The sequence below is a fragment of the Lacticaseibacillus hegangensis genome (genome assembly GCF_003946465.1).
In the GTDB taxonomy this organism is placed as follows: domain Bacteria; phylum Bacillota; class Bacilli; order Lactobacillales; family Lactobacillaceae; genus Lacticaseibacillus; species Lacticaseibacillus hegangensis.
Genome location: NZ_RHOL01000016.1, coordinates 1 through 57,671, shown reverse-complemented (window position 1 = coordinate 57,671; position 57,671 = coordinate 1). Strand labels below are relative to the sequence as shown.

Genomic DNA, 57,671 nt, shown 5'->3' with positions numbered 1-57,671 from the left:
TTTACGTTAATCGATCTAACCAGGAAACCTACGATTTACAACGTGTACCCAAAAAAAGCTATGAATGGCTCCGCAGAGTCACGAGCAGTAATGGTGAAGTGTTGTAAGCCTGCATTAGCCTTTACAGCTCTTCTGCAGACATCATTGGATGGGTTTCTTCGCTGATGACGTCTGCTTTATGTGACTAGTCGGTGGCAGGCAACCCAGCACACCCTCCTTTCAAAACCCCGCCCAGCAATAAATTTTTTGTTCAGATGACATCCAGCTTGGCGGCCCCGCGTTGTCCGTCACCCATCTATGAAGTGTCAGTTGGCTCTAGTTGTCTTCGAAATGTGAACACGCCTGACCCCAAATTCGCGCAGAAACAGGCGATTTTTAGACCACCTGCGGTGAGTTGGCGGCCCCCTGCGGCTGAACTCGCGTCAGATTCACGATCTGATGAAGCGGAGACTGCTGATTTTTCTGTCCTCGGCGCAGGTGCACGTGCTGCGGCTCAAACGCTGTAGTCTCGGCGAGGACCCCGCTTCCCTTTTCCTCAAAAGGGCTTGAACTTCGGGCTTGGGCTTACTGTATGGAGGGGGCAGCACGCGCGCGGGCTGGTGGCGTGGGGGCGAGGCGCTCGGCGGCGCAAGAGGATGAGGCTGAGTGTTAATAGGTAAACCTATGTGGGTCGCAGGTCGGTGTTGTCGGCGTGAGGGCGGGCCTGGGGCGGGCCTGGGCTGGGACTGCCGGCCGGAGGGCGGTGGGCAACAGGCCACACCCGCCCGGCGGTGCCAGCCGGGTACCTGAGGGAGTGCGGATTCTCTGACCGTGAAGGGCGGCAGCCCAGGTCAGGCGGCGCGAAGCGGCGCAAGCACTTCTGGCCGGTGAAGGGCGGCAGCCCAGGCCAGGCGGCCGGAACGGGCGCAAGCACTTCGTGGGGCGGTGGCGGACGGCTGCCATGAGACTGAGCAGGAGGGCGGGACTGCGACCGTGTCCCGCCGGGGCTTGGCGGGTCGCGGGCGCATTCCCGACCGGGGCCTCTAATCGCACTATTTGTATATGGTACACCCCTACCCGAACTGCTATAGTGAATTTAGCTACTATATAAATGTACGGGGGAACAGCTATGGCAACATCAAAGAAATCCGGATCAACGCGAAACACCAAATCCCACGACAATCTAAACTCAAAGTCGAAAGTCGGGTCAAAACGCCTTTCAGATCTTGCCGACACCACTATTAAGGCAATCGGCCCACAGGTTGTCGAGAAAGGGAGTGCCTTTTTCGCAGCTCATCTGAATAAACACAACGATGATATCAACATGCCCGACCTGGTCGGCCTGCCGCTCGCTGAGGCTAAGCGCATTTTAGTGTTCTACAAGTTTCAGTACTCGATTGTTAAAGTTGACCCAGATCCGCAGTACGCGAAGGTGAAGCCCAACTCCATTTTGACGATGTCTCCGGCAGCTAACACTAAGGTCACGGCGAACACCAAGACTTTTGTGCGCGTCTCATACGCTGACAAAGCCACGGTCGCTGCCAGCCAGAAAATCATCGACGATCAGATTGCTGCCGACAGAGCTGCCGAAGAAGCCGCTCAAAAAGCTAAGGACGACGCGCTGGCCGCTAAACAGGAGGCTCGCAAAGAACTGGCTGAAAAGCTGACTGGCGAGGCGAAGAAAGGTATCAAGACGCTGGCATCGGGCACCGGTCATTTGATCAACAAAATTCCCCTGCCCAAGAAGACCCCCAAAGTCACCACGGCACCTAAAGATGTTGAAAATCCGGAAGAGATCGATCCGAACCGTGATGAACAGAACAGCAAATAAAAGAAGGCTCGCAGCTTACCTCAGTGTCTGGTAAGTCTGCGAGCCCTATCTTTTAGCTGAACAAGATTGATGTTCTGGCCCCCTAAGGCCTCAAATAATCTCAGCGCTGCCTCGCTCGCGCTCCCTAGCAATCAAGTCGGAGTACCACTCGATCCCGCGTTCCCAGTGTCGCAGCATATCGATCTCCTGCTTCTCCAACTCCGGCATAGAGCCATCGGCTATTCCGCGATTGTAGGCCTCGATGATGTCGCCATCGTCATCGACCCTTAAAAGCGCACGTACATACGCCATCGGGCCATCATCATTCAATAGTTTCGCGACCAATTCTTCCCTGCTCACTGGATCCAGATCGTCATAGTACCCGTCTTCTGCAAATGTCTCACGCAGCAGGTTAAATTCCCTGAGAAGCTCGTAGTTTTCAACCTCTCTCATCATCTCCAGATGGCTGATTCCCCACGTAGCAAACATGGCGGGATACTGCATACGCCCAAGGTCGTCCCTTCTATACTCACTCATTGGTCAATCCCTCCTGTCAGCGGGCATCATGAGTCGCTGTCATCAACACCGACCACCAGATGGCTCTTGATCAACTCCTCTTTCTTGAACTCACTCTTGTAAGAAAAAAGCCGCGCTGACTTGCGGGTCAACGCGGTGAAAGGTGGAAAATCCCAAGTACCAGGGTCAGGATACTGCCTGAAATGAGCCTTGTCATCTAATTTGACTCGGCATCTATACAAAGGCTACTCTGCAGGCTTGTCCGCCATGATACTAGCAGGCTCGCCAAGAATGCGCTGGAACGTCCTCATTTGCGACGGAGTCAAATCCCCCAATGGGAGCTCACTCACTGGGACTTTCTCGTCAGTAACATCTCTTGCAGTGACTAGCTTCCACCACAGCGTCTTATCGATCCCGCAGTTACCGCAAGTCCGAGGCCCAATCACCCCAAACTCTCCCAGTCGCGGCGGGTAGTCCCAACCATCGTTAAAAGCGTCCTCGGGTGTGGGGTACATCTTCACTGTACCGCAGCCTTCGCAGATATAGATCAGTCTGGAGTAATCGATCTCTTCAGCCATTTAGTCGTCCCCCTTTAGCCAACCACCTGAACTGCTGATGCAAGCATCTCAAACTGATGTACGCTCAGATTTTCAACCTGCATAGAATCCTCATGCGGACTTCCTTGATAGGTACCAACTAAGATAAACCGCCCGTTCGTGTGATGCGGGTGGCCGCCATATGACAGGGTCAATCCGTCCCCCGTATCAACCGGATCTGGAATAAAGATCACATTCACGTCAGGATTGGTTACGCCGTCATACTCAAAGTCGAATGACTGATCAGGATGTTCGTCCAACCATCTGTCTAAGTAACCCCAGGCTCCGCTGCTTTCTCTCGGGGTCAGCCATTCTAAGTGCGTTACTCCCACCCGGAAAATTCCCACCGCATCGGGTTGACCATCGAGAGAAACAGGATCATCCATCGTCATTCCGTCTCCTCGAATCCAGGATCGATGGCTGGCATCGTAAAAGTGCCCGTAATCCCGGCATGGTCAAGCCTGCTGCCGGCCGGCTTAGGATCATAGCGCAGATCATCGTTCATCTTGATGCCCGCGCTGATGGCAATGTGATCGATGGCTGTGTGATATCTGCCATCCTCGCTTGTAAACGAAGTGCCATTGGCTCGCAGCAGTCTTAAGCCCACCTCAGCCAGCTTGGCTTCTTGCACCTGGAAACTGATTGGGGCCTGAGCCAAGTTTTCATAATTGCCACTCTCCACGATGCGAGCATGATTGAAGTCGCCGGCTATGAGGAGTTCATCAGCGCCTTCCTTCTTCAACTTCTTGACTAGCTCAAGGAGCTCCGGTAGTGCAACGTCCGCCATGTCCTGGTAGTCCGCCGCCAAATCTGCCTCTTTCCCAAGCGAAGAGTGAAGCCGGACACTGGCGATTCCCAGTGCGCGGCCGTCCGGCTGCGGTACCAAGGTGGCCAGGTAATCTAGTCCAGACTTCTGACTCGGCTGGAAGACCGGCAGCTTGGTGCGCGCAGGTACCAGACGCGAGTTCAAGGCCAGCGCACAGGTATTTGCCAAGGCCTTCGGGTCTCTTGAATCGTGGAAGGTGTAATAGCCTGCCTCCTCTAGCATGGCCTCAAAACGGTCGTAACGATTATCGAGATAGACCTCATTGAAAGCAAAGATGTCGATGGATTCACTGTTGCTCCACTCAGGAACGACACCATTTATCAGATCTGGATTTGTGTAGTTACTACGCCCGTTTAAATTCTGCGCAAGGAATCGGAACTGTATAGGCTCTAGCCGCGCAATGTAGCGACTCATCAGCAGGGACGGATCGAACAACGAGCAGGTGGCGTTGCACTGATCTTTAAGCAACTGGATCAGGGCGGCAACTTCGTCTTTGGTTGGTAGATAATTGCGCGAGGATGTATTCATCAACCTTCTAATCTGTAAGAGCACCCTCGACACGCGGCTCTCTGCCAGAGCGAGAAACCGCGCATTCTTTTCATCTACCGGCAAAATCTTCAGATTGCGCTTGGCTTGTAATGCCAGACGCTCAGGCGTTGGCTCGATTCCTTTACTTGGCCGAGTAAAACGAAATTCACTTGGCACCTCTTCGGCGTTTGGATCCTCTACATCAGGAGAAAAGTAATCCTCCAGATACTGAACTTGTCTCTTCCACGCTCGATACATCTCTCTTGCATTTGTTTGAGTGTACGTGTAAGTCTGCGGCCGATCCGAAAGTACCTGAACTAACTCAACCACGGCCGTCAGGTCTCGAATTCGTCGTGTCGTCACTTCCACGAACTTCTGATGCCGGTCTGCTGTTAGTGGTTCCATATTTTTGCCCTCCATTATTTCGTGTTTATATGCTGCTCCGCTATTACTCTTTAAACATACGCCCCTCCACATACTTTGGCAAGAAGAAATTTAATATTCAGCAAAGACAAAAAAGCCGCCACAGACGCACTGCTGCGGCGGTAATAAATAGCTAGGGCCCAATACTGACTTAATCTGTTTGTTTCTCTGCCTGATTCTCCGCAACGCGCCGCATCAAAGTGGCCTTTGAGACATCGAATGCGCGCGTGGTCTCTTTAACGGTGTGCGTCTTGTAGTAGTCGAGCATCTGCTCGAGCCGCTCGCCCGCAATAACCGGCTTACGACCCTCGCGGAAGTGCGGATCGTGCGCTTTGGCGTACGCCTTGCCACCCTGGGTGCGCTCAACAATCATGTCGCGCTCGTACTCGGCAAAAGCGAGCATCATGGTACGCATCATTTTTGCCATCGGGGTGAGGTCGCCATTCTTATTGGTCTCAAAAGTCCCAATATTGCCGATGCGCAGCGTGACGCCTTTGGCCTGTAGCTTATCCATGACTTCCAGAGCCTCTTTGACGTTACGGCCCAGGCGGTCGAGCTTGGCAACAATCAGGGTATCGCCGGATTGAACGATGGTCAGGAGCTTCTGGAACTCTGGGCGATCCACCGTGGTGCCGGTGAATTTTTCGCTGTAGATCTGTTGGGCACCCATTTTCTTCAGCTCTGAAACCTGCTCATCCAGACTCTGGGCCGGGGTGCTGACCCGGGCGTAGCCGTAGATGGTACCGGTACCTGAGAATGATCTCTGGGCCGCTGTCTCCTTAACAGGCATGTGCTTCGGCTGAGGTTTCTTTTCTGCTGTGCCCTCGCCTGCCACGGGTGACGGGTCGGCAATCAGGCGGTTAAGTTTATTCCAATCCGCCACTGCCAGGATCTGAACGTCATCATTGGTTGATGATAGGACTGTCTGCTGGTTGAGTGCGCCTTCCTGCAGAAGATAAGTCACGACCCGCTCCCAAGCTGGAGTCCAGCTCTTGGCTGACCAAACCGACCGCCACCGGGGCTTGACCTGATTTTCAACATCGCGCTCATTGATCAGCTCCAGCTCTGGCGCCTGCTTCGGGTGTATCGTCTTGGAGCCGATTTCGCGAGCAATGGCGACCGCCATCTTGTCGACCGGCGTCTCTGGTTGCGGGTGCAGATCAAGCTCAGGCCGACCTGCAGCCATGTCAGCGGCGACCTGCTTCGCCTTTTCACCATCCATAATAGTAATCTCGGTTCGCGATTCGGTCTCCCCGCGCTTGGTAAAGTTATACGCCTCTGCCGCCGCGCCGGCGTGCCGCATCCGATCCAAGGCTTTATTGAATGCAAGATTCCAAGCGCCACCCTCTAGCGAAATGCCTGGGGCTGTTCCGTCTTTCTCGATTCGCAACTTAATCAGAGTTTTGCTGACACGACGGTAGCCATGCCGAGTGAAGTCATAGATTGCCGACTCACTGATTGCCTTCGCGATTGCAACTGCTAACTGATCCGATTTCGATGCCTTGGCCATGTGACTTCCCCTTCTCGATTAGAGACTAAGATATGAGACCTATCCAAGCCTTATTTTACGGGGGTGGTGTCTTTGTGTCAATACTTTTAAGTTGTGAGACTCGAGAAGCCTCGCAATTCACTATCAAGCCTTCCCTTTCTTCTACAAAGACTTTCAGATGCCAGAAAGAAAAAAGCCTTAGCACATATTGAAAGCGCTGTCTAAACGTGCTACCGTCAAGATGTTCAAACATTCACAATATATGAGGAGGTTTTATCATGGCTGTTGACGAATTAACCGGCAAGGTTGTATTGGTAACAGGTGCGGCAATGGGTAATGGTTTGGGAATTGCGCGTGTAGTTGCAAAACATGGTGCCAAAGTCGCTTTAGCAGATATTTCTCCAAAACTAGATGAGACGGTCGCGTCTTTCACCCAAGACGGGTACGAGGCATTTGGCGTAAAAATGGATGTGTCGAGCACTGAAAGTGTGAAAGCTGGCGTGCAGCAAGTTCTTGATCATTTTGGAACCATTGATGGTCTGATGAACAACGCTGGCGTTATCAAACTAGGTTCATTACTAGCAACTAGCGATAAGGATCGTGACTTCCAATTCGACATCAACATCAAAGGTGTCTGGAATGTAACGAAAGCCGTTCTTCCAACGCTAATTGCTAATAAATCCGGCCACATCTGCAACATGTCTAGCGTGACTGGCGTCAAGGTTGCTGATCCTGGTGAATGTGCGTACGCAACGACCAAGGCAGCTATTATGGGATTCACCCGTGCAGTGGCGCGCGAGGTCGCTGAGTATGGCATTACTGCCAACGCGATTCTTCCGGGCTACGTTCAGACACCAATGGCCGATCAAATCGCAAGAGAATCAACGCCAGATGATCCGGACGTCACTACCCGTGGTATTGCAGATGCAGTGCCTCTGCAGAAGCGCCTGGCAACAATCGATGAAATTGGGGAACTGGCATCATTCCTTCTTAGCGACCGTGCCAGCTACATCACGGCAACACCAGTTGTCATCGATGGTGGCAGTACATTGCCTGAGACGGTTTCTGTGGGTGCATAGTTATGGCTGCCGGAGGGTTAAAAAAGAGCCTCAATCTAGTCTACGTTTATATTGCCGCAACCGGGGCAATCTTCACCTACGTTGCTTACTGGGACTCGGTATTCTATAAGTACACCGGTGCCGGTACTTTTCTCGCATTCGCCCTTATGGCGATTTGCATCTTGCCTATTGGCTTTGTCTATGGTGAATTATCTTCCATCTTTAAGCAAAACGGCGGTGAACTCATCTACAACACTGTTGGTCTGAATAAACACCTGGGTTTCTTTTCCTCATGGCTGATTATGGCGGCCTGGATTTCTGTCCCGCCAGCTGTTGTCATGGGTATCATGACATGGATCAACTATCAGTTCCACGTGCACATGAGTTTCCAGACCATCATCATCTTTGGCTTGTTGCTTCTGCTGATATATTTCTTTCTCAGCCTGCAAGACGTAAAAGTGTTAATCAAAGCGCAGGGCATCATGCTCTTTGTCAACATTGCGACAACGCTGATTACTAGTTTCATGCTGCTCTTCAGCGGTCACTGGTCGTTCTCAAACTTCACCCCGCTACTTCACTCAGGGCTGGCCAGTACTGCAGGAATTCCGGCGTGGATAATCGGTATGGCATTGCTGATCACGCCGTTCTTCGGGTTTGAAACAGTACCTGAGCTGGTAGAAGAGGGAGATTTCCCAATTAAAAACACAAGCAAAGCAATCCGTGGTTCGATTCTCACCTGTGCGGCTATCTATGTCTTCTACTTCTTCTGCATTGCAGGTCTTGGCACCAGCAGTCAACTGCTCACAGCACATTCCGCAAATGGCTTCCTAACCATTGTGGCAATGCAAGACCTTCTGGGATGGCGCGTTTGGCCACTGATTTTCGGATTCTGCTCTGTCCTACTAGGTATGGGTGCTTCACTATTAGGCTTCTGGATGGCTGTTGTCCGCCTGCTCTATGCAATGGGTGAGCAGAATTATCTACCTAAGGCCTTCATGAAGGTCAATAAACACCAGCAGCCCATCCTACCGAATGTCTTCCTGCTAGTAATTAGCGTTATCTTCATCTTTCTTCAAAACGCCAGCACGTTTATGGAAAGTTTCTTCAACCTAATGGCCTTTAGCTGCGCCTGCGCATATGCACTGACAATGATCAGCGCAATACGGATACATGCTGCGCACCCAGACTGGGCAACCTATAAACTTCCTGGTGGGCAGGCGACCCGTATTATTGCACTTGTTGTTGCGCTTCTGGTCGCATTCTTCACGGCTCTTGGTCAGGGCATCAACTCATGGCTGTCATTTGCTGTCTATGTCGGTGTTGGTGTTGCTCTGTGGCTATGGATGGTTCTGCGACGGTGGAAGCACAGTAAGGTCGAAGTCAACACGCCTGACGGTCCACAGGAGCTCTAATTTGTCTCGGAAATCAGCCGTCAAGAAAGATTCAAGCTCAGTTTACTGAGTTTGAACCTTTTTTGACGGCTTTAAGTCTCGTCAGATTCGCTAGCTAGTCGCGCTCATCGCCTCTTGTCGAGTTTTACCCCGAGCAACCTGAATCGTATACCTATATATTATCGCCACTAAACAGGCCTTCTTTCATTCGGCGGTCAAAGATACAAGCGGCTAAAGATACAAATTGTTACGGTGGATTTCCAAAAAACGAGTGTGTTCAAATAATAAAGTGTAAAAGATTGACAGCGCTTTCTCAAGTGCTATAATTCTATTGTCAAGTAAATATGTGTTAAATGAAGAGCTACGAAACAAAGAATGCTCGAATCTCAACTGCGATGGTGCAATTGAGTTGCGAATAATCTTTTTTCGGGCTCTTTTTTTGTTGCTAAGGGGGGATATTTTATGGATAAGAATCTTCATTGCATCATACCGTCTGTTGTAAATCTCAAGTTCTTAGATCAGGCTTGCCGCACTCCCTCATCCATTATCTTTTTGACTGGCTGCAATATTGGCAACCTACAGGCTGTGGTTAGGCGGGTCCATAAAGCACACAAACTGGCTTTTGTTCATCTGGAATTCCTTTCCGGATTCAAGGCCGATCATGAAGGCCTAAACCTGCTTCATACGATGTTCAACTGTGATGGGGTCGTCTCAACTAACATTAGGAGCCTTTCTCTGGCAAAGAAAATTGGCTTGCAGACAATCTTTCGGCTGTTTCTTGTCGACTCTGTCTCCTACGAACGCAGTAAGAGTGCCCTGAAAGACGAAACCTTCACAGCTATCGAACTACTGCCGGCTATCAACGCCGTAGCCCAATTTCCCTTGATTTGGACCAGCGGGCTGAAGGCGCCACTGATTGCTGGCGGCTTTATTCGGACTCAGAACATGATCAGCAACGTCTGGAATGCAGGCTTTGATTATCTGGATACCAGCCAACCGGATCTTTGGATCCCTGCTTCCAAGGACTTTCTCACCAATAAGGAGGTTGAAGAGGATGTCTTATAAGTTCAAACAGATTCACGTTAAGTCAAATGGTCGTCGAGTAACTTTCTCTAACATTACAGATGAGGTTAAAGACTTTATCAGCAACAGTGGCATTGAAAATGGTATCTGTGTAGTTTCGAGTCCGCACACGACTTGTTCCGTTGTCTTTGACGAATTCACACATGACAAAGACTGGAATGGTGACGAACTACTACAGGTCGATCTTGTAAAAATTCTGGATAAGGTCGTTCCCCGAGAACTCACAGAAACAGATTATCTCTATCCCGGTCCTAAACACGTCGCTTTCTTAAAAGAGTTGAATGAAAAAGATCCTTCATACGACGCAGATCCCGCAACAATCCTGAACGCCGACGCTCACATCCGCGCCTCTCTCTTTGGCTCAAGCCAAACCATTATCATCAATCAAGGCGTTCCCCTTATTGGTTCAGTTGGTTACCTGTATTTTGTTGACTGGGATCAAAATCGCACGCGGACTCGCAAATGTAACCTCGCTATCATCGGCGACTAACCTAATCAAACTCGTATACAAAGGAGATGCTAAGAAATGGCTCAAAAGTATGTTATGGGTATTGACTTTGGCACTAACGGAGTTCGTGTCGGAATCTTTGCCCTTGATGGTCGTGAGGTCATCTTCTCAACCGAGGATCTAAAAACCTATATTCCTCATAACGGCTGGGCAGAACAAAGTACTAACGAATGGTGGGAAGCGCTCGGCAAAGCTTCAAAGAAGGCGCTGGCGCAATCGAAAGTTCGCCCCGAAGACGTCCTTGCTCTTAGCTTTGACGAAACAAGCTGTACTGTAATTGCCTGTGACGATAGAGGAAATCAGCTTCGAAACGCCATCTTATGGATGGATGTACGAGCAACCAAAGAGGCGGCCAAGGTCTCGCAGAGCGAAGATCCCACACTTGGAATTAATGGATTTGGTAACGTGTCACCCGAATGGATGATGCCAAAGGCAATGTGGTTAAAACGCAACGAGCCTGAAGTCTACAATCAGGCCAATGTCATCTGTGAGGCTGCTGACTGGCTTGGTTTTAAGCTCACGAATACTTGGGCCTGCAACGTGAACAACGCTTCAATTCGCTGGTACTACGATGAAAATAATGGAGGTTGGCCAGTTAAGTTCTACGAGCGCATGGGAATTGGCGACGTTCTGGATAAGTTCCCCCATCAAATGAATCGGCTCGGCGACAAGCTGGGTGTCCTAACTGAGGAAGCTGCCGATAACCTTGGCCTGTTACCAGGAACAATTGTTGGTCAAGGCGGGGTTGACTCAAACGTTGGCCAAGTTGGTATGGGAGCAATTCATGACAACGACACAGCTCTAGTCACTGGTACCTCACACCTGCTCTTCGGTGTAACGTCGACCAACGGTCATCGCCCCGGCATCTGGGGAACGTATTCAAACAGTATTACAAAAGGCCTGAACTTGATCGAAGGTGGACAAATCTCAACCGGATCAATCATCAAGTGGTTCGTAACTAACATGTGTTCTGATCTTGTCGCTGAAGCAAAAGAGAAGCATGTCTCAGTCTATGATCTGTTAAATGAAATGGCTGAGCCGCTCGAACCCGGTAGCGACGGTCTCATGATGACTGATTTCTGGCAAGGAAACCGGTCCCCATACACCGATGGCGAAATTAGGGGTATGTTTTATGGCTTATCACTTAAAACTGATCGTGGAGCAATGTACCGTGCCATTCTTGAAGGCATTGCCTACGGCACAGCAAACGTTATCGAATCTTTTTCGGAAAATGGCTTTAATCCTGAGAATATTATTGTCTGCGGGGGTGCAGCGTATAACGATTTCTTCTTACAAATTCACGCTGATGTGGCAAACGTTCAGTTAAAAGTGCCAAATCAGCTTGAAGCACCCGTCTTTGGATCAGCAATCTTGGCCGCAGTTGCAGGTGGTGCGTACCCTGATATCTTCACGGCTGTAGATCGTATGGTAACTTACGACAAAGTTATTACGCCAAATGCTGAGAACCATAGCAAATATGAACGCTACTTTGCACAATACAAAAAGATCTATCCAGAATTTAGCGACTGGATGCATTCAGTTACTAACCTTTCTAACGAATAATGGTCAGTTTGACCTTGGGAGGAACGGTTTATGAATCAAACAGGGCTATACGAAAAAGCAATGCCGATAGACATGAAGCTTACCGACAAACTCAATCTGGCAAAAAAACATGGGTTTGATTATCTACAACTCAGTCTTGACGAATCGCCACAAAGATTAGAACGTCTTGACTGGTCTAGAAATCAAAAAAAAGAGCTCGTCGATTACATGTTTGATCATCAAATCCGAATTGGCTCGTTATGCTGCAGCGCGAACCGTAAATGGCCAATTGGTCACCCTGATCAATCAGTTCGTGAAACGGGCATACAAGTAATCAAAAAAGCCGTTGATTTGGCCGTCGACTTGGGCGCAAGAAATATTCTTACCTCTGGCTATGATGTTTACCAACAAACCAAAACACCACTCTCACGAGAAAATTATATAGAAAGTCTGAAAGAGTGTGTCAATTATGCAGCTTCAAAGCAGGTAGTTCTCTCGATTGAGGTCATGGATGACGAATTCGCCGGTAGCGTCACGAAAATCCTTCAGATTGAACGAAGTATTCAATCGCCCTTCCTCCAAGTCTTTCCTGACTTGGGCAACCTTACTGCATGGGTCGGTAATCAAGCCGGAGATGAGCTGGAGTCAGGCTTCAAAAATATCACCGAAATCCATTTCAAGGACGGTCGCTTAGTAGATCCCAATAGCAAATTAGATAGCTTTCGTAATGTCCCCTACGGCGAAGGCGACGTCGATTTTGATGGACTGATGAAAGTTCTAGGTCGTCTGAACTATACAGGTCCATTTGTTATCGAAATGTGGGCGCATGACGCAGGCTACGAAAATGAAATCGCCGTAGCTAAGCATTTCCTCGATGGCTATCTGCAAAAATATCATTTCGATAAATAGGAGGAACTATCATGCTCGTATCTTCAAAAAGTTTATTGCTTCAAGCGCGTAAAAGTCACTTTGCCTTCCCTCACTTTAATTTCTGGGACAGCAACTCTATTCGCGCTGAAATTGCTGCAGCAGAGCAGCTAAATCTTCCGGTTATTCTTGCTTGGGCTCAGAAACATTCACCGGAGCTCAATATTTACGATGCCCTTGCGCTCGGTAAATACTTCGGTTCGAAAGCTTCTGTCCCTGTTGTGCTTCATCTTGACCATGGTACAGACCCTGAGCTCGTAAAGTACGGAGTAAGTAATGGATTTACTTCGGTCATGATTGATGCCTCAGATAAACCGCTTGCTGAGAACATCAATATTACCAAAGACGTTGTTGCCTTCGCTCACCAGCGGGGTGTTGTTGTTGAGGCTGAGGTTGGGCACGTAGGAACTAACTCAACAACAGATAACAGTATGTATACCGAACTAAATGTCGCCAAACAATTTCAAGATCAAACGCTATGCGACTCTATGGCTGTATCAATCGGAACCTCACACGGTGTCTATAAAACAAAAACGCCTCCAAAACTCAATTTTCAGAGGCTTGAAGAAATCCGAGAAGCCACTTCAATTCCTCTGGTATTACATGGAGGCTCATCATCCGGAGACGACAACTTGACTCGATGCGCAGAGGAAGGTATTGCCAAAGTTAATATCTACACAGACCTCGCCAATATGGCCTTGAATGCCAGTCAAGCTAAACAATTTGACTCAGAGGCAGACATGGCGGCCTACCAACGTCAACAAGTCAAAGAACTGGCACTACACTATTACTCGGTCTTTGAAACAGCTAAGTATCGTTACGAAGTCTAAGAAAAGGAGCGCTCAGAAATGAAGAAGCCTTTCTTTATTGTTAACCCAAAGTCCTACCTGTATGGCACGGAAATTCTTAAATTAGCCCGGCTTACAGATAAGGTGGCGGCAAAATACAATATTGATGTTATGTTCACTGCTAAATTAATCGATTTTCCCGAAATCATGGCAAATACGAGCCATCTAATTTATACAGCTCAGCATATGGATGCCCTCACTCCTGGCCGAGGTATGGGAAAAGTCCTACCTGTTGCCTTAAAAAATCGCGGTATTCAAGCCGTCGTATTAAACCACGCCGAGCATCCGCTCACACTTGCTCAGCTAGACGCCAGTATGGTTCTCGCCAAAGACCTTGGCCTCATGACCATTGTTTGCTCCGACACCGTAGCACAAAGTAGAGCAATCGCAGAACTGCATCCTACTGCAATGATCTGTGAACCAACCAGCTTGATTGGCACCGGTAGCACTAGCAACGATCAGTACATCAAAGACACAGATGCTGCAATTCGCTCCGTAGATCCAGCGATTCTCATTATGCAGGCCGCCGGGGTAAGTTCTGGTGAGGACGTTAAAAAGGTCATGGCGTTAGGCGCGGACGGTTCGGGAGCCACAAGTGGCATTATTAAAGCCCCGGACTGGGAATCCAAGCTTGACGAAATGATTGGTGCCGCGGCTCAGTTTTCAACTAGATAGGCTCACTGGACACTGCTGAATCTCAAGTTTCAACAAAGGAAAGGAGAATCTCTCGTGGCAGTCATTCAAACCATTATCAACCTCGGTGCTGCGGTTATGATGCCAATAATCTTCTTCATCTTGGGGATTATATTCGGACTAAAGCCAAGCAAAGCGTTCAAAGCAGGTATGCTAGTCGGCATCGGCTTCACAGGTGTGAACATGGTAATTAACCTGCTGTTAACGAATCTTGGTCCAGCATCCAAAGCGATGGTAACTCAAATGGGATTAAAACTGACAGTCGTTGACACTGGGTGGCCAACCGCTTCCACTATTGGTTGGGGAACGCCCATCATGCCCGTTCTTGTTGTCAGCTTCCTAGTTCTTAACGCCCTAATGCTAGTCTTTAAACTAACCAAAACTGTTGACATAGACATATTTAACTACTGGATTTTCCTGCTGCTCGGCGCCGTTATCTACGCAGCCACGAATAGCTTTTGGCTGGCCGTCGTCATGACACTCATTGTCTTCGGCATCACCCTGGTCGTCGCGGATCTGACAGCTCCTTATGTTCAAAAGCAATACAACCTCAAGGGTATTTCTTTCCCTCACCTCACCTGCCTTGCTTGGGTTCCGTTTGGGATAGTAGGTAACTGGATTTGTGAAAAGATTCCTGGCCTTAATAAAATTAAAATGGATCCAGAAACAATCCAGAAAAGATTCGGAGTTCTCGGGGAGCCACTTACGCTTGGTTTCTTACTAGGCTTAGCCATAGGTATTATGGCACATTTCCCAATAACGAAAATCATCTCACTGGCTATCAACGTTGCCGCGGCTATGTATCTATTGCCTAAGATGATTGACGTCCTGGTTTCTGGCCTTGTTATTGTAAGAGATCAAGTAGAGGGCCAATTAAAGAAGTGGTTTCCTAAGCGAGAGTTTTATATTGGCATGGATACCGCACTTCTCATTGGTGAGCCATCAGTGCTCGCATCCGGCCTGATTCTCATTCCAATTGCTATTGTCTTGGCCTTTATACTGCCAGGAAACAAAGTGCTGCCGTTTGTCGACTTGGCATCACTCATGTTCTTACTGGCACTGATAACACCGTTTGCCCATCGCAATATGCTGAGAATGATTGTCTCAGGAACTTTGGTACTTATCTGTATTATGTATGTGGGTACCAGCATTGCACCCTTCTACACAAAAGCAGCTGTTCAAAGCGGTATCGCTGTACCAAATGGGATTAAATACATGACAAACTTTATTGGTAGTGCCACCACTTGGATTGGCTGGGTTTTAACTGAAATAGGCCTCATGCTTAAACCTTTGCTGTAGCTCTTCTCTCCTAACCCCTGAACATAACGTGTTTACTTGACAGCTAACCGTTATATAGTCAAATTTACAATTAAGTAGACTCACTCCACTCTGTTGGAGAAAGAATTCCTTTGTGATTGCCAGACGAAATATCATAATTCATCTGATAATCATGGAGGAATTTTACTATGCGCTCATGTAGCCAGACAATCCTGGAGAAACTTTAAACCGTTACGGGAATCTCACAGTCAGTCCCCACTCCAAGCACAACTGCTATAAAGCGCGGAATTAATCTGTATTCAATCTATTCTTAGCAGACTCCCTTTGACTGATATGGTCTCTAAACGCCCGAGAAGCAAACAGAGGAAGTGCTATGCAACAGTGAGCATGCAAAACTCAATACTAGTCTATCTGAACGGAAAAGAACGCCCAAAGGGCCTGCACCTGGCAAAGACTAAACTCTGCTCATCAGCAGCAGGACTGCTTTTCCAAGTGCCGAATCTACACTTTAAGTGTAACAAATCAGCTAAAAGGCTACACTCCTACGCACCCTATGTGTTATTTCGCAACGATTGATTCGCTTGTGGTGTCTCCTGTCTATGCTGCATGCTCGGCTCAATACCGATAAGGTCGTAAGCGACAACGAGACCGCAGTCATTCACATCTCACCGGTAAAATCGTACAGTCTCGTATCATTGACAACGATGCTGACACGCAAAAAATTGCTCGAATCTAGGTACCCCTATTAAAAAGGTAGCAGCCTGCGGAACTCTAATCAAACTTCTGCCACTTCTTCAACTGATCCTGCAGCTGTGTGTTAAAAGGACTCTTGCCAACCAGCTCTCTCCGGGGAGAACTTGGGACAGCCTTTGGTTGAGTAGTGCTCTCTACACTGTGATACTTCTCGTATAATTGCTTTCTCTTAGCGTGGTCGGCCGCTTGTTTTTGGATGAACTGGGCATGCAAGAGATCGCGCTGTTTTTTGCTAGCAGTCCTCTCTCGCAGCATCTCAGCCTTTTGCTCGTCTTCGCGTTTCTTTTGCTGAAGTAACTGCCTCTTAAGCTGCTCAAGGTCTGAGCTCTTGCTCTGATTCGTGGCGCTGTCACGTTGTCCATGTGCGTGCTTTTTCTTGTATGCTGTGGCACGTTTAGCCGCAGCCCTTAAGCGCTCACGCTGCCGTTCCTCCATCTTCTTGCGATCTTCTGGAGTTAGCTTAGCAAGCTTCTCCTGATAAAGGTCATCGATACCTTGTCTCTTCTTGTGCCGCGGCAACGGCTTCGGTTCTTCAGCACGGAGCGGCTCACTCGAAACGGGACTAACAACGTTCTCCTCTTCCAGCTCGGCTCTAGGACGCGGCAAATCCTTCGCATCAGGATTATATTCCCCGATATTCCTGTTCTTACCCTCTTGGGAATAAACCGGATTCTCTTGATGAAAGCCCTGATAAGGAACGCCATGCAACTCAGCCAAGGTCATCGCCACAGCCTCATCAAAACTATAGTTGCTATGCAAATATTCCTTGCTTGGACTCGCGACTTTTACCGGAGGCTTCTGCTCTCCACGGGGACCAGAACTCGCAGAACGCGGCACTTGTCCTTGGAACTCAGAAACGAACCTCTTCAGAGCATTCTTATCACTCTTCGTCAGGGGCAAATCGGCAACCGCAAAACCATGAAGCCGTCGTGCGACTATCGATTTAGAATTGCCAAACTCCCCAGACATCGCAATCTTACGCATACCGTTGGCACTCGGAAACCGCTCCCCTATCCGATACCGCGCCAGCATCTCATCCATCTTGCGTTGCACCTGGTTAAAATTAGCAAACACCTCTCGCGATACCGAAACAGGTATTCCCAAGTGCTGCATGAAATGACTCGATCCCAGATTAACTCGCCGATTGTGACCATCTGTGGAGACCAATTGGTACTGATAGCGGAGCTGACGGCCGCACACACACCTCAAGTTTGCTGATCTACGGGGATCAGACTTCCTGTATTCCCAACCGTAATCCACTCGAATCCCGATAAAACGCCAGCTCGGGGCTTCGTCAAAAACCATATTCATCACTTGATCAGAAAACGTCAGCTGGATGCTCTCCGCATAAGCCTCGCGTTGTTGCTGAGTCATCTTCATCAAGATGACCGCTCTCTGATCGCTCGTAAAAGTCACATCGGTAAACTTCTTCTGCCTAGGAGCTCGCTTGTGGACCTTCTTTTTCAACACCGGTTCCCCCAATATTTAGGTATGCAAGTATTAAATCGTTCCACGTGGGAATGACCCACCAAACGTTTATATAAATGTACCCGAATACAGTTCCGATGTCATATATAAAATCCCAAACTATCAAAATAAAAATAACAGTTGTCTCCGTTCTACCTCCTACTTTTTAAAATCAATCTTCAGGTACCCACGGCAAAGAAATATCAGTAACCTCATTACCGAATTCCCACATTGGCAACGCCAACTGTCGACAAACAAACTCGAAGTCATCACCTGAGATCTGAGCAGACTGGCGCGCTAATTTTGAAGCACCAAAAGCGACTAAATACGCTAAACCAGGCGTTCTTGCGAAGAACAACGCCTTTCCATTCTCGTCTTTCTCCTGATCAATCACCTGAAAAACATCATCGACATTCAGCCAGTAGCGTCCATACCTATCCGCATCGACACCCTGAACAGAACAGCTAAAAGACTTCGTCACTCTGTAAGTTTCGAGACTCATCATGCCACCTCCAAAAACCTCAGTAAAAGCTCAAAGCAACTATATCGCATCAACGGGAACGTCAAAAGGGGAGCCCTAACTAGATATATGTAATGGCGATTGTGACCATTTATTTTGCTTATCCATCTGTTTCAAAAAGTTGCCAAATTCAAACCTCAATGACATCTGCGTAACTGTCGCATGGTCACCCGCACGACGCGTCCTCACACTTCTAGTCCGTCTTTCTTCCATCACGTACGCAGCAATCATTTGCGCGGTTGCCAAATACAGGCCGCCATTGCGTCCGCGTACGCGACGAACACTCATCTGCGCACGATTGGCAAGCTCATTCAGCACCCGCACTAGCGACTGTCGACTGATTCCAAGACGCTGCTGCAACTCGGCGTACGTAAACCGCGCATGACCACGGACAAGATCTGTGGCCTCCTTTGTCAGGATCAGCAGATCCCGCGCCCATTCTTCCTGGTGAGAGTACTTCCGCTGCTGCCGTGGCTTTCGAAAATGCGACCACGTCTGCGCCCCGCTATTTATCGTGACGCCCGGCGCGTACCGCTCGCACAGCTCACGGACATAACTCATATTGGCCCCGTGATAGCGCCCTGAGTACGCCGACCGCACGATTGCACGTACTTCGCTGTCTCGCAGCGGCTGAGCCTGAAAACTCGACCACTGATCCGCGTAGTCCCGCGCCTGCTCCTCCGGCACGCCTGAAGCATACTGCGCCAGCACCAGCGTCAGCAAGGTATTATTGCGTCCGTATCCGCTCCCCTTCGCACAGGGCACCTCGGCGCGCGTCAATGCATCAAACCAGGCTGTATGCACCTGATCACTGACTATCTGCGGCTGTGCCGTCGCCAGAGGCTCTCCGATACGCATCGACCATGCTCGCAGTTCAGCAAATGTCGGCCTGGCATCCTCGTCAACTTCGACCAGGCTCTCAGCAGACGGCATACGGAAAAAGCCGAAATCATTGGCTCCGGTGTCAGTATATGGATTGCGAGCCGCGACAGCCGCACGAATTGCCTGGGATATGCGTTTTGCTGATGTCAAAGCCGGATAACGCCCATCCTCAGTGCGCCGGATCCAAACCGGCGAAGCCATCACGTAGTAGGCCTGGTAGCCATGCGGTGTCGACAAAATGCAACTCGGCCGTAGCACCTCTTCACCCAAACCAACCTCAAAGCAACTAGCATCAAACTCACTGTAGTCAGGCTTCTCCCCTACCGGATAGTCAACATCAACTACGAAGGTCGTGATTGCCTTGAGGTTCTTCTCCTGGTGCCCGCAAATTGTGCCAAACTTGCTACCACGGCGTTCATAAGTCCCATACCGGAAGACATTCGGCGTCCAGTGCGAGGCCCCTTCAGCATCAACCACGGCCTCCTGAGACGTCATCACGACCCCTTGCGCCGCCCGCAGTAGATCCTTGGTCCAGCACACAAAAACCGCCCCACTCTTACGCGGAGAACCATCCGGCACCAGCGCCGATTGCTTGTAGCGCCGCGCCGAAAGTGTGTCTTGTAGAATGATTTTGATCATGTCTGCTGCGTCAGTCTTGCGCATCATGTCTGCTCCCGTCTCAAAGGTATCAAAAAGGCGCAGTGCCGTGCTTTGCGCACACTACGCCAATTGCTGACGAGCGTACACAAACCCAGAAAACACCGCGCACCCTTGTCAACCTTCCCAAACGGGTTTAGAATGACCTTATCAACTAACAAATAAATTTGTTTGTAGGGCGCTACCGATTGCCGTCGGTGGTGTTTTTTTGTGCCTTTATTCCATTGCCCTAAGTATCTTAGACCTTGGTTCGAAAAACAATAGACTGAGCCAACTCGTTCATTTACCACTTACCATAATGGTATAACCATTTACCATTATGGTATTACCATTTACCACCATATCAAGAATTGTGTCTTGCCAGCGTTTTTCTCGGATAATATCGTTCTCCTCAATAGTGGTAAATGGTATTACCACGTACCATTTACCACATACCACAACATACGCGTAACCGAGACACAGCAATTCCCGACATGGTGGTAAAGTTTTAAAGTACAGCTGCAATAGTGAATAATGGTAAGTGGTAAATGGTATTACCACTATGCACTGAATCCTAATATAAAGCGTTTCTTGACATAGTGGTACATGTGAGGGTACACTTTGGTCAAAATCAGGGGAGAGGTGCATTATGACTGCAACTGTACTGAGTTTTGCCAACTTCAAAGGCGGCGTGGGTAAGACCTCGACGACTGCACTGGTGAGCTGGAGCCTGGCGAAGAAGGGCAACAAGGTGCTCGACATTGATTTTGATGCGCAAGCCAACTTGACGTCGCTGCTGCTGAAGACCAAATCCAACCAGTCTGACATCATCACGATTGATTCATCACTGATGGCTGCCATCAACGATAACAAGCCGCTCGACGACATCAAGATTGAGATTACTCCTAACTTAGATCTCATTCCGGACGCTGTCGATTTTTCTCAATATCCGCGATTCCTAGATCGCGAATTTAAGGAAGAAATCGACAAGGTGAGCTATTTCCGCAAGCTGATTGAGCCGCTGCGCGAAAAGTACGACTACATCTTCATCGATGTACCGCCGACACTCAGCCTGTCGAACGATACGGCGTTCTATGCCGCAGACCAGATCATTGTTGTTCTACAGACGCAGGAGCGGTCGTTGTCAGGGGCGGAGAACTTCATCAGCTACATCCAGAACACGCTGATCGATCAGTTCAACAGTCCTGTCGACATTCTTGGCATCCTGCCAGTCCTCAGCAAACGTAATGCCGCCGTTGATCGTGAGATCTTGAAGGCTGCTTCCACCGAATTCGGCGAGGAGAACATCTTCCAAAACCGGGTCATGATCATGGAGCGCATCAAGCGCATGGATATGACCGGCATCACAGACGATCTGCACGATGGCTGGGACAAGAAGGTTCATGCGGTTTTCGACGACGTGGCGGACGAAATCGTCAAAAGGCTGGGGGCGAACTAAATGGCGTTAGTCACTCACAACAACACACCCAAAAACGAGCCAAAATCTGCCGGCAGCAAGCGCAAGCTGCTGACGCGTGGTCCCAAGGTTGAGGTCAAAGAACAAGTAGGGCGTCAGGCTTTCACCGACGAAGGGGAGGGGACACCCGCCAAAGTCGATATTCCCGAAACCGTGACGATTCCAACTAACGTCCGCGTCGACAATCACGTCCGCAACCAGGTTCAGGCGCTGATCAACTTGGGTTACGGCGAAACAACGAAGGACGTCATTCAGAGTCTGCTCAGCGAGCGCGTCGAGCAACTGGAAGATTCCGAGTACAAACGCTTCTCCGACATGGTCAACATCCTGGAACAAAAAGACGTGCTGCATGCCGCCAGCAAGAAGCGGAAAACTCGCTAGTCTGGTGCATGGTGGTAAATGGTATATGGTAAATGGTAATACCACTTTGTTGAGAATTGCTTAATGACAGGGATTCTATCAGAAACGACGACTACCGACCGCTAGATTTCCAGCATCCGAACTTTCACATTTGCTGATTGCGCTGCTAGTGCGTCTTCGAAAGAACTCAGAAAATACTATGTCTCATTAACGCAGCCCACATGAAAACCTGCAGCATGATCTTAAGCAGCCTCAACATCTCTACCTGATCTGTCTCAAGAACTTCTACCTTACGGAGGAAAAGACATGAAAGAGACGAAGACTGAACGACACACTGCGCAAACGATCGCCAGTGCGCTCTGGAACACAAAGACCAAGCAGGGATTGCTAGCAGACTTTAATCCCAGCTTTATCAAGAATTACAAGGCTCTGCTTGACTACACAACGACTGATCCGGTTGCTCTCGACAATATCTTCTCGGTGTCATCTGTCTCTCTAAGTGGCAGAACCGAGTTCAAGCCAGAAAATTTTGCAGAACTTACATCAGATGGCGACTTTCATCACTATGTTTGGATCGAATTGAGTAAGAAAGGGCAGATCATCGTCATTGGCCGGGCAAGGGCTAATCTTAAGACCATAAGCGATGATGACCCCAGCCGCGAAAAAGCAAAACTCGGTGACTTATTTGACGACTATCAGATTCATATGGGTAAGACGGCTCGCCTCATTGCCAAATGCGACAAAGACTACCAAAAGCATGTCGAGCTCCCCCTGAAGAACATCCGAGATGAGATCAATGACTACGTAGCTGGCGCCGTCATTATCCCAATCAATGCTGGTAGCACTAAAGTCGCCAGTAAGTTGGAGACGGAAATCGGCGATATTGTCGTTGAAAAATATGGCGCCCTTAATCCCACATCTCACCGCTACTATTAATCAAAAAGACAAGGCAGAGGCCCATCCACCGAGTCGCCATGGATGTGTCTCTGCCTTATTTTTGCTGGTTATTTGAAGACTAGACAAATAGCTGCTGAAGGTATGCCTGTTTTAGCTGCTTTAGCTTGTCTAGCTCTTGCTGATGAAGAGCGATAGCATTGTCTAGAGTTCCGAAGAATTCGGCTATCTTATCCCGTTCGAGTTTGGCCGGGACCATAACTGACTGTCCTGCAAGATCAGACGCTTTCAGGTTTCCAATCGCGCCATTTCCCCCCGCCACAAAGGTTGCAATAAATTTTCGATACCAAGGGGCTGACATAAGGGCATTTATAAATACAGACTCAGGAGTTCTAACAAGAAGCATAAACCCACCATGTGTTGTTGCGCCTGATAACTCCTTTACAACAGCATGTTTCCCGACTAACCGACTGGAACCATTGGCGGCTGTAATTAAAATGTCCCCGTTGTTAACCTCTTCTAGATTTGCTGCGCTTTGCTGAACAAAAACATCGTCAGGTCGCTCCACAAATGTATCATTATCTATGTTTGAGGACCGAAGTACTCGAATTCCACTCTTCGATACTACATCAGAGGGTTTATAAGTTAAACCTCTTTCTAATTCGACTAGTGCACCGAACTTACGCTGTTCCCAATCACCAGTGAATCCTGGAAATCTTAACTCTGAAACTTTTTGACCATTTCGTGGAAAAAGTTTCTGCAGATATCCCTGCTTGAGTCTCTGTAATAATACCTGCTCCCGCTGATGAAGAGCGATAGTCGAGCTAATTTGTTCAATAAAGTTTCCAATCGCTTCTTGCTCCGAGATTTCAGGCAAGGTAAATTCCATTTTTTTGAGATCTGGAATGTTGACTGATTGGACAGTGGTTCCAGTCTTCACAATGTTATGAAGAATGAAGCTTTCCTTGCTTTCCAATTCCGCAACCACAAAATTATTTACTAGCACTGCCGGATCAAATATCAACGCCTTAATATCCTGATTAATTGCGACATCTCTAGTTGGCCGCGAAATTGGAAAAGTATGAGCCAAAATACCACTACGGTAAACAATCAGAGGTGTCCCTGCTGGCACCATTTTTGTAGCAGAATCTTTAACCGCAGTTTCAGAAATAGTGTACGTGCCATAAGATATAAAGCGCTCTTTTATTTCCTGGGATGAGAGCCAAACAATAGGACCCTTCCAATAATCAGGCTTTGCTTTTGAGGGGGTACCACCACCAGTCAAAGAAATGATATCTCCAAACTTACGCTGTTCCCAATTGCCAGTAAAACTTCTAAACCGAAGCTTCGGCACCAAGCGCTTCTGACTAGTCTTTGTCATCCGTCTTCACCAGCTGAGCCTTCATCTTGTTGTATTCATCCGTCAACTTTGCAATCTGGTCATCGATATCAGCGATTTCCTTCTCAGTCGCTTCAATGTCGATTGGCTCTGGCTCCTCAAAGGTATCCACGTACCGCGGAATATTCAGGTTGTAGTCGTTGTCCTTAATCTCATCCATCGTTGCCACATGGGCATATTTATTGACGTCCTTGCGCGCTTTATAGGTCTCAATGATCTTATCGATGTCTTCAGCCCGCAGCGAGTTCTGCTTCTTGCCCTTTTCAAAGTCATTCGAGGCGTCGATGAAGAGCACGTCCTTGTTAGTCCGGTTCTTCTTAAATACGAGAATCGCCGTCGGAATGCTAGTCGAATAGAAAAGCTTCTCCGGCATACCGATAACGGCATCGAGCTGGTTGTTCTTTAGCAGGTTTTCGCGAATGACACCCTCGGCGGCGCCGCGGAAGAGCACCCCATGAGGCAGCACAATTGCCATCGTCCCATGGTCATTCAAGTGATACAGGCCATGCAAGACGAAGGCATAGTCCGCCTTGGTAGCCGGTGCCAGGCGCCCGTAATCCTTGAAACGTGGATCCTTCATCTTGCTATCGTTATTGTCCCAGCTCTGAGAGTACGGCGGATTAGCAACCACGGCGTCAAAGTGCCGCGGACGGTCGATTCCATCGACTTCGCCATCAGGCCAGTCGCCTTCCAGCGTGTCCCCGTTGCGCAGATCCATATTCTGATAGTCGACCCGGTGCATCATGAGGTTCATGCGGGCTAAGTTGTAAGTCGTGGTGTTCAGCTCCTGGCCGTAGAACTGCACACGGCCTGGCTTATCGCCATTCGGCAATTCATCCTGAACGGTCAGCAGCAGCGAGCCAGAGCCCATCGCCGGGTCGTACACGCTAAACTGGCCGTCAGCCGGCGCATCGGCCGTAGCGAGCCGAGCAAGCACGCGAGAGACTTCGTGTGGCGTGTAGAACTCGCCCGCCTTCTTACCTGCACTAGCAGCAAATTCGGCGATCAGGTACTCGTAGACGTTGCCTAAAACGTCGCGTCCGTGCTCATCATCCATTTCCAGGTTGTCGATCACCTGCGCGATGCCACTAAGTGCCCGGGCGCGTGCCGCCGCTGTGTTACCGAGACGCGCCTCAAACAAGTTGACATCACTGAAGATGTTCCGGAAGTCTTGGGACGAGCGTGTGTTGATCTGCGCGTTTTTCTCAAAATCATCAAACATGCTTTGGAAGTCGGATGCAGCAATCGCATGATTGTTGATCTTCTGCATGATGGTCTTCCAGGTATACTGCGGCCGGATCGCATAGCCAAGATAACCAGCAATGTCCTGCAGGTAGTCATCCAGCTCATCATCTGGGACTTCCAGGTATGCGGCGTTAAGATCCTGCCCGTCCTCTGGTTCGAGCAGCTTCTGGTCCTTGATGTAGGCCTCCTGGTGCAGAGACAGGTAGCGATAGAACATGAAACCTAGGATATAGTTTTGGAACTCGTTGGCGCTCATGTTGCCTCGCAAACTATTCGCCATGCTCCAGAGCTGGCTTTCCATCTGTCTTGGATCCGTCTTTGAGTCAGTCATTTTTATCAGTCTCCTTTTGGGTTAGAACTTGTCGTATTTCTCAACGATTTGGTCGGCGAACTTAGCAAACGCATCGCGCAGCCCAAGCCGGTACTTCATGCGGGACAAGGATTTAACCTCGTCGTCGCCAGCGTAGTCTTTGTAGTTATCCTGTGACTTGAAAACAATGTCCTTTAGCCCGCCATCAGTATCGAGGTCATCTTCACCTTTCACATGGCGCTTTAATAACCGTTCGATGTCCGAAATTGGCACGTCGAGCAGCCCCCATTTGCGGACGAACGCTGCAACGTCGGCCTTTTCGGTCGTCCTGTTGTTTCGCTCAATCAGTTCATCAACATCTGCCTGATCCAACGGGTACTTATCCGCGGTCAAACTGCCATCCATGAAGGCGGAAGCCGCACGCTCGATGTCGCCGGCGCGTTTCCGATCCTTATCTTGGGCCGTCACGCGCAGGATGTCTCCATGCTTGCTACGCGCGGTATCCATGTCATTATCATGTACAGCATTTGCTAAGGCGGCTAAAAGCTCCATCAGATAATCATAGTTGACGATGACCTCATGCACTTGCACCAGCTTCAAATCCATGTCTAGCAATGCCGGTGGCACGCCGCCACCGACTGGCTTGCGATGGCCAATGGCTTCCTTGAGATCCCGGGCGAGTGGGCCAGTGAGCTGACCCTCTTCCTTTGCAGTCAAGCCAATGTCACTGAGTAGTGCCTCTGGATGATCGTAGTCGAATTCAGTCGTCTGTTTGAGCTTGCTGACAAGGTTACTGTACTGATGCAGCAAGTCGTACGTACGGTCCTGCTCGCCCTCACTAGCCGGCACCACGGTCATATCTTTGGTCAGTTTCCGCAGATCCTTCACAACGCCTTTGACGTCTTTCTTCAGCTCGTTATACTTGGGCGCCAGAATGCCAGTATCATCGCCTGGCTCGACTTCGCCTTGAATATCAGCTGACTGGCGATTTGCGTACACGGTCAGTGCGTCCTTCATCAGCTGCTCGGTGTGTGCCGGCCAGCGGAAGTTGACGATGTTGCCATATGGCTTGTGGTCCATGTCCTGGATCCGGTTGGTCCGCGAGTATGCCTGGATCAGGTTCTTGCCTTGCAGCGTCCGATCGACGTACAGCGTATTCACAAACGGCGCGTCAAACCCAGTCAAAAGCTGATCCACGACGATGACGAGGTCGAGGTACTGACCATCATCGATTGAACGATTCAGCCGGCCCATGACGTCATTCATGTAGTCCTTCGCGTTGTCCTCGCCGAAGTGCCCACCAAACGTCTTCGAGTAGTCCTGCATGGCTCCCAGCAGCGCGTCATTTTTTTCAACGTTGTTGGCATCATTGCTAGTATCCAGCGAAAAAGTGATGGCGATCTTCAGCGGGCGTTTGCGCAGCTGGTTCTGCTTCTTAAACTCCTCGTAATACATGAGTGCCATTGGTGTTGAGGCCTGATTACCGCCGACATGGGTGGTGAGAATCGCCGAATAGCGGTAATCATCAGAACGGTTTTGCCACTTCGCCATGACGCTCTCAACGACCGCCTTCACGTGTTTCGGGTTGTTATCGTAGACGCTAGGCTTGACCATGTCATCCATGTCATCGGCGCTCAAATGCTCGATTTTGTTCTTGATGTCCGCCTCTGACCACTTCGGAAAGTTCTGCTTGTAGTATGCCGGCAGGTACACATTCTTCATCTGGTCGTCCGACAGCGTCGTGGAAAAGTCGACGTTGAACCCGAGCACGTTGTGATCCGCAATGGCTTCGCGAATGGTATACAGCGGCTCGATTGGATCGCCGAAAAGCGATGCCGTGGTCGTTCCTTCAAACGACGGCGTGCCCGTGTAGCCGATCCACGCCGACCGCGGAAACTTGTCGCGAATGTCCTTTAACATGTCCCCGGCTGTCGACCGGTGCGCCTCATCGACAATGAAGACGATATTCTTGTCTGGCGCCTTGAAACTCTTGCGCTCAACTAGCCCATGCATCTTCTGAATCGACGTCACCGTGATACCGCGCGCCTGCCGCACCCTCTTCGCCAAAATCCCAATGTTGGCGGTGTTCGAGACGACGCCTTCGCCTTTGCTCATGTCGTCTGGATCAAAATCGGGATCATAGGCGTGGTAATCATCGTAGGTCTGTGTCGTCAGCGCGATCCGGTCAACCATGAAGACGACTGAGTCAACATTGGGCAGGCGCTGCGCAAGCCAGGCCGTCTTGAAAGAGCTGACCGTCTTGCCTGAGCCGGTCGTGTGCCACACGTACCCAACCCGCCTGTCCTGATAGCCGAACTGGAACTGCCGCAGTTTCCGCAGCACATTGCGCGTCGCGTAGACCTGATACGGCCGCATGACCATCAACTTGGTCTTGTTCCGTGTCCCATCCAGGATCATGTAATTGGTCGCCATTTCGTGCGCCATCGGTATGTTGAGGAACAGGTTGGTGAAGTCCTTCCAGTCCAGCACTGGCGAGTTGTCCTTTTCATGTTGCCAACGAAAAGCAAATGCCGTGTTGAATTGCTCCAGCGTCGTATTCGCCATGTAGCGAATCCCGTGCGGTGACATACCGACTAAAATCTGCAGCGTCGAGTATATGTCGCTGTACTGATCTTCTGCAATGTACTGACGCATCTGGTTAAGCGCCGCCGTTTCATCGCGCCTCTTCTCCTCAACTTGGATAATCGGCAGCCCGTTAATCAGAAAAGTAACATCAAACCGGCAGCTGCGTTTACCGGCGATCTTCGCCGGCCGCTGAATCTGGTTCACGATTTGGTAGCGTGTGTTGCCACCGCCGACGTTGCTCTGATCCAGCGCCATCAGCAGCACCTGCTTACCATTGTCGAGGTTCACCGGAATCTCGTACTTGCCGTTCATGCCGTACAGGCGCTGTCCCGCCTCGTAAGGCGTCTTGAGGTCGCTGATTTCCTTTTTGACCTGCGCGAACTCAATCTCCGACAGCGGCTGGTCAAGCTGAGCCTGGTTGTTGTCTTCCAGGATCTGCTTAAGATTCGCCCACAGCTGATCAGTCGTCTTAATTTTCGGCAGGTAGGTCCACTGCTGGACCCCACCGACATGCTGCGTGAACTCAATGAATTCCTGCTCAAACTTCAACTCTGATGGGTCTTGATTGCTTATCGTTTCCACGACTAATTCTCCTTATAGGCTTTCTCCAGCAAAGCATTGCTGCTCTCCCGGAACAACTCTGAGCGTCGAGCCGAAAGCTCTGTCAGTGCCGTCTGCCGTTCGTATATCTCGCCGATCAGCCTCTGCCGCTTAATTGATGGCAGCGTGATCTTCAAATCCTCAATGATTCCCATCGATAACCGTGTCAACGCCGACCCTTGCGCCCCAACATCAATTTGGCGCCGAGCCTCTTCACTTTCGTTGAACCACCAAGCCAGAAACTTCGCATCCAGCCGCTCGCTGGGCTTAATGATGACGTAGTTTGTGCTGATGATGGTTGGTTGCTGTGACTCTTCAAACGGGACGACTCGTTTAGGAATCAGTGCCACAATAACTTCACCCTTCTGAACAGTCCGGAGCTGCTCGTTCGTGTGAAGGTATTGCGGCGTCTCATCCTGCGAAAAGATTCGATACCCGCCCGCCTGCTCGTCAACAGGCCCAAGCTTTCTAAGCCTGGTAATGGGAATACCAGAATCCATCTCGGTCTCATCACCCAAGAGGTGAAGTTCCGGCCTAAAGTGTGGCTGCATGTTTGCTCCTCCTTTGTCTGGCATCAGGTAATTACTTGATGAGCCCATGATAAGCCCTTGCATGTGGAAGTTCAACCGAAATTTTGAAATATTCTGATATTTCAACTATTCTTCTATGTTCGTGGTTAACTATTACGCTATAATCGGTTATGGTTTAACTTAAAAAACGCCCATCATCTTAACATCTGATGAGCGTCCTGCTTGTTCGGCTCCACTGTTATGAAATGCCGTTAATCTCGTCAATGAATTTGAGAAAATAGCCAGTATCATCGAACTGATCAATGTTGTAGTAACGGATCTCGTGTTTCATCTCTGAAGATAGCAACCGAATCTTAGGAGATATAAAGGCAATCCTGGGATACCTGTCAATTAGCGTATTTAGCTGAAACATATTGGATGTTACCTGAATCGGGCGCTTTATATATCTCGCAATGCGTCTAGACAAAAGCATTCCGCGTAGATAGTCGTCGTCATAAATCAGAACCAAAAGTCTCGAACTGCTTGGCTGTGCCGAATGCAAAAGCTTATCGAGTGTATTAAGTACGGCTGTGTCGGCTTGATTAAAACGCAGCTCAGTTAGACCGGCCACGCTTGTGGGAATATTTGTTAAAGGCGACATTGGGAAGAAATGATAAGTACGGGCATCGCGGTGAAGATAAAGATTGGTCACTAGTACCCGAAACATGTCCTCATCTTGTACACCGTTGGCAGCTATTCTCAACTTGGCGATCATTTGCATATAAGGTGAGCCTGCAGGTAACTGAATCGGCAGTGAAGAAACCCGGGTATGTGCAAACTCCTCGAAAAAGCGCTGAGTCTCTGGCGGTAACTGTCGCAATCCAATTTCATCGGTAGGCTCTTGCCGGAGCAGCAGATAGGTCACGAGTATGAGATACTCGTCACGATCATCTAGTTGCACACTAAAGCTACTGAGCAGCTCCTGGCGCAAGAGCAGCATCATTCTTTGTAATGACTGGCTGGAATAAGCATCCGCAAAGATATGCGATATATAGGCGTTAGAAATGCGTCGGTTGATTCTGGACAATGTCATCTGAGCTAGACCGAACTTCTTCCAAATCATTGAGCCCTTCAACACTAAACCGTCGTGTAGCCCTACCACTGACAAATGCCACTGAGCAATTGTCTGGCGCAGATTTGCTAATGTTTGTGTTAGAAGCGTCTTTGACAGATGTAAGCGTTCAGTAAGTCTCTCAGCTGTGAGTGGATGTCTGGCCTCATACAACGTAAAGTAAATAAGAAACGGCCAATCCGTTGCAAGATTTAAAGCTCCGTGTTGATCCTCTGATGAGTATAAAAGAGTAATCAGGCGATCAAGATCCTTGACCCAATATCTACGACGCTTTGGATCAAATAAGATTATTGGCACTTCTAAGGCTGAGTTGATGGCGTGGATATCATTAAGTACCGTACGAGCTGTAACAGACAGTTGCTCTGCCAATGTAGTGCTACTCAATTCAGAATGTCCATTTACAAATGCGGTTAAAATTAAACGTTCTCTGTCTTTCATAGAATCACCATATAAAAATGACGGCTCAATCGCAAGCCGTCACCTTTAGATTTATTTATCCTGTTGCTCATTCGCCAGTGCTTGCTTGTCCGCGATGCGGGCAAATGGCAAATAAATCAACGATGTAATGATAATGACAATGACTTGCAGGATTGCAAAGGCAGGGCCCGATTGGAGCAAGCCTGTAAGAATTACCGGTGTCTGCTCAGGCAGAGCGAGGCCAATTACAGGCTTTACCCATCCCACAACGGTTGCACCGTAAGATAACCCGAAGCTGACCAGTGGTGCAAGGACAAATGGAATAAACATAATTGGGTTTAACGCAATCGGCATCCCAAAAATTACTGGTTCATCGGTGTTAAAAATGACGGCTGGCAGAGAAATCCGGCCCAAGGTTTTGAACTGCTTAGACTTAGCAAAGAAAGCTAGGAAGATGACTAATCCTAGTGCACATCCAGTCCCCCCGATCTTACTAGTCATATAGAAGAAACGCCAGGTGACGATGTTGGGAATAGCATGACCTAATTTATAAGCAGCTAAATTTTGGAAATCCAAAGCATAGAGAACTGGCATGACGATGGAATTAATTGCCAGCGAGTGGATACCGAAGAAGAAGAACAAGCTGTTCAGTAACACAACTAATGCAATAGCCCATGGTGAGGTTCCAATCTTCATTAGTGGCATCTGCAACATTGAGTAAATGGCTGTATTCAAATCTCCAAAACTGGTAAGACTGAATAGATAACGGATAACCAAAGCTACAGTCGATATGATAATTACTGGCACCAGTGACTTAAACGATTCACTGATTGTTGATGGAACACCGTCTGGCATCTTGATAGTCCAGTTAGCTTTAATGATGTGAACATAGGCGCTCCCAACCATCAGAGCTACAAGTAACGCCATGAATAATCCTTTGACACCGATATTCTCAAAGCCTATGAATAGCGTAGCAACTTTGTTGACATTGAATGAGTGCAGCGGTGCAAGAATGAACATGACTACCACCGCCAAAACCGGTAAAACTGCTGTATCAGACTGCTTAGCTTTAGCATAAGCGCGTGCCGTGAAGAAGGCCACAATAATACCAAGGGTATTCATCGTAAACTGGTAAGGAAGATTTAGAAATTCAGTGAAACCCTGCTTTGCTAGCCAAGTGGTCCAAGGCGTATATGGAAAACTAGTGATAATGCTGAACAACGAGCCAAGAATCAGGAATGGAAGAGTTGAAATCATACCTTCTTTGATCGAGGTCAATAAGACACTTTGGCCCATCCGTGCAGCGATAGGCGAAATCCACTTTTCCAAATATGCTTGAAACTTATCTAGACCTTTGTTGAAAGATTGCATCGTTTAATAAGCCCCTTTCTTGATGAGCTGTTGATACCAGTAGAAACTTTTTTTGGGCAGTCGGTTCATGGCCTTTAAATCAAAATTTGTACGATTAACTGCCACGATTCCGTATCGCTTATTCATACCACTGTGACCACTAATTACATCAGTAAAACTCCATATGCAGTATCCAAAAACTGGAATGCCAAGACTGATAGCCTCTTGAACCGCTCTAATATGGTCTCCTAAATAAGCAATACGTTTCGTATCATCAATGGGCTTATTTGGACTAACCTCTTCCTCTTCGCTAAACCCATTCTCGGTGACAATCATTGGTAAATGGTATTCGTAATATAGCTTACGCAGCGACAGTTTAAGACCCCGCGGATCTATGGTCCACCCCCACTGTGTCGTCGGCAGTTCTTTGTTCCGCACTTTTTGGTAAATGCCACGCTCATACGACGGAACTGGCTTACCCCCAATTTCACCATCGTCTCCATTCGCTGGCATATACGCTACCGTATCCGAAGAGTAGTAGTTAACCCCAATAAAGTCGGGGCTATTTGCCTTTATATAGTCCAAATCGGAGTCAGGAAAATCAGGCCAAGCATTGTGACTCTCCAAGTAATGCCGAAATACCGGATCGTAACGTCCGGAACACTGTAGTTCCAACAGATAGTCTTGGGTAAGTAGTGAGAGGTCCATCGCTGCCTCTGTGTCCTCTGGGCTATGTGTGGCGGGATAATAAACTTGGTAGGACAGTGCGGGCCCCACCTCAGTGCCTGGATATTTCGTGTGAATAAGATTAAATACCTTGGCGCTGGCGACTACCATGTGATGATTAGCTTGATATTCCTCTCTCATGCTTTCGCTATAGGTCTTTCCAAGAATACCGAGTCTGTAAGGCATCTTGGTAATATGATCTTGTTCATTAATGGTTATCCAGTAATGAACTTTATCGCCGTATTCATCAAGCAAAAACTTCGCATAGGTAACGAAATCATTGATACTCCTACGTGAGAGCCAGCCACCATATTTATCAACAAGGTGCTGCGGGTAATCGAAATGATACATCGTCACAATTGGTTCAATGCTAGCTGCGCTAAGCTCATCTATAACATGATGATAAAAAGCCACACCTTCTGGATTTGGCTTACCAACGCCTTGCGGAAAAATTCGAGTCCACGCAATTGAAAATCTGAACGCTTTTAGGCCGGCCTCCTTCATCAGACCAATGTCAGTATGATACTGATGATAGAAGTCAACTCCTTCATCAAACGCTGTTGTTTGCGCTTCTGTTTCGGTATGACTGATTACCGAATCTCCTTTGCCGCCCTCATGCCAGGCCCCTTCAGCCTGAAAAGAAGAACTGGATGCTCCCCACAAGAAATCCTGCGGAAATGGTGCAATTTGTCTGATCTGCATATAATCACTCCTTGGTTACGCTTTCAGTATCAAGCTGCAGAAAATCATTAACAAGACTGCCTTCTTCGTCTCTTAGCCGAAATTTTATGTCTAGAAAATCTCTTAACGATAACAAATAAGATCGCGGAACGAGGATATCTGAGGCTACATTAGGTAACCACTATCTTTGTTATGACGCATCACTTTATATCTTCGATACCTGCAAGCGGCACCCTAACTCCCAGCTATATCTTCCACTTGCCTTGATTTTTGCAAACGTATGTTCGATAATATAGCCACATACTCGAACATAAGGGAGATGGCCTCATGGATCGCTATGCATACGTTGAAGTGCCCCGCGAGCGCTGGCTCTACGCGGACCGCACGATGAAGAAATGGATGGGCTGGCTGCTGTCGGACCACTCGGCTTACCTGGCTGAGGAGGCAAGCAGCGAGCGCCCAGGCCCGCTGCTGCCGGAAATGACGCCGGCAGACATCGACGAAAAGCTCCAGGACGCCTGGACCAACAGCCAGCCGGTCGCCATCCAGCTGACGGCGCTGTACGACGGCCGCACGCTGCCGCTAATCGAAGGCGCGGTGGTCGGCAGCACCAACGGCCAGGTGACGCTGATGAACAAAGACACGGGAAAAATGCGCACGCTCAGCACCGCTGACATGCGCCACGTCGACATCATTAAGCCCGAGCACTGGTGGGCGGCATGACCACGCCGCTGGATGACCCGACCCGCCTGCCGAGCCGCGATGTGATGTGCATCGACTGCAAAAGTTTCTACGCTAGCGTGGAGGCGATTCGCCGCGCCGAGTACCCGCTGGCCGCGAAAAACGCCGTCCTCAGCCGCGCGGAAAGCGCCGGCGGCCTGATTCTCGCCGCAAGTCCGCTGACCAAGGCGAACTACGGCGTAAAGCTGGGCACGCGCTATTTTGAAATCAAGCCGTGGATGGATATCCAGATCTGCGCGCCGCACATGCAGCAGTACATCGAGCGCAACTACGAGATCAACACGATTTTCCGCGAGTTCGCGGCCGACGAGGACTGGTACGTCTACTCGATCGACGAAAGCTTCATCGACGTGACCCGCAGCCACAGCCTGTTCGGCGGCAACCACGCCATCGCGACCGCTATCCAGGACAAAGTTTTCGCCAAAACCGGCATCATCACCACGGTGGGCATCGGTCAGAACCCGCTGCTGGCAAAACTCGCCCTCGACAACGCCGCCAAGGAGGCCCCGCCGTGGCAGGCCAGCTGGGGCTATGCAGACGTCCCCAACACCATCTGGAAAATCGACAAGCTGACAGACTTTTGGAGCATCGGCAGCCGCACCGCCACCAAGCTCCAGAACATGGGCATTTTCAACCTGTACGCGCTGGCGCATACGCCGCGCGAAAAACTGGAAGACCGCTTCGGCGTCCTCGGCGATGCGCTGTACTTCCACGCCTGGGGCATCGATTACAGCGTGATCTCACGCCGCTACGTCCCGCGCACGGACACGCACGGCGTTGGCAACAGTCAGGTCCTGATGCGCGACTACACGACCCTTGAGGACTGCGAAACGGTCCTGTGCGAAATCGGCGACCAGGTGGCGACTCGCCTGCGCAAGCACGGCCAGGTCGCCGAAGTCATCTCGATCGGCGTGGGTTTCAGCGAGCCCAACGCCGCCGGCAAAACTCACTGGGGCGCGCAGATCCACATCGAGCCGACTAGCCGCACGGACGAAATTAACCACGCAATCCGTTTCCTGTTTGAGCAGCACTGGGACGGCGAGCCGCTGCGCAACGTCGGCGTCCGCGCCTCAAAAGTCTCAAAGCCCGACAGCACCCAGCTGTCCCTTTTCGAAACCGCCGAGCAGAAGCAGGCCACCGACAACCTCGAACTCACCATGGATAAGATCCGCAGCAAACTCGGCTACACCGCCATTTTCCGCGCCAGCTCCATGCTGGAAGGCGGCACCGCCATCGGCCGCGCAGACCTGGTCGGCGGCCACGCGAAGTAGGAGGCACCATCATGATCCGCGAATCCAAACAGCTCATCGAAAAGTTCGACGCCAAATTCCTGCGCAAGTACGGCTGGCGCTACCACATCCTGGTGGTCGACAACCACTACCTTAACGAGTACCTCTTCTTCCTGCAAAGCTACCGCCACGGCACCAAGCTCCACTACTCAGACGACCTGCTGGAAATGCCGCACAACAAGACCCTCTACGGCCAGGTGATGAAGGACCTCAAAGCGCACACCAACCTGTCGATCGAGTACCGCGACACCCACCACCTCGTGCACCCCGGCACCGACATCACTTTCGACGCCAGCCACGGCCACGCCTTCAGCACTAGCTACCACCCGGAAGAGTAAGGGCAAAATCTCCAAAACGGCATAATCTATCCATGTAGACCTCCAAAGGCCTACCTCCTCACCTATCCCCCAAAATAGGCGAAAGCAAGAACGCCCGTAGCCAAACTTATCGTTGCTACGGGCGTTCTTTGTCTTCTAATCGTTGTCAAGTAGTCTGGTCATGCCTTCCGGATTCTTACTCGTGAACAAGCTTAACCGGAAAATTATATTCAGACTCAAACTGATAACTCCGATTATGAATCTTCTCAATCAGCAGATTGCACATCAGTTCAGCCATCTGCGGTATCGGCTGGCAGACTGTTGTCAGATCAGGGAAAAAGGTACGAATAAAATCCGATCCATCGTAACCTGTCACCAATGGATGATAGTCCATCGCATCTGCTACTCTCTTCAACATAAGCGCCGTCAAATCATCAGTACAGCACACTGCATCGTAGTCTCTTGACGCAATCAACTTCTGAATTAGTAGCGCTTTAACTGACGTCGAACTATCAAACTCGAGTGCAGCAGTCTCCAATTCTATATCAGCGCGATTGAAGACTGACATCATACCCTTGATCCGATCGTCTATTGGATATAGATCCTCAGTACTACCTGATAGTATCAATACTCTTTTAGCACCACGAGAAACGGTCCAGTCGGCTACCTTTCTCCCTCCGGAAAGATTATCGCTTTGTACGGAAGGAATCTTCGTGGAAATATTACGATCAAAGCATACTATCGGATAGTTCTCGTTGGCCTTCCGCTTCAAAAAGTCACCATGTGAGCTCGTTATGATGCCCTCAACCCGGTTGGCCCTGAGTAGGCTGAAATATTCTTCCTCCTTATCAGGCAAATTACTACTGGTACAAAGCAAAGTCTGATAATGAGCTGTACTGAGTTTTGACTCAATTGCCTCGAACAATTCGGAATAAAGTGGATTATCTAAAGATGGCAACACCACGCCGATGGTCATGCTGTCCTTTCCCTGTAGGCTTCGAGCGGCCGTGTTCGGAACATAATTTAAGTCACGCATTGCCTGCTTAACCCGATCAACGGCTTCTCTGCTCAAATATCCCTTATTATTGATAACTCTTGAGACCGTAGCTGTCGATACTCCTGCGCGGGCAGCTACTTCTTTTATAGTTATTGCCATGTCATAGCCCTCTTTAAAATGCAAACATGTAATCGATTGCGGCTTTTATATGCAGATATGATAGCACTTAAATCAAGCATTTGGACGAAAATATGTAAAAATATGTAAACGATTGACACCATGTTTCACCAACCCTACGATGATAGCGGTTACTAAGTTATTGAAGGTTAAGGTGGTAGCATGAAGTTTTCAAACAAGGTGATGCTAATAACATATCCAGACAGTCTAGGCTCTAATCTGGAATCTCTGAATCGGGTAATTCAGAGCTATCTCAAAGGCGCAATCGGCGGAATTCATATCCTCCCGTTCTTTCCCTCCACGGGCGATCGAGGCTTCTCACCGACCAGATATGATCAAGTCGATCCACAGTTTGGAACCTGGAACAACATTGAGCAATTGAGTCAGTCTTATTACTTAATGTTCGACCTTATGGTTAATCATCTGTCACGTATGTCTATTGAGTTCCAGGACTATCTGCGTCAAGGCGAGACGTCGCCATACGCTGATATGTTTATCAACTGGGATAAGTTCTGGCCGCGCGGCCGTCCCAGCCAGAAGGATATCGATTTAATCTATAAACGCAAAGATCGGTCTCCCAAGAAGACCTTTGAACGGGCAGATGGTTCAAACCTGACCGTCTGGAATACCTTTGGAGAAGAACAGATTGATCTGAATGTTAGCTCAGCAGCAACCCAACGCTTCCTCAGTGAAGCCATTAATTCTTTTAGTAACCACGGCTGCACAATCGTTAGGCTGGACGCATTCGCATATGCAATTAAAAAACTGGACGCGAATGACTTCTTCGTTGAACCAGAAATATGGGATCTGCTCAAATGGCTATCTGATCAGGCCGCAAAGAACCAGATGATGATTCTTCCTGAAATTCATGAGCGCTCTGAGTTCCCACGTAAGGTAGCTGACAAGGGCTACTTCACCTACGACTTTGCGCTCCCAATGCTCGTTTTGTACTTTCTGTACTCTCAAGACAGTGGTCCACTCATCAAATGGCTTCTCAGCAGCCCAATGCAGCAATTCACCACACTTGATACACACGATGGCCTTGGCGTTGTTGACGTCCAGGGGCTTCTATCCGACGACCAGATCAGCTTTACTACTGATCAGCTCTACTCGCGTGGAAGCAACGAAAAGCGCATCTATTCCGGCCCCGAATACAAGAATCTAGACATTTATCAAATTAATACAACCTACTATTCGGCGGTCGGAGAAAAGGACAACTGGTATCTGCTTGCTCGAGCAATTCAAATCTTTGCCCCTGGAATTCCACAAATCTACTATGTTGGTCTGCTTGCAGGAAAAAACGACTTAAATCTTCTTAGTCAAACCACTGAGGGAAGAAACATTAATCGCCATTACTACGATGAAGACGAAGTCGCGCAGGACGTTCAACGTCCGGTTGTGGCAAAACTTCTGCACCTATTACGACTTCGGAACACCTCTCCTGCGTTCTCACTTGATGGGCACTTCACTGTTACTCAAGGCAGTAATTCCTTCGACCTAATTCGGTCTGACGCTTCTGCGACTCATACAGCAAAACTCCACGTAGAACCGGCGACTTATCAGTTCCAAATCACTATTGATGGATCAGTCTTCACGCTCTAAAACAATCTAGAATGAGGTGAATATTTTGAACAGCTTAACAGATAAACTTCAAGAAAAGCTTATGCCATTGGCTCGTAAACTTGATACAAACAGATACTTGTCCGCAATCAAATCTGGCTTCTTAGCTTCAATGCCACTACTGATTATCGGCTCAGTTTTCCTGCTCTTCGAAAATATTCCATGGGCTCCTTACACGAACTTCATGGTCTCTGTACTCGGTAAAAACTGGACTCAATACTTCAGCATTCCGTTTGAAAGCACCTTTGATATCATGACCCTCTTTGTCATGATTGGTATGGCCAAGTCTCTTGGCGATTACTACAAGCTCAATCCCATTGCTTCAATCACTATCTCCTTGGCGGCATATTTTGTACTCACGCCAGACCTAACAGCTAAGGGCGGCCTCCTTGGGATTCCTAAATCAAGCCTCGGCTCGGCCGGCCTCTTCCTTGCAATGGTATCAGTTATCTGCTCTATCGAGGTCTATCGTCTTGTCACTGCGAAGGGCTGGACAATCAAGATGCCTGACTCTGTTCCGCTAAACGTTGCCGAATCATTCTCTTCTCTGATTCCTGGCATGATGGTCATTCTCCTCGCATACATCGTACGCATCGTATTTCAGTTTACTGACTACGGATCAGCTCAAGCTTTCATCTATAAAATCTTACAAATCCCATTGCTTGCTTTGGGTAGCACTCTACCGGCGCAATTGATTGCACAGCTCTTTGAAAGCGTACTTTGGTCGGTCGGGATTCACGGTGGTAATGTTGTTGGCTCTGTCATGGATCCAATCCGCATGACTCTGATGGCACAAAATGCACATGCCTTCTCAATCGGGGCACACATTCCAAACATCATTCAATATCAGTTTGGTGCTTTGTTCATCTCAATTGGTGGCTCAGGTACGACTATTGGTCTGGCTATCGCCGGTTTCTTCTTCATGAAGTCTCGTCAATATAAGGCAATCAGCCGTGTCTCCTTTGTCCCAGCGCTGTTTAACATCAGTGAACCTATGATCTTTGGATTCCCCATTATCTTGAACCCAATCCTGATCATTCCGTTCATCATTACTCCTCTGCTTATGACTGTTCTCACCTATTTCGTCATGGCAACTGGCATCGTTCCGCCAGCTAGTGGTGTGAACATTCCTTGGACCACCCCTGCTATAATTTCTGGCTTCCTAGTGTCTGGTTGGAGGGGTGCTGTCTGGCAAGCAATCGAGGTTGCTCTGAGTACTGCCATCTACTATCCGTTCTTACATGTTCTCGATCAGCGTGCCCTAAAACAGGAACAGAGCGATGCAGAAAAGAGCAAGACTGTAGATGCCGCTAATTAGTCAGGAGTTGAATAAACTTGAATCAGTTTCCTAAAGGATTCCTCTGGGGCGGCGCATCTGCTGCTAGTCAGTACGAAGGTGCTTTTGATTTAGACGGAAAGGGCTTATCTACAGCTGATGTCGTTCCTAGATATACTTCAGAACAGCGCCAAAAGTATGCACATCCTTTTGAGGTTTCCAAAACGGACGCATTGCGTAACATGAACGACTTCACGTCAAACTATCCTAAGCGGCGAGGCAGTGACTTCTACCATCGATATCGTGAGGATATTAAATTGATGGCTGATATGGGTTTCAAAGCCTTTAGGTTCTCCATCGCTTGGACCAGAATATTTCCAAACGGTGACGATGAAAGACCAAATGAAGCAGGCCTGCAGTTCTATGATCGCGTCATCGACGAATGCTTAAAATACAATATCGAACCTGTCATTACGCTCTCTCACTATGAAACACCCTTACACCTTGCTCTCAAATATAACGGTTGGTCCGATAGGCGCCTGATTGCATTCTTCACGCGCTTCGCTGAGACTGTTATCACGAGATTTAAGGGTAAGGTCAAATATTGGATTACGTTCAATGAAATCAATGGTATCTCCATGACGCCATACACAGGTGGTGGATCATTTATTCCTGCCGGTCGCGATGCACTTCAAGTTGGCTATCAGGCCGCTCACCACCAATTTCTTGCTTCTGCGCATGTAAAAGAACTAGTAGAAGAAATTGACCCTCAGGCTAAAGTCGGATGTATGATGGCAAAAATGGTCGTCTATCCTGAAACTAATGACCCAGCCGACATTCTCGAAGCGCAGAAACAAAATGATCTTAATAACTTCTTTGCTGACGTTCAGGTCAAGGGCAAATATCCAACCTTTATGCAGCACTACTTCAGTGCTCATCATGTCACTATTAAGATGGAACCAGGTGACAAAGAATATCTGATGGCTCATACCTGTGACTTCATCAGCATCAGCTACTACATGAGCTACACCGTCAGTGCTACTGCAAAGGCTGATAACGTAGGTGGCAATCTAAGGACCGCCATCCGGAATCCTCATTTGGAGCAATCTGAATGGGGCTGGGAAATCGACCCCCAAGGTCTGATCTGGGGCCTACGCGACTTATACGACCGCTACGAAAAGCCCATCTTCATTGTCGAAAACGGGCTCGGTGCAAAAGATACCTTGACCGATATGCATGAGATTCATGACCAATACCGAATTGACTACCTGCGAGCTCACATCAAAGCAATGGCTACAGCAATTGCAGAAGGTGTAGAAGTCATCGGCTACACTGCTTGGAGTGCCGTTGATCTGGTAAGCATGTCCGGTTCTGACATGTCCAAAAGATACGGATTTGTGTACGTCGACGTCGATGACTTCGGCAACGGTTCCTACAATCGATATCCTAAGGACAGCTTCTACTGGTATAAGAAAGTCATCGCATCTAATGGTGAAGAACTCTGATTCTCTCCCTCAAAATAGGCGAAAGCAAGAGCGTCCGCAGCCGGGAAGCAAGTCCCTGGCTCTGGACGCTCTTTGTCTTTTGCTCTGATCTTGTCATCAACCGCAAGACTTTCAAGCAGCTCGGCTCTCCGACCCCAGCCTGCGAGAGCTGAATGCTCTGAGGTCATAGCGGCCGGGGGGTATCCCCCGACCAACTACTGCCGTCGCCTCGTGACTTCAGCCGTCGCTGTGCTGTGATGCCTATTGGCCTGCATATCGCCCCTGCAGGCGGCCCGCTTCCGAGCCGGCCAGCCGATTATCCGCTCCCGTTTCCTTACGATTTCGGCCATTCGCTTGCCGGGTCCGCGCTTGACCCTCTCCCATCATCAATGGCCCACCGGAGCGCACTCCCCCCCGGCTTCGGACGTGGCTCCAAGCATCTTGCAGCGCTTGTGACGGGTACACGCCTGTCCCGACTCCGCCTTCCTACTTATCGGCCTGAAGGGTAACGAAAAGGCCGGACTTGACGTTTTGAACGACAAGACCGGCCCGCTGCGTGGTACACTAAGGCGGAGCAAAATATGCTCATAGTCTTGTCTGCGCTAGCTCTCAAGTCTCGAATCGGCGACTCTCCCCAGCCGCCGATTCTTTTTTTATGTTCAGTTGCAATCGCTTACTAATTTCAGCCAAATTATCTCACGCGTTCACCCCTGCCGCTAACAACTATGCTTGTGAACTTAGGCTCTTAATGGCACCCCGCGCGGTGCGTGGGATTGCGGTTTTTGCAATCGTACGCGCCGGGTGGGGTCTCACAGCAGAGCTGTGTTGCGGCGGCACGCCGCGCTTCCCTACTTAGTGAAAGTGCCCCAGTAGCTTGTCCGTTTGGTGCCAGACGCGGTACCGCTGGCGATGTAGCCGTAATCCTTACTACCGCGCGGCTGGCGAACAACGACATAACCGCCGATGTACGCGTACGCATCATACTTAACCTTGTCACCCTTGTGGAGTAGCGCGATGACGCCCCCGGTCAGCGGCGCAGCGCGCAGATAGACATCACGATCCAGGATGAACGTGCCAGCCTGCTTGATCCAGGATACGGCCGCCGCAGTGGGTGTTGGCGCGGCCGCTGGTGCTGTGACGCCTGTATACAGACCCTTGTAGTCGTAAGAGGCATCAACATTCAGGCCGCTCCAGTTGCTGGTAAACTGCCACGTGCCGACTCCGGACATCTTCACAGCTGCAACGCCGAACTCCGCCACCCAGAGATTTTTCACGGTCAGAAGCGACGGGACCAGATGACCGTCCTGAAACCAACTGCGCATTGAATACACGTCTGCCTTGGGGAACCCTGCGCCTTTAGTGGCGGCCGTAAAGGCGTTGGCTGCACTAGTCAGCGCTGATCCTTGCGCGCGCTCCTCAATGTCGTCTGCCAGCACGCTGTCGGCACCGAGTCCCAGCCACTTGGCTTCTGCAGCGAAGAACTTGCCTTCTGCCGTGGCCTGAGTCGGATTGGTCCATCGGGCGTAGTGATAAGCATGAACCGCCATACCGGCCGCGCGGGCCGCCGCCAGTTGTGCCTTGGCCTTTGGATTGCGGTAGGTGGTGCCTTCTGTCAATTTTACGATTACAGCGCGGGCGCCTTTGTCATAGGCGCTGCGGAACCAGCTTGCGGTATCAGGCTGGTAGCTCGCCACGTCGAGTACTATTTGTGCCACTATCATCGTCTCCTATCGGTCGTAACCTTGGTGTCGTCTGCGGCTTAGTGCCGCCATTGCCATACTGCTGCATGATGCTGGGCGCCAGATGCGAAGTGTCGAGCAGCGCACTTTCGGTGTAGTGCGCGGTCATCGACAGGCTCTTGTGGCCCAGCAGGTACTGGATTTCCGTCATCGCGACTCCCTGCTCGAGCATGCGGGCGGCAAACGTGTGCCGCAGCAAGTGCGAGTAGAAGTGCAGACCGCTGATTTCGGCGTAGTTCGTTGCGTATTCCTGTAGTGTCCGCTTGCTGACATGAAACAACGGCAGTCCGGTCGGGTGCTGATCCAGCCAGTAGCTGTAGAGCACCCTGGCGGCCTTATCGTCGACTACTGGCACGGTTCGGTCCGACCCCCACTTAGCGTCCCGGATGTCGATCCAAACCGCGCCGCCAACGAGCTTCACATCCGTGTAGGTCAGCTTTGCGACTTCGCCGACCCGTGCGCCGGTCCCGAACATGGTCCAAAACGCCGTGCGGAGGTTAGCCTGCAGCGTGTCGAAATACGCCAGGACGTCTCGCAGCTCATCATCGGTCAGTCGCTGGATCCGTGGCACAGTGCCGCGCAGGCTCATGCCAGTCGGCACCGGGTTGTCATCGATGCCATCGGTAATCACCAACCATTCGTAGTACAACGAAACGGCGGAAATTTTCGAGTTGATGGTTCTGGCGCTGTTCTTTTCACGCAAAAGTTGACGCTGCCACTCGATCACATCGGCTCTTTCTGCTTCATCAAGCCGTTTTCCCCGCTCTTCTAAGTAGTTCTTCCATAGTCTCACACGCCTTTCATATTCGTAGACTGTGTTGGTCGACCGCCCAATGTCGCGTAAATACTGGGCCCAGGTATGCATACCGCTTCGCCTCCGCGCCAATTTGCAAATTTGTCGTGTGTACTTTCCCAAAATCCAGCATGTGGCCTCATTTTTTTTCGCTATTCATCTTCTCGACCGCTATTAGCATTTGGCGCGTGAAATCTTCAAAACTCTTCACCAATTGATCCAGGCGCGCCTCAACGCGAAAAATCAAAATCACCGCGATGATCACGCCGGCTGCCTGATCCATGATTGCTTGTAAGATGCTGCTTTCCATCTCGTTCTCCCCTTGCCCCGCACCGGAGCTAGATTTCCTCGTCCCTTCCTAAATCGAAGCGCTGCAGCACGACCTCATCGGTGAGCTTCTGGTCCGTGATCTGGGCCAACTCGATGCCGCACGTCTCGCAGAGGTCAAAGCTGCCGACCAGGAGTTTGCCGCTCGCCGCATCGCGCACCGTCATGTGGTAGAAGATGTCCTGCACCCGGCCGCAACACTCACACTTGCGATAAATGGGCTTGCTGTACGCCTCGATTGGCAGTCTTTCAGCCATGCTCACTTGCGCTCAACCTCCTTTTATCTAAAAACACGGGCCGCTGCCCGTGTCTGCTCACTGAATTTCTTTAACAACTCTATTGCTCGTGACGATTTCCCACGTATATGACGAATAGACAAAGTTGTCGAACTTATAACCTGGTGGCGCTGGCACTGCTCCTGATGCTTTCATATTGGAAATGATTGGCCAAATCAATTCAAAAACCGCTGATTCCAGAAACCGGCGTCGCTCTCTAACCAGATCCCGCTCCCAGTCCGGGCCAACAAAATCGATTGTGGTGTGTGGATCAATCCAGATTGCTCTTGGGTCCCAAGGATCGTTCGACCGTGTTCCATCATTTGGCATAAACAGCCATATCACGCCGATATCAACCCTGAGAATCGACATCTAAATCACCTCGGACGATCTCGGACTCGGCAATCGTCTCAATGTTCTCCGGCCGCCCTCCGACTGAACCGGCAAGCCAATCCCCAATAACAATTTCCATTCTTTCCGGTCCGGTACCACCCAAGTTACTAAAGTTCGAGTAGTATGCTTCCTGATCAAGACTAAATGGGAATACGGTGGTGATTGTTGTCGGCCTCATTGGATCATCGTTCACGTGCGTCGATACGATTAGTCGTGTTCTCTTAACTTGTCGCATAGTCTAACCTCCATACACAAAATCTGCTACAAATGCTTCTGTTACAGTCGTCCTTTGCACCTTGGCGCTCCTGATATGCTGAGCGCTTAAATCCTGGCCGGTATCCGTAACGATGTCCAGTGCCACGACCCGTTCCGCGAAGTGCTTTAGCATCTCGTATGTGAGTCCTGCCTCTGCCCAGGAAAGCCGGATCTGAAGGAACCGACCAACGTGACTGGTCGTAAACTCTAACGTAACGATGCTTTGTGTCTGCGTCATCCGAGACCCTTCTCTCTGTAATCAACCTCTCCCCAGGCATTGATTCCCCAGCCCAAGTCTACGAGCCACGTCCATTGGAGTTGCTCTTCTGTCAGCTCCGGGTGTGCCTTTTTAGCCTGATCGTGGAAAATCAACCAGTAAGCATACCGTTCCTCAATGTCGGTACTGTAATCGAGGACGTAATATTCCAGTGCCTCTTCAGGCGTCATCTCATACCAGCGAACCCAACTCTGAATGAAAAATTCCTTGAGTTCCCTTGCTGCCTGCTGTTCTACCGTGACTGGGTGATACATATCGATGTGGTACATGATCATCCAGTTGGTCCATTGTTCCTCTGTTGCATCCGGAGCTGCCTCAAAAAAACTCTCGCGGTACTTAGCAATCCGCTCAGAGTTAGTATCCATAATCTCCTTGTTGCGTTCGATCAGTGTGATCCGGGTTGGTGTGGTCTCTCCGTATGGCGGCGTGAGTTTGGCGATTTCATCCGCAAAGTCCAGCAGCGCCTGGTCGTCTTTTTGCTTGATATTACTAAAATTGATTGTCTTTAACGCCGGATCTGTGCCACTCTTCAGCGTGATACGCAGCGAACGCTTGCGTAGCTGTTTTACCATTGGCTCACCGCCTATTCCTCATCCAGGTTGGTGCGGGTGGTTTCAATGAGTGTGATGCCGGTGACTTCTTCGTACTGATTATCCTTGTCTTCATCGCGCCACATGTGCAGCGCCGCCATCAGGTTTGCCAGGTCTCGCGCAGCCTGCTCGTTGATGGTGCTCGGGTTATAATCGCCGAACTGACGGGACTTGGAGGTGCCGTCAGTGGCTAGGAATGTCATGCGTAGTGCTGCCATTTTTCCTCACTCCTTCTATTCGATGTCAAAATCGTCGCGAACGACCACGGACTGCAGCTTGATGCCTGGCTTGAGCTGAGCGATCAGCTGCGCCACGCGGTACAGGTTGTTATCCGAGATGTTCAAATTCAGGTTCGAAAAGGTGATGTTCTCGCGCTGGATGGGCTCCGCTACGGTCACGGTGGTCACTACCAGCGCCTTGCCTGCTCGCTTTTGCATTAGTCCTTAACCTCCTCTTGAAGTTGGAACGCGTCTGTCACGATGCGGGTGATGATCTGCCCGCCGGCGACGGTGCCGTTGAAGCGCTGGCCGGCTTCGGACAGCAGCGGGCTGGTCGCGAAGAAGTCCGCGAACCGCTTCACCATTGGGGTGGTGAGGCCTGGACCCACTTGCGGCACCCGCAGCAGGGTCGATGAGTTCTTCCCGCGCAGGGTGACCTGCAGGACTTCCGTTTTTACTGGTTCTGCCATTGGTTATTCCTCCTTATTCTTGCGGCTGGCCGGATGGCGCCATAGTCGACTCATCCGCCAGAATTTCGCTGTAAATGCGCAGACGCAGGCCGGTTTGGACCACTTTTCCGTACGGCGGCAGCATGGCGATCAGCTCGTCGGCGCCGGCCTTCATTTCATTGTCATTGGCGCTTGGGTGCACCTTGGAAAAGGTGTAGCGGTAGTTCTCCGGCTGCGGGTGGTTCGCAGCCAGTTTGTCGTAGCTTTGATTAAAACCGTCGACCTCCAAGGTGCGGCGGGTTTCCTTACGTTGTGCCATTGTTATCCTCCTAGTCATTCATGATGTTGTCGTGGTCGGTGGCGATGAGGCGGGCATCACGCAGGTGCACGCCCTGGTGCGGCGCGGAGTCGCTGATGAGTTTTGCCAGCATCGCCAACTGCTTCTTATCGATTTCCTCGGGCAAGTATTCACCGAGGGTGAGGCTGAGCCATTTTCGATTGCGCTTGGTGACAGCATCGGTGTATTCGAACCGGAGCTGGATTTTTGCCATCAGAGCACCTTCTCTCTTAACGTCAATTCCACGCCCACCAGCTGATCGCCCTTGCGGATGGTCGCCATGAGCTCGCCGGCGCGCCACAGGTCATCCGGACTCATCCAGACGGTCTGCCAATGCACTGAAAACGCGGTGCCGTCGCGCTTTTTCAGATGGAAGGTCACGGTTGCGCCTTCGTAGGTGTCATCATTCATTAGGCCCACCCGATTTCCATTGCCAAGGCGTCGGTCACGGTGGTGCGGATCAACTTGGCTTCTGAGACTTTTGAGACTTGGCGACTGCCGTCTTTGGTGACGATGGCGCCGGACTCAAGGACCTCCGCCAGCGCCTGAACGCGCGCCGGGTCTGGAACGCTGCCGACGCGACTAAGCTTTAGATTGGCGCTGTCCGAGCCGATTTCAATTTTTAAGGTAAGGACTAAGCTCTGCTTTGACGGCATAGTTCACACCTCCTGGATCCTGCGGGTCACTGCTGGCCGGTCTGGTTTTCGCGTCGGGCGTGATGTCGTAGGTGTAGTAAACGTACTGATCCGAGCTGGCGCTCCAGTCGTCGACGTCGCCCATCACGATGGGCAGCATGGCTTCGGCGAACTGCCAGAGTTCTTCTCCCCTGATGTCATCCGCCAGCCGCGGCAGGTTCTGCACCACGGTCACGCGCTCGTCGTGCTCATCAAACCAGCGGTAGTAGATTCTGCCGGTCGTTCTGCTTCGTGTCAGGTATGCCATTTTTACGTCTCCTTCCCTCCTTTCCCATTATTTATGCCATCTGCGGCGATTTTTTTGTATGTGCCAATTTATTAATTGGCGCTGGATAGCGCTTACATTACTACCGAGACATGGGTTTTGTCTATGTTTTGCGAATATGACTTTTTTGGTTTTGCCCCGCGCCGTGGCGCGGGGCTGTGGGCTTCACGCTAACGTGGCAGTGGGTCTATGTAACCGCGGGAAAGGTCAGAAGCGGGCAATGGCGCATTCCAGCCATGCCTACTTCTGACCTTTCCCGCTTCTCGAACCCAATGGTCGGCGAGCCTGCAGCGAGCCGCCATGCCGAGGCTGTTCCACGGTCGCAGCGCCTGCAGCGCTGCGCTGTGGAATAGCCAGGGCGCCATAAGCGCCCGGTCGGCCTAGCGAGCACTAGCGTAATCTCTACCGCTCTGTCTGGTTCGTGCGGGTGGGTGGGACCTCTTACGCTCCCCCTGTCAGCCGCTACCCCTGAGCCCCACTGCTCTATGGCCGCGATCAGCCGTGGCATGGTATTGGCTCAGATAGGCCTCGCCTTGCCCCGAGCCGCGGGACGGCTGACTGCCCCGAGCGGCCGCTGTGGCTGCCGGCAGCCGCTGCTGTGAATCGTCTGCACACTCTTTTCAACGCAAAAACGCCGCTCTTCTGACTACGAAGAGCGGCTATCGGCCCGCTCGCTGCGCGCGATTGGGGGTGGGCGGCACTGGCGGCGGGACTGGGAAGATGCCGGCGCCGTCTTTAGCCCGAGGGCGGGACTGAGGCCGTGTCCCGCCTGGGCTTGGCGGGTCGCGGACTCACTCCCGCCCGGTGCAGCGGCAATATGCTGGCGTGTTGGCTGGTACCGTGGTTCTTGTCCCTGCGCGTGGCGAATACTGATGTCAGACTGGGCGCACGCGTTGAGGGCTTGAACTTCGCTGCCTCTAGCTCACCGAATCATCTAGGCATGTCCGCCGGTGAACTAGGGTCGAAGTGCATAGCACTTCGGCCCTTGTTCAAGCCCCCTTGGTGTCCCCACCAGGACTTAGATTAGTCCTTATGAACGGGGGTAAGGAAAGGGGGGTCTGGGGGGAAACCTAGGGGGCGGCCGGCGAACATGCCGCCGCCACACGGTAATCGCGATGGGTCTGGGGGCTTCGCGCCGGCCTTGGTCTTCTGGCGCGGGCGGCCGAGGCGGCCGCAAGCACTTCTGGCCGGTGAAGGGCGCAGCCCAGGCCAGGCGGCCGGAACGGCCGCAAGCACTTCTGGCCGGTGAAGGGCGCAGCCCAGGCCAGGCGGCCGGAACGGACGCAAGCACTTGACCTACGGGCCCGAGCCTGGCCCGCCGGGGTTTGGCGGGCTAGGTGAGCGCCCGGACCATAGCACGCAAAAACGGTAGTGGTTGCACACTGCCGTCTCTTAAGTTCTATCTATCTGTATATCTTGATACTAATCTTGACCTGCTGGAGCCGCGGTGTCTGCATCTTCACTAGCTTCTGCGGCTTCCTTATCTTCAGCGTCTTTCTTCTCTTTAGCCAACATGCTCTTATCCAAAATCTTCATGAATGGATACCAAAGAGCTAATCCTAACAAGAATGAAAGAATCTGGGCAACGGCACCCATAATGTTGAAGTTTGTCGCCAGAAGCCCACTGATGATTGGCGGTGTGGTCCAAGGCACCGGTACAACTGGAATCGGAATCCAGTGAATAACAGCCAATCCATACATGAGAAGAAATTGAAGGATATATGCAAAGATCCAGGGAATGAACAGAATCGGGTTCAGGATAACAGGTAACCCGAATAGGAACGGCTCATTGATGCAGAACATCGCCGGGATAATAGACATCTTGCCCATTGCCTTCGCCTGAACAGACTTGCAGAACAACAGCAATACTGGAATGCAAAGGATAAACGGCTCCGAGTAGACCTGCCAAAAAGTCTGAGAAACGATGTACGGCAGCGCTTTGCCCGCATTATATGCATCCAAGTTGGCGGTCATCATGGTCAACAGAATTGGTGACCAAACTGACATGACAACGTTTGTCCCGTGAATCCCGAAGAACCAGAGAACCTGCTGAACCAGAATGAAGAACAGAACCGCCCAGACACTATCTCCGACCTTCAGCAACGGTGTGGTAAAGATCTGATAGATGAAGTTCTGGAATGACTGGAACGGTGTCAACAGAAACAGGTTCCGCACAATGATGAAGAACAGCAGCGTCAAAGTCATTGGAAGTAAGGATGCAAAACTCTGCGACACATTAGGCGGTACGGCATCTGGCATCCTGATTGTCCAGTGCTTCAAGGTAAAGAAGTGATAGAGCCGTATTGAAATCAACGTAACGATAATGACAGTAAACACGCCTGATGAACTGAAGACAGATGTTGGAATAACATTTTCAGTCACCACGTTATGAACGACTTTGCCCTTAACCATTGAATCCCCTGTATTGCTGAAGATGGTAATGGCTAGGAACGATGTAATTGCGACGATGACGCCGTAGATCTTATTCTCTTTCAACTGTCCGGCGTAGCTATTCGCCATGCCAATTAGGACCAGCAGCGCAATCATCCCAATGGTGATTGGGTTGGCCTGTGAGAAGAAATTACTCAACCAATTCTGAACGCCTGGTGCGACTTTGTCCAAGTATGGAATGTTCGTTAGAATCAGTGCTATCGCACCAAAAATGGTGGCTGGTACTGCAACAACCATCCCATCTCTGACGGCTGTCAGTTCTTTGTTTGCACTAAGTTTATTAGCTATAGGCATAATATGCTTTTGCAAGAAATCTGATAGCTTATCAAACATGGATGTCCCCTCCTTCATAAATAATCCGCTTATTACCTAATGGCGACTGGTAATCCTCGATCTTCACTTGCCCATTGCCAAAGCTAAAGGTGATTGTGGCCTGATTGTTCAGGGACATTCGCACATCGCCTTCCCAATCCTTAGGGCAAGCTGGCAGCAATATCACGTCCTTGTCGGTCTCCTGCACCAACATCTTCTGGAGACCAATCATTCCCGTACCACCCCAGTTGTGATCGGGAAGCCAATCATATCCAGGGCCCCAAAATGCCGGGAATCGTTGCCAACTATTCTTCAACTTTTCGTATGTCAGATTTGCCGCATCATCTGCGTCCCCTAACAACGCCACAAAAATGTTGTCCTGATGCCAGCCGATCTTTCCCCGCTGCTTCTCACTGTCTACCCCATAGCGCCAGGTATCTCGTGCAAGATCAAGATTCGGTCTGCCCACGCCGTATTGTTCGTAAGGAAAAACCGGGTATAGCTGAGGAAGTTCAGCATTCATAATGTCGGTAAAGTAGCTGGCTGGCGCGATTGTGTCGTGTCCTTGCATCTGCCGATGAGGCAACTCAGGCAACGCCTGATAGAACTTGTTGAACTCCGTTCGCTCTTCTTCATCGATTTCGTTATTGAAAATCTTCAGATACAGCGGCACAGTTGCTCGAAGCCCACTAATTACCTCCGTCGGATTGACCGCATTCTTGTATGACTCAGTCGCCGTAGACGGTGCAATGACTAGCTTCCCGTCCGCATCATAATCACTGAGCGTTGTAATCCGGTGTATGTACCTGTAGTGATCATAGAAGAACAGCAAACATTGCTTGATCAATTCATGATACTTGGTAATGGAACGCCCGCTTGCCTCTGCGTAGCGCAGAATCATGTAGCTGAGTTCGATTTGGCTAGCAAAATAATATCTGGTGTAAGGTGAATCAAGCTCTGCGGGATCTGTAAATCCATACCTGCGCTTACCCGTCTTGGGATTAAGCCAGCCATACTCGGAACCAGATGACAGCCCAAATTGCTCGAGCTGTTCTGCAAACATTGCTCCACGATGGCCCCAAAGCTTCTTAACGAACCCCATGGCAAGCGGTAATCCCCGCCGGTAAAGCTCAAACAGCGGGATCATGGCATCATAGTCTCCTGCCGCTAACATAGGCCAATAGACTAGCCGTTGATTTTGACTGGTGAAGATTCCTCCCCACATACGAAAATCCGGATCGAACTTTTTGAGTGACAAATGATTCCCAGGATTGTCTCCCTTTTGAACAGAATCAATGTCCTCCTGCCCGCTCTTACCGACAAACGGCAGGTCCGGATCAACAGTGAACAATCCGCCATTAAATTTGGTTGGAAAAGCCCCGGCTTGATTGCACAACAGCATGTACCTGAACAGCTCATAGTTCTCGCTGATTTCTTGTGCTCTATTATCGTGGCTGCGAAGATGAATCCAGCTTCGCACAGCCGCCTCATGCCAGAATTTATCGGCGTCTTTCTCCTGTTGCAAAACGTCAAAGCTTTGCGCGCGGGCTGTCAAGCTTTCTTCCCAATTGTCTAGGATCATAGCTTGACTGTGATCCAATAAAACAAGAATGCTAGCACCGTCGGTAATCTCAACTGAGTATGTGTAAGCAACTGCCGGCCTGCCATCATAAGAGGTGGTCCCTGCTTCACATCCGTCAAACAGTGAAGAGGTCATCAAGCCGCCAAATATTGCGCCACTCAAGTAATCAAAGGCCTGTGAACGGTAGTCATCTAGATGCTGCTGATGGACTGTGTCGTCAATGATCGCCGAGTTCTTGTTTTGATGCCAAAAGCTCAAGCGCGTTGAATCTGCAACAAACTCATCACGGTGCTTAATTACCTTCCCTGGAAACTTATAGAAGCCTTTGCAAGGCCAGCGTGAGTTGTCATTGGGCAACTCATGATCGTGGATCCGCCAATTCTCATAAGTAACGCTGGCAGCAATTGACTGCTTGCATGAGAATGAAACAATTGCCGCCGACTCAGTGACTGAGCAGAACCAAGCGATGGTCAGCGGCTTGTTGTCAACGGTTAGCTTGATGGTAACCTTCCCAGCATCCGTACTAAGGCTCTGAGAGATGAAATGAACGGACTTTTTAAAGACGATTCGCAATCTTCCGGCCTTTAAGAGTTCATCATTCTCATCAAAGAAATCGCTACGGCTGATATATGCGAACACCTGATGATCCTCACACCAGACGTTCAGGCCCACATCGTGACCGCCAACTGGCATACTCTCACTAGCGTTGTGGCTCTCTGTCTTCCAGGTTAGAACGCTCAACTTTGATCCTCCTTTCTGTTTATAATCTTCTGTCTTAGAACAACAACTGAAGGAATCAGGGTTACAAAATTACAAAGGTATATAGATGGGAGGTTCATGACAAGTCCGTAGACTATCCAACACACAACACCAATGCAAAACGCCACATACGTTGCTAGCGAGATACTCGAGGTATCCTTCGTCCTGATCACCCTGATTGCTTGAGGAAAAAATGAAACACCTGTCAGCACACCTGCAGATATGCCGAGAAATTCAATCATGATCTCACCACCTTGTAAGGGGCTTTATAAAGCTCCTTTACAAAGCCAATGGTATGCGTTTACAATTTCTGTGTCAACTCCTAATATAAATTAATTTTTGTGATACAATGGCCTCTATAGGGAGGTGTCTATATGGCCTCAGATTCTTCTGTTTCAAATAAAGTAAAAATCTTAAACGCAATTCGAGCGACGTCTGGTATCACTCGCGTGGAGCTTTCTAAAGAATCTAAATTAACGCTTCCATCAGTGAACTCAATAGTCCGAAAACTGGAGAAAGTTAATCTAGTTAAGGAAGCCGGAAAGGCTGCTTCAACAGGCGGTAAGCCAGCCTCTGTGGTTGCCTTCGATGGAAGTCACTACCATGTGCTTGGCATTGATATTGGCACGACTCATCTCACCTTTTCCGTTGTCGATTTGGAAGGTCGCATAATCTATAAGGAATTAGTAGGTACGCCTAAGGACGATGCCGACATCGTCAATGACATTGTCGAAATCTCACGTAAAATTGTCGGTCAATTCACGACTGCCCATCATCGGCTCCTGGGTATTGGTGTTGGTGCCGCCGGGATTGTAGACATCAGCACGGGGAATATCCTGCTCTCTCCAAATATGCCTTACTTTACAACCAATATTGTGGAGGCTCTGAAGCAAGCAATCCCTGACTTGCCGATTAAGATTCAAAACATCACCAAATGCATGGCGCTTGCTGAACTCAACTTCGACAATCAATCAGACGCCCAGTCTTTTGTCTGCATTAATCTGGGCCATGGGATTGGATCTGCGACAGTCCTGCAGGGGCAACTTTATGAGGGTAGTTTCCGCGGGCTTAGCGAGATGGGGCATACAGTTATCAAGCCTCATGGTCCCTTATGCAGCTGTGGCAATCACGGCTGTCTTGAAGCTGTCTCCTCCTCTCGAGCCATTATCAGGGACGTTAAAGCTGCGCTTGATGATGGCGCACAGTCCTCTTTGAAGCGTGATGAAGAGCTGGATGGCAAAAAAATTTTTGAGGCGGCTATTGCCGGTGATTCACTGGCGTCTAAAGTGACACAAGAAGATCTCTATTACCTTGGCGTCTCCATCGGCAATGTCATCAACTTTATTGATCCCGAGGAAATCATTCTTGAGGGCGGCATGACGAACTCCGCAGACTACCTACTGGGGATCTTGGCCCCTGTTGTTAAGGACAATCAACTTAGCCCCTCTAACTCACCGCGTCTTCGGATTTCTCGGCTTGGCGATGACGCGGGCGTTATTGGTGCTGCCTGTTTGATTATGAACCGCGTCTTTAATACCGGTGACGTTGATATGATCGACTAGCTGACACAGAACGAAGATTGTGTTTTATCACTCAGCGGTGCTGGCCTGTGCGAATTGTCTCTCAGACATCATGCTTACACCGTTGGTAATCTCCTTAGACTGCTGGATGCCCGTAACCATCCAGCAGTTTTCTTTATGCCGTGAGAGCTCCTTTTTAAGTGATACCTACCCCGAACGCAGGAACCAGAACATTAAAGGGGAATCGAATTTCCGCTAGCCAACAATCTTTTCAAGATTATCAGTCACAAGTAAGCATTCGATCTCACGCCCTCCCGGCCATTTAGAGGAGCCGGCTCGTATGCAAATTTTGTTTTGGTGATATGACATCACGATTTGTGGCAGACTATTGTGTTTAGTCCTCTCGTGCCGCACGGAATCACCTTGGCTTGTTCCCGAATCGTAAACAAGTTGGTAAACAAACCCGCGTAGAAACAGGCGACTTTTAGACCACTTGCGGTGAAGTTGGCGAACCCCAGCGGCTGAACTCGCCTCAGAATCACGATCTGATGAAGCGGAGACGGCTGATTTCTCTGTCCCCAGGGCAGGTACGCGCCCTGCGGCTCCAGCGCTGTAGTCTCAGCCAAGACCCCGTTTCCTTTTTCCCAAAACGGGCTTGAACTTCAGTCTTGGGCTTACAGTATGGAGGGGGCGGCACGCGCGCGGGCTGGTGGCGCGGGGTGCGATGCCCGGCAGCGCAGGAGGATGAGGCTGAGTGTTAATAGGCAAACCCGTGTGGATTGCAGGTCGGTGTCGCAGGCGTGAGGGCGGGTCTGGGCTGAGCCTGCCGGCCGGAGGGCGGCGGGCTACAGGCCACGCCCGCCCGGTGGTGACAGTCGGGTGCTGGGGAGTGCGGATCCTCTGACCGTGAAGGCCGGCAGGCCAGGTCAGGCGGCGCGAAGCGGCGCAAGCACTTCTGGCCGGTGAAGGGCGAAGCCCAGGCCAGGCGGCCGGAACGGGCGCAAGCATTTGACCTACGGGCCCGAGCCTGGCCCGCCGGGTTTGGCGGGCTAGGTGAGCGCCCGGACTGTGGGGGGCGCCGCGGCCGGGGGAAAGCGCACAAGGGCGGGACTGGAACCGTGTCCCGCCTGGGCTTGGCGGGTCGCGGTGCCACTCCCGCCCGTAACCCCGCTGGCAAATGAACCGAACGCCGAGGGTACATTAACTTGCGCCTCATAGACAGAAATGTCGGCAGACAAGAAAGCTCCACCTCCCATTATCCGGAGATGGAGCCTTGAAGTTAGTCTAGGTATGCGCCCTGATTCTTCAATGTCTTGCGTAACTGTGCCACATCAACTTGATGGAAATTCGAGCTGCTAGCAGTTGCCAACGCAGCGGCAGCCCCACATGCTTGGCCCAGGATCATCACAGTTGGCGTAGTCCGAATTGAGGCCTGCACATTGAAATCAACTGAAACGCAGCGGCCTGTAACTGCTAAATTGCTGTACTCAGGCACTGTCATGACTTCGAAGGGAATATCATGATAGTCCCTAAGACTGTCACGGTCGAATGAGGAAGGATCAGACTCATGATAATCATTCGGTGTACCATAACCACTTCCCATAGGGCTGTGTATATCCATCGGATATGGTGTGTGAGCAATGGTAGAGGCAAACTTCTTATGTGATGCAAAGTCCTCAGTAGTCAGATAATAGGAACCTCTTATCTGCCTAGACTGACGCACGCCGATGTTCGGTCCGGTGAACTCAATCTGGCAGTGCTCAAAGCCCGGTATCGTCTTTCGCAGCCAAACGAACAATTCATGACACTGGATACGGCCTTGAATTTCCGCGTCCGATAATGTCTTGGCATCAAATGAACCATTGCTCAGTATCCGAGTCGCGTTGACGATATACTCTCCAGGTGTGTTCGTCTCAAAGAACAACAAATCTTTACGCGGTATGGAGAGCTCTCCATCCATTCTGGCCTGGCGAAACTCCTCTTCATAACCACTGACTGCAACGCGTGCTGCATTGTTGAACGCATCCAAATCTCGCTCTGCACGCGGGAAACGCTCTTTATGCGCCAGAACGTCCCGCCGGATTTCCTCAGTGTCAACGTTATAAAGTTTCATATTGAGCGTCATTGGTTGCGTTAAGTTATCCTCTTCACGCCCGAGATTGAATGGGACGCCTACCTTTAGTGCTAGGTCAGCATTCCCCGTTGCATCGATAAACGTTTTAGACGAGATATTCGTGAGGCCATCCTCGTTTGCAACCTGAATAGAAGTCACACGGTCACCCTCTTTAACGGCGTCAACGAGCATGGTGTGGAAGAGCACATCTACCCCAGCCTCTTGGGTCATCGTGTCCAGCGTTAGTTTCAGACCTTCAGCGTCGAACGGCGTGTTATAGGACACATAGTTCGTTGCGTCTGGTACATGGCCTGGCGAAAAGTGCTGTTTCACTAGCCGGTCGATCAGCTCCTGAGCAAGCCCTTTGATGACTTGCTTATCCCCTGCGAAGAACGTCATCATCGGCCCGACACCCATCGATGTCAATGATCCACCGAGAAAACCAGCCTGATCGATGATGAGGGTATGCGCCCCGTTCCTAGCAGCGGCAACTGCAGCCATTGTCCCAGATGGTCCCCCGCCAACGACTACAACATCATAGTCAGTTGAAATGCCCGTCAAATTGTTTCCTCCTTAGCGCTCTGGTTAAAGATGTGATCGGCAATCTTCATGAATGGAAGGTAGATCAACACATCCATCACAATAATCAACGTGTGAACAACCGCCGCACGCCAGTCACCACCGGTAGCTAGGTATGCATTCATGATTGGTGGCGTCGTCCATGGTACCATCACGACCACTCGATTCATCCAGCCAATCGCGGTTACCCCATAGGCAATCAGAATGTTTAAGACTGGAATAATCAGGAACGGGATAAACAGCGGCAGGTTGAAGACCACTGGATAACCAAAGATCGTCGGCTCGTTGATTTGGAAGACACTTGGTAAGATAGCTAATTTTGCGACCCCAGTTTACAATTCAAGTGCAACACCCTGACGACTAGACCAAAAAGGCCATGAAGACCTATTCTTGTTAGTACTA

General features: G+C 50.1%; 57 protein-coding genes (1 of these 57 running past the window's edge). 21 read left to right on the top strand and 36 right to left on the bottom strand.

Annotation, left to right across the window (positions count from 1 at the left end; translation table 11 throughout):
• Nucleotides 1-107, top strand: the end of a protein-coding gene (locus tag EKM86_RS06505) for a glycoside hydrolase family 1 protein (protein ID WP_125756255.1). It extends 1,252 nt beyond the left edge of the window; 107 of the gene's 1,359 nt are visible here — the last part of the coding sequence; its start codon lies beyond the left edge, outside the window; the stop codon is at nt 105-107.
• Between the two features lie 1,001 nt (nt 108-1,108).
• Nucleotides 1,109-1,810 (top strand): PASTA domain-containing protein, encoded by a 702-nt coding sequence (locus tag EKM86_RS06500; RefSeq protein ID WP_164506192.1) that lies wholly within the window; start codon nt 1,109-1,111, stop codon nt 1,808-1,810.
• A gap of 90 nt (nt 1,811-1,900) precedes the next feature.
• On the opposite strand, the gene EKM86_RS06495 is transcribed toward EKM86_RS06500, so the two are convergent.
• From EKM86_RS06495 to EKM86_RS12605, 5 genes are all read right to left on the bottom strand, one after another.
• Nucleotides 1,901-2,326 (bottom strand): hypothetical protein, encoded by a 426-nt coding sequence (locus EKM86_RS06495; protein WP_125756250.1) that lies wholly within the window; start codon nt 2,324-2,326, stop codon nt 1,901-1,903.
• Nucleotides 2,327-2,550: 224 nt separating this feature from the next.
• Complete coding sequence (locus EKM86_RS06490; RefSeq protein WP_125756248.1) at nt 2,551-2,883, bottom strand: hypothetical protein; 333 nt, start codon at nt 2,881-2,883, stop codon at nt 2,551-2,553.
• 14 nt (nt 2,884-2,897) lie between these two features.
• Nucleotides 2,898-3,293, bottom strand: a complete 396-nt coding sequence (locus tag EKM86_RS06485; protein ID WP_125756246.1) for a hypothetical protein — start codon at nt 3,291-3,293, stop codon at nt 2,898-2,900.
• Nucleotides 3,290-4,660 carry an endonuclease/exonuclease/phosphatase family protein gene (locus EKM86_RS06480; protein ID WP_125756244.1) on the bottom strand — a complete coding sequence of 457 codons (1,371 nt, stop codon included), beginning with the start codon at nt 4,658-4,660 and terminating at the stop codon, nt 3,290-3,292. The genes EKM86_RS06485 and EKM86_RS06480 overlap by 4 nt, the downstream gene beginning before the upstream one ends.
• Nucleotides 4,661-4,829: 169 nt before the next feature.
• Nucleotides 4,830-6,188: a recombinase family protein gene (locus EKM86_RS12605; RefSeq protein WP_318530644.1), complete on the bottom strand. Its 1,359-nt coding sequence runs from the start codon at nt 6,186-6,188 to the stop codon at nt 4,830-4,832.
• Nucleotides 6,189-6,445: 257 nt separating this feature from the next.
• Between EKM86_RS12605 and ucpA the strand changes: the two genes are divergently transcribed.
• From ucpA to EKM86_RS06430, 9 genes are all read left to right on the top strand, one after another.
• Nucleotides 6,446-7,246 (top strand): SDR family oxidoreductase UcpA, encoded by an 801-nt coding sequence (gene ucpA, locus EKM86_RS06470; protein WP_125756242.1) that lies wholly within the window; start codon nt 6,446-6,448, stop codon nt 7,244-7,246.
• A 2-nt stretch (nt 7,247-7,248) separates the two neighbouring features.
• A complete protein-coding gene (locus EKM86_RS06465; protein ID WP_125756240.1) occupies nt 7,249-8,637 on the top strand; it encodes an APC family permease in 1,389 nt (462 codons plus the stop codon).
• Nucleotides 8,638-9,078: 441 nt separating this feature from the next.
• Nucleotides 9,079-9,681, top strand: coding sequence for a glycerol-3-phosphate responsive antiterminator (locus tag EKM86_RS06460; protein WP_125756238.1), 603 nt, complete (start codon nt 9,079-9,081; stop codon nt 9,679-9,681).
• The gene (locus EKM86_RS06455; RefSeq protein ID WP_125756236.1) at nt 9,671-10,189 is read left to right on the top strand and encodes a YjbQ family protein; all 519 of its coding nucleotides are present in this window, start codon (nt 9,671-9,673) and stop codon (nt 10,187-10,189) included. The genes EKM86_RS06460 and EKM86_RS06455 overlap by 11 nt, the downstream gene beginning before the upstream one ends.
• A 36-nt stretch (nt 10,190-10,225) precedes the next feature.
• Nucleotides 10,226-11,770 (top strand): FGGY-family carbohydrate kinase, encoded by a 1,545-nt coding sequence (locus tag EKM86_RS06450; protein WP_125756234.1) that lies wholly within the window; start codon nt 10,226-10,228, stop codon nt 11,768-11,770.
• Between the two features lie 30 nt (nt 11,771-11,800).
• Nucleotides 11,801-12,658, top strand: coding sequence for an L-ribulose-5-phosphate 3-epimerase (locus tag EKM86_RS06445; protein WP_125756231.1), 858 nt, complete (start codon nt 11,801-11,803; stop codon nt 12,656-12,658).
• A gap of 11 nt (nt 12,659-12,669) precedes the next feature.
• Nucleotides 12,670-13,506 carry a class II fructose-bisphosphate aldolase gene (locus EKM86_RS06440; RefSeq protein WP_125756229.1) on the top strand — a complete coding sequence of 279 codons (837 nt, stop codon included), beginning with the start codon at nt 12,670-12,672 and terminating at the stop codon, nt 13,504-13,506.
• Between the two features lie 18 nt (nt 13,507-13,524).
• A complete protein-coding gene (locus tag EKM86_RS06435; RefSeq protein WP_125756227.1) occupies nt 13,525-14,199 on the top strand; it encodes a triose-phosphate isomerase in 675 nt (224 codons plus the stop codon).
• Between the two features lie 54 nt (nt 14,200-14,253).
• A complete protein-coding gene (locus EKM86_RS06430; protein WP_125756225.1) occupies nt 14,254-15,516 on the top strand; it encodes a PTS galactitol transporter subunit IIC in 1,263 nt (420 codons plus the stop codon).
• 750 nt (nt 15,517-16,266) lie between these two features.
• Here the strand turns inward: EKM86_RS06430 and EKM86_RS06425 are convergent.
• The 3 genes from EKM86_RS06425 to EKM86_RS06415 all read right to left on the bottom strand — a co-directional run bounded on the left by EKM86_RS06425 (nt 16,267) and on the right by EKM86_RS06415 (nt 19,756).
• On the bottom strand, nt 16,267-17,715 hold the full coding sequence (locus EKM86_RS06425) for a hypothetical protein (protein WP_125756223.1): 1,449 nt from the start codon (nt 17,713-17,715) through the stop codon (nt 16,267-16,269).
• Between the two features lie 172 nt (nt 17,716-17,887).
• Entirely contained in the window at nt 17,888-18,220 is a 333-nt protein-coding gene (locus EKM86_RS06420; protein ID WP_125756221.1) for a hypothetical protein, read from the bottom strand.
• A gap of 72 nt (nt 18,221-18,292) precedes the next feature.
• Nucleotides 18,293-19,756, bottom strand: a complete 1,464-nt coding sequence (locus EKM86_RS06415; protein WP_225419369.1) for a primase C-terminal domain-containing protein — start codon at nt 19,754-19,756, stop codon at nt 18,293-18,295.
• Between the two features lie 646 nt (nt 19,757-20,402).
• Between EKM86_RS06415 and EKM86_RS06410 the strand changes: the two genes are divergently transcribed.
• The 3 genes from EKM86_RS06410 to EKM86_RS06400 all read left to right on the top strand — a co-directional run bounded on the left by EKM86_RS06410 (nt 20,403) and on the right by EKM86_RS06400 (nt 22,526).
• Nucleotides 20,403-21,212 (top strand): ParA family protein, encoded by an 810-nt coding sequence (locus tag EKM86_RS06410; protein ID WP_125756219.1) that lies wholly within the window; start codon nt 20,403-20,405, stop codon nt 21,210-21,212.
• A complete protein-coding gene (locus EKM86_RS06405) occupies nt 21,213-21,611 on the top strand; it encodes a DUF5388 domain-containing protein (protein WP_125756217.1) in 399 nt (132 codons plus the stop codon). It abuts the gene before it with no gap.
• 285 nt (nt 21,612-21,896) lie between these two features.
• Nucleotides 21,897-22,526: a hypothetical protein gene (locus EKM86_RS06400; RefSeq protein ID WP_125756215.1), complete on the top strand. Its 630-nt coding sequence runs from the start codon at nt 21,897-21,899 to the stop codon at nt 22,524-22,526.
• A 79-nt stretch (nt 22,527-22,605) separates the two neighbouring features.
• Here the strand turns inward: EKM86_RS06400 and EKM86_RS06395 are convergent, their stop codons facing one another.
• The 7 genes from EKM86_RS06395 to EKM86_RS06365 form a co-directional block, all read right to left on the bottom strand.
• A complete protein-coding gene (locus tag EKM86_RS06395; RefSeq protein WP_125756213.1) occupies nt 22,606-23,865 on the bottom strand; it encodes a restriction endonuclease subunit S in 1,260 nt (419 codons plus the stop codon).
• Nucleotides 23,852-25,459, bottom strand: coding sequence for a type I restriction-modification system subunit M (locus tag EKM86_RS06390; RefSeq protein ID WP_125756211.1), 1,608 nt, complete (start codon nt 25,457-25,459; stop codon nt 23,852-23,854). The genes EKM86_RS06395 and EKM86_RS06390 overlap by 14 nt, the downstream gene beginning before the upstream one ends.
• 21 nt (nt 25,460-25,480) lie before the next feature.
• The gene (locus EKM86_RS06385; protein WP_225419368.1) at nt 25,481-28,606 is read right to left on the bottom strand and encodes a type I restriction endonuclease subunit R; all 3,126 of its coding nucleotides are present in this window, start codon (nt 28,604-28,606) and stop codon (nt 25,481-25,483) included.
• A gap of 2 nt (nt 28,607-28,608) precedes the next feature.
• On the bottom strand, nt 28,609-29,175 hold the full coding sequence (locus EKM86_RS06380; RefSeq protein ID WP_164506191.1) for a restriction endonuclease subunit S: 567 nt from the start codon (nt 29,173-29,175) through the stop codon (nt 28,609-28,611).
• A gap of 217 nt (nt 29,176-29,392) precedes the next feature.
• Entirely contained in the window at nt 29,393-30,703 is a 1,311-nt protein-coding gene (locus tag EKM86_RS06375) for an HTH domain-containing protein (RefSeq protein WP_125756207.1), read from the bottom strand.
• A 51-nt stretch (nt 30,704-30,754) separates the two neighbouring features.
• Entirely contained in the window at nt 30,755-32,053 is a 1,299-nt protein-coding gene (locus EKM86_RS06370; protein WP_125756205.1) for a PTS sugar transporter subunit IIC, read from the bottom strand.
• Between the two features lie 3 nt (nt 32,054-32,056).
• Entirely contained in the window at nt 32,057-33,460 is a 1,404-nt protein-coding gene (locus tag EKM86_RS06365) for a glycoside hydrolase family 1 protein (protein ID WP_125756203.1), read from the bottom strand.
• Between the two features lie 306 nt (nt 33,461-33,766).
• Between EKM86_RS06365 and EKM86_RS06360 the strand changes: the two genes are divergently transcribed.
• Genes EKM86_RS06360 through EKM86_RS06350 form a run of 3 tightly spaced genes read left to right on the top strand, consistent with a single transcriptional unit; the run spans nt 33,767 to nt 35,807 of the window.
• The gene (locus tag EKM86_RS06360) at nt 33,767-34,162 is read left to right on the top strand and encodes a DNA-directed RNA polymerase subunit beta (protein WP_125756201.1); all 396 of its coding nucleotides are present in this window, start codon (nt 33,767-33,769) and stop codon (nt 34,160-34,162) included.
• Nucleotides 34,159-35,451, top strand: a complete 1,293-nt coding sequence (locus tag EKM86_RS06355) for a Y-family DNA polymerase (protein ID WP_125756199.1) — start codon at nt 34,159-34,161, stop codon at nt 35,449-35,451. The genes EKM86_RS06360 and EKM86_RS06355 overlap by 4 nt, the downstream gene beginning before the upstream one ends.
• Nucleotides 35,452-35,462: 11 nt before the next feature.
• Nucleotides 35,463-35,807, top strand: a complete 345-nt coding sequence (locus EKM86_RS06350) for a hypothetical protein (RefSeq protein WP_125756197.1) — start codon at nt 35,463-35,465, stop codon at nt 35,805-35,807.
• A 175-nt stretch (nt 35,808-35,982) separates the two neighbouring features.
• Here the strand turns inward: EKM86_RS06350 and EKM86_RS06345 are convergent, their stop codons facing one another.
• A complete protein-coding gene (locus tag EKM86_RS06345) occupies nt 35,983-36,942 on the bottom strand; it encodes a LacI family DNA-binding transcriptional regulator (RefSeq protein WP_125756195.1) in 960 nt (319 codons plus the stop codon).
• 180 nt (nt 36,943-37,122) lie between these two features.
• On the opposite strand from EKM86_RS06345, the gene gtfA reads away from it, so the two are divergent.
• From gtfA to EKM86_RS06330, 3 genes are read left to right on the top strand one after another with little or no spacing between them, the layout of a single operon-like run.
• On the top strand, nt 37,123-38,562 hold the full coding sequence (gtfA, locus tag EKM86_RS06340) for a sucrose phosphorylase (protein WP_125756193.1): 1,440 nt from the start codon (nt 37,123-37,125) through the stop codon (nt 38,560-38,562).
• A gap of 25 nt (nt 38,563-38,587) precedes the next feature.
• A complete protein-coding gene (locus tag EKM86_RS06335; protein ID WP_125756191.1) occupies nt 38,588-39,898 on the top strand; it encodes a PTS sugar transporter subunit IIC in 1,311 nt (436 codons plus the stop codon).
• A 17-nt stretch (nt 39,899-39,915) separates the two neighbouring features.
• Nucleotides 39,916-41,361, top strand: coding sequence for a glycoside hydrolase family 1 protein (locus EKM86_RS06330; protein WP_164506190.1), 1,446 nt, complete (start codon nt 39,916-39,918; stop codon nt 41,359-41,361).
• Nucleotides 41,362-42,188: 827 nt separating this feature from the next.
• On the opposite strand, the gene EKM86_RS06325 is transcribed toward EKM86_RS06330, so the two are convergent.
• The 18 genes from EKM86_RS06325 to EKM86_RS12625 all read right to left on the bottom strand — a co-directional run bounded on the left by EKM86_RS06325 (nt 42,189) and on the right by EKM86_RS12625 (nt 53,299).
• The gene (locus EKM86_RS06325; RefSeq protein WP_225419366.1) at nt 42,189-43,055 is read right to left on the bottom strand and encodes a GH25 family lysozyme; all 867 of its coding nucleotides are present in this window, start codon (nt 43,053-43,055) and stop codon (nt 42,189-42,191) included.
• Complete coding sequence (locus EKM86_RS06320; RefSeq protein ID WP_125756185.1) at nt 43,015-43,944, bottom strand: tyrosine-type recombinase/integrase; 930 nt, start codon at nt 43,942-43,944, stop codon at nt 43,015-43,017. The genes EKM86_RS06325 and EKM86_RS06320 overlap by 41 nt, the downstream gene beginning before the upstream one ends.
• Before the next feature lie 67 nt (nt 43,945-44,011).
• A complete protein-coding gene (locus EKM86_RS12495) occupies nt 44,012-44,155 on the bottom strand; it encodes a YvrJ family protein (protein ID WP_225419365.1) in 144 nt (47 codons plus the stop codon).
• A 55-nt stretch (nt 44,156-44,210) separates the two neighbouring features.
• Entirely contained in the window at nt 44,211-44,456 is a 246-nt protein-coding gene (locus EKM86_RS06310) for a hypothetical protein (protein WP_125756183.1), read from the bottom strand.
• A gap of 57 nt (nt 44,457-44,513) precedes the next feature.
• Nucleotides 44,514-44,846 (bottom strand): hypothetical protein, encoded by a 333-nt coding sequence (locus EKM86_RS06305; protein WP_125756181.1) that lies wholly within the window; start codon nt 44,844-44,846, stop codon nt 44,514-44,516.
• Nucleotides 44,827-45,102: a hypothetical protein gene (locus tag EKM86_RS06300; protein ID WP_125756179.1), complete on the bottom strand. Its 276-nt coding sequence runs from the start codon at nt 45,100-45,102 to the stop codon at nt 44,827-44,829. Before EKM86_RS06300 ends, EKM86_RS06305 begins: the two co-directional genes overlap by 20 nt.
• 254 nt (nt 45,103-45,356) lie before the next feature.
• Nucleotides 45,357-45,971 (bottom strand): DUF1659 domain-containing protein, encoded by a 615-nt coding sequence (locus EKM86_RS06290; RefSeq protein ID WP_125756175.1) that lies wholly within the window; start codon nt 45,969-45,971, stop codon nt 45,357-45,359.
• An 11-nt stretch (nt 45,972-45,982) separates the two neighbouring features.
• Entirely contained in the window at nt 45,983-46,207 is a 225-nt protein-coding gene (locus tag EKM86_RS06285) for a hypothetical protein (RefSeq protein WP_125756173.1), read from the bottom strand.
• 15 nt (nt 46,208-46,222) lie between these two features.
• Complete coding sequence (locus tag EKM86_RS06280; RefSeq protein ID WP_125756171.1) at nt 46,223-46,426, bottom strand: DUF1659 domain-containing protein; 204 nt, start codon at nt 46,424-46,426, stop codon at nt 46,223-46,225.
• Nucleotides 46,426-46,677: a hypothetical protein gene (locus EKM86_RS06275; RefSeq protein ID WP_125756169.1), complete on the bottom strand. Its 252-nt coding sequence runs from the start codon at nt 46,675-46,677 to the stop codon at nt 46,426-46,428. The genes EKM86_RS06280 and EKM86_RS06275 overlap by 1 nt, the downstream gene beginning before the upstream one ends.
• A gap of 13 nt (nt 46,678-46,690) precedes the next feature.
• Complete coding sequence (locus EKM86_RS06270) at nt 46,691-46,975, bottom strand: hypothetical protein (protein WP_125756167.1); 285 nt, start codon at nt 46,973-46,975, stop codon at nt 46,691-46,693.
• A 10-nt stretch (nt 46,976-46,985) separates the two neighbouring features.
• Nucleotides 46,986-47,207: a hypothetical protein gene (locus tag EKM86_RS06265; protein WP_125756165.1), complete on the bottom strand. Its 222-nt coding sequence runs from the start codon at nt 47,205-47,207 to the stop codon at nt 46,986-46,988.
• On the bottom strand, nt 47,207-47,404 hold the full coding sequence (locus EKM86_RS06260; protein ID WP_125756162.1) for a hypothetical protein: 198 nt from the start codon (nt 47,402-47,404) through the stop codon (nt 47,207-47,209). The genes EKM86_RS06265 and EKM86_RS06260 overlap by 1 nt, the downstream gene beginning before the upstream one ends.
• Nucleotides 47,404-47,649, bottom strand: a complete 246-nt coding sequence (locus EKM86_RS06255) for a hypothetical protein (RefSeq protein ID WP_125756160.1) — start codon at nt 47,647-47,649, stop codon at nt 47,404-47,406. The genes EKM86_RS06260 and EKM86_RS06255 overlap by 1 nt, the downstream gene beginning before the upstream one ends.
• Complete coding sequence (locus tag EKM86_RS06250; protein WP_125756158.1) at nt 47,609-47,935, bottom strand: hypothetical protein; 327 nt, start codon at nt 47,933-47,935, stop codon at nt 47,609-47,611. Before EKM86_RS06250 ends, EKM86_RS06255 begins: the two co-directional genes overlap by 41 nt.
• Before the next feature lie 1,440 nt (nt 47,936-49,375).
• Entirely contained in the window at nt 49,376-50,737 is a 1,362-nt protein-coding gene (locus tag EKM86_RS06245; protein WP_125756156.1) for a PTS sugar transporter subunit IIC, read from the bottom strand.
• Nucleotides 50,730-53,039 (bottom strand): DUF5703 domain-containing protein, encoded by a 2,310-nt coding sequence (locus EKM86_RS06240; protein ID WP_125756154.1) that lies wholly within the window; start codon nt 53,037-53,039, stop codon nt 50,730-50,732. Before EKM86_RS06240 ends, EKM86_RS06245 begins: the two co-directional genes overlap by 8 nt.
• Nucleotides 53,036-53,299, bottom strand: a complete 264-nt coding sequence (locus EKM86_RS12625) for a SemiSWEET family sugar transporter (RefSeq protein ID WP_125756152.1) — start codon at nt 53,297-53,299, stop codon at nt 53,036-53,038. Before EKM86_RS12625 ends, EKM86_RS06240 begins: the two co-directional genes overlap by 4 nt.
• Before the next feature lie 132 nt (nt 53,300-53,431).
• Here EKM86_RS12625 and EKM86_RS06230 point away from each other — a divergent pair, with 132 nt between their 5' ends.
• Entirely contained in the window at nt 53,432-54,619 is a 1,188-nt protein-coding gene (locus EKM86_RS06230; RefSeq protein WP_125756150.1) for an ROK family transcriptional regulator, read from the top strand.
• Between the two features lie 1,237 nt (nt 54,620-55,856).
• Here EKM86_RS06230 and EKM86_RS06225 read toward each other — a convergent pair.
• Together EKM86_RS06225 and EKM86_RS06220 are read right to left on the bottom strand one after the other, a co-directional pair.
• On the bottom strand, nt 55,857-57,251 hold the full coding sequence (locus EKM86_RS06225) for an FAD-dependent oxidoreductase (protein ID WP_225419364.1): 1,395 nt from the start codon (nt 57,249-57,251) through the stop codon (nt 55,857-55,859).
• The gene (locus EKM86_RS06220) at nt 57,248-57,529 is read right to left on the bottom strand and encodes a PTS sugar transporter subunit IIC (protein ID WP_164506189.1); all 282 of its coding nucleotides are present in this window, start codon (nt 57,527-57,529) and stop codon (nt 57,248-57,250) included. Before EKM86_RS06220 ends, EKM86_RS06225 begins: the two co-directional genes overlap by 4 nt.
• Nucleotides 57,530-57,671 lie beyond the last annotated feature (142 nt).

Bases quoted from the DNA above. Each gene is read 5' to 3' on its own strand.
- EKM86_RS06500 (WP_164506192.1), top strand. From the start codon at position 1,109: ATGGCAACATCAAAGAAATCCGGATCAACGCGAAACACCAAATCCCAC.
- EKM86_RS06495 (WP_125756250.1), bottom strand. From the start codon at position 2,326: ATGAGTGAGTATAGAAGGGACGACCTTGGGCGTATGCAGTATCCCGCC.
- EKM86_RS06490 (WP_125756248.1), bottom strand. From the start codon at position 2,883: ATGGCTGAAGAGATCGATTACTCCAGACTGATCTATATCTGCGAAGGC.
- EKM86_RS06485 (WP_125756246.1), bottom strand. From the start codon at position 3,293: ATGACGATGGATGATCCTGTTTCTCTCGATGGTCAACCCGATGCGGTG.
- EKM86_RS06480 (WP_125756244.1), bottom strand. From the start codon at position 4,660: ATGGAACCACTAACAGCAGACCGGCATCAGAAGTTCGTGGAAGTGACG.
- EKM86_RS12605 (WP_318530644.1), bottom strand. From the start codon at position 6,188: ATGGCCAAGGCATCGAAATCGGATCAGTTAGCAGTTGCAATCGCGAAG.
- ucpA (WP_125756242.1), top strand. From the start codon at position 6,446: ATGGCTGTTGACGAATTAACCGGCAAGGTTGTATTGGTAACAGGTGCG.
- EKM86_RS06465 (WP_125756240.1), top strand. From the start codon at position 7,249: ATGGCTGCCGGAGGGTTAAAAAAGAGCCTCAATCTAGTCTACGTTTAT.
- EKM86_RS06460 (WP_125756238.1), top strand. From the start codon at position 9,079: ATGGATAAGAATCTTCATTGCATCATACCGTCTGTTGTAAATCTCAAG.
- EKM86_RS06455 (WP_125756236.1), top strand. From the start codon at position 9,671: ATGTCTTATAAGTTCAAACAGATTCACGTTAAGTCAAATGGTCGTCGA.
- EKM86_RS06450 (WP_125756234.1), top strand. From the start codon at position 10,226: ATGGCTCAAAAGTATGTTATGGGTATTGACTTTGGCACTAACGGAGTT.
- EKM86_RS06445 (WP_125756231.1), top strand. From the start codon at position 11,801: ATGAATCAAACAGGGCTATACGAAAAAGCAATGCCGATAGACATGAAG.
- EKM86_RS06440 (WP_125756229.1), top strand. From the start codon at position 12,670: ATGCTCGTATCTTCAAAAAGTTTATTGCTTCAAGCGCGTAAAAGTCAC.
- EKM86_RS06435 (WP_125756227.1), top strand. From the start codon at position 13,525: ATGAAGAAGCCTTTCTTTATTGTTAACCCAAAGTCCTACCTGTATGGC.
- EKM86_RS06420 (WP_125756221.1), bottom strand. From the start codon at position 18,220: ATGATGAGTCTCGAAACTTACAGAGTGACGAAGTCTTTTAGCTGTTCT.
- EKM86_RS06415 (WP_225419369.1), bottom strand. From the start codon at position 19,756: ATGATCAAAATCATTCTACAAGACACACTTTCGGCGCGGCGCTACAAG.
- EKM86_RS06410 (WP_125756219.1), top strand. From the start codon at position 20,403: ATGACTGCAACTGTACTGAGTTTTGCCAACTTCAAAGGCGGCGTGGGT.
- EKM86_RS06405 (WP_125756217.1), top strand. From the start codon at position 21,213: ATGGCGTTAGTCACTCACAACAACACACCCAAAAACGAGCCAAAATCT.
- EKM86_RS06400 (WP_125756215.1), top strand. From the start codon at position 21,897: ATGAAAGAGACGAAGACTGAACGACACACTGCGCAAACGATCGCCAGT.
- EKM86_RS06395 (WP_125756213.1), bottom strand. From the start codon at position 23,865: ATGACAAAGACTAGTCAGAAGCGCTTGGTGCCGAAGCTTCGGTTTAGA.
- EKM86_RS06390 (WP_125756211.1), bottom strand. From the start codon at position 25,459: ATGACTGACTCAAAGACGGATCCAAGACAGATGGAAAGCCAGCTCTGG.
- EKM86_RS06380 (WP_164506191.1), bottom strand. From the start codon at position 29,175: ATGCAGCCACACTTTAGGCCGGAACTTCACCTCTTGGGTGATGAGACC.
- EKM86_RS06375 (WP_125756207.1), bottom strand. From the start codon at position 30,703: ATGAAAGACAGAGAACGTTTAATTTTAACCGCATTTGTAAATGGACAT.
- EKM86_RS06370 (WP_125756205.1), bottom strand. From the start codon at position 32,053: ATGCAATCTTTCAACAAAGGTCTAGATAAGTTTCAAGCATATTTGGAA.
- EKM86_RS06365 (WP_125756203.1), bottom strand. From the start codon at position 33,460: ATGCAGATCAGACAAATTGCACCATTTCCGCAGGATTTCTTGTGGGGA.
- EKM86_RS06360 (WP_125756201.1), top strand. From the start codon at position 33,767: ATGGATCGCTATGCATACGTTGAAGTGCCCCGCGAGCGCTGGCTCTAC.
- EKM86_RS06355 (WP_125756199.1), top strand. From the start codon at position 34,159: ATGACCACGCCGCTGGATGACCCGACCCGCCTGCCGAGCCGCGATGTG.
- EKM86_RS06350 (WP_125756197.1), top strand. From the start codon at position 35,463: ATGATCCGCGAATCCAAACAGCTCATCGAAAAGTTCGACGCCAAATTC.
- EKM86_RS06345 (WP_125756195.1), bottom strand. From the start codon at position 36,942: ATGGCAATAACTATAAAAGAAGTAGCTGCCCGCGCAGGAGTATCGACA.
- gtfA (WP_125756193.1), top strand. From the start codon at position 37,123: ATGAAGTTTTCAAACAAGGTGATGCTAATAACATATCCAGACAGTCTA.
- EKM86_RS06320 (WP_125756185.1), bottom strand. From the start codon at position 43,944: ATGCATACCTGGGCCCAGTATTTACGCGACATTGGGCGGTCGACCAAC.
- EKM86_RS12495 (WP_225419365.1), bottom strand. From the start codon at position 44,155: ATGGATCAGGCAGCCGGCGTGATCATCGCGGTGATTTTGATTTTTCGC.
- EKM86_RS06310 (WP_125756183.1), bottom strand. From the start codon at position 44,456: ATGGCTGAAAGACTGCCAATCGAGGCGTACAGCAAGCCCATTTATCGC.
- EKM86_RS06305 (WP_125756181.1), bottom strand. From the start codon at position 44,846: ATGTCGATTCTCAGGGTTGATATCGGCGTGATATGGCTGTTTATGCCA.
- EKM86_RS06300 (WP_125756179.1), bottom strand. From the start codon at position 45,102: ATGCGACAAGTTAAGAGAACACGACTAATCGTATCGACGCACGTGAAC.
- EKM86_RS06290 (WP_125756175.1), bottom strand. From the start codon at position 45,971: ATGGTAAAACAGCTACGCAAGCGTTCGCTGCGTATCACGCTGAAGAGT.
- EKM86_RS06285 (WP_125756173.1), bottom strand. From the start codon at position 46,207: ATGGCAGCACTACGCATGACATTCCTAGCCACTGACGGCACCTCCAAG.
- EKM86_RS06280 (WP_125756171.1), bottom strand. From the start codon at position 46,426: ATGCAAAAGCGAGCAGGCAAGGCGCTGGTAGTGACCACCGTGACCGTA.
- EKM86_RS06275 (WP_125756169.1), bottom strand. From the start codon at position 46,677: ATGGCAGAACCAGTAAAAACGGAAGTCCTGCAGGTCACCCTGCGCGGG.
- EKM86_RS06270 (WP_125756167.1), bottom strand. From the start codon at position 46,975: ATGGCACAACGTAAGGAAACCCGCCGCACCTTGGAGGTCGACGGTTTT.
- EKM86_RS06265 (WP_125756165.1), bottom strand. From the start codon at position 47,207: ATGGCAAAAATCCAGCTCCGGTTCGAATACACCGATGCTGTCACCAAG.
- EKM86_RS06260 (WP_125756162.1), bottom strand. From the start codon at position 47,404: ATGAATGATGACACCTACGAAGGCGCAACCGTGACCTTCCATCTGAAA.
- EKM86_RS06255 (WP_125756160.1), bottom strand. From the start codon at position 47,649: ATGCCGTCAAAGCAGAGCTTAGTCCTTACCTTAAAAATTGAAATCGGC.
- EKM86_RS06250 (WP_125756158.1), bottom strand. From the start codon at position 47,935: ATGGCATACCTGACACGAAGCAGAACGACCGGCAGAATCTACTACCGC.
- EKM86_RS06245 (WP_125756156.1), bottom strand. From the start codon at position 50,737: ATGTTTGATAAGCTATCAGATTTCTTGCAAAAGCATATTATGCCTATA.
- EKM86_RS12625 (WP_125756152.1), bottom strand. From the start codon at position 53,299: ATGATTGAATTTCTCGGCATATCTGCAGGTGTGCTGACAGGTGTTTCA.
- EKM86_RS06230 (WP_125756150.1), top strand. From the start codon at position 53,432: ATGGCCTCAGATTCTTCTGTTTCAAATAAAGTAAAAATCTTAAACGCA.